Source organism: Photobacterium sp. NCIMB 13483 (assembly GCF_003025475.1).
GTDB lineage: Bacteria > Pseudomonadota > Gammaproteobacteria > Enterobacterales > Vibrionaceae > Photobacterium > Photobacterium piscicola.
In genome coordinates this window covers 57,672-115,342 of record NZ_PYLV01000008.1, presented here as the reverse complement: position 1 = coordinate 115,342, position 57,671 = coordinate 57,672, and the positions used below count along the sequence as shown (strand labels likewise).

52 protein-coding genes, 4 tRNA genes and 2 riboswitches (2 of these 58 cut by a window edge) are annotated in these 57,671 nt (G+C 38.1%); of the genes, 28 read left to right on the top strand and 28 right to left on the bottom strand.

All coding sequences use genetic code 11. The annotated features are described in order from the left end of the window. Positions 1-1,114: the 3' portion of a serine dehydratase subunit alpha family protein gene (locus C9I86_RS08780; RefSeq protein WP_107276163.1), read on the top strand. Its footprint begins 176 nt before the window's first position; only the last 1,114 of its 1,290 coding nucleotides appear in the window; its start codon lies off the left edge, out of view; the stop codon is at positions 1,112-1,114. A 73-nt stretch (positions 1,115-1,187) separates the two neighbouring features. On the opposite strand, the gene C9I86_RS08775 is transcribed toward C9I86_RS08780, so the two are convergent. Then, positions 1,188-2,588, bottom strand: a complete 1,401-nt coding sequence (locus C9I86_RS08775) for an APC family permease (protein ID WP_080156612.1) — start codon at positions 2,586-2,588, stop codon at positions 1,188-1,190. Between the two features lie 358 nt (positions 2,589-2,946). On the opposite strand from C9I86_RS08775, the gene C9I86_RS08770 reads away from it, so the two are divergent. From C9I86_RS08770 to C9I86_RS08755, 4 genes are read left to right on the top strand one after another with little or no spacing between them, the layout of a single operon-like run. After that, a complete protein-coding gene (locus C9I86_RS08770; RefSeq protein ID WP_080156611.1) occupies positions 2,947-3,603 on the top strand; it encodes a TetR/AcrR family transcriptional regulator in 657 nt (218 codons plus the stop codon). A gap of 42 nt (positions 3,604-3,645) precedes the next feature. Continuing rightward, positions 3,646-4,608, top strand: a complete 963-nt coding sequence (locus C9I86_RS08765; protein ID WP_107276162.1) for an HlyD family secretion protein — start codon at positions 3,646-3,648, stop codon at positions 4,606-4,608. Beyond that, positions 4,601-5,527 carry an ABC transporter ATP-binding protein gene (locus tag C9I86_RS08760; protein WP_080156609.1) on the top strand — a complete coding sequence of 309 codons (927 nt, stop codon included), beginning with the start codon at positions 4,601-4,603 and terminating at the stop codon, positions 5,525-5,527. Before C9I86_RS08765 ends, C9I86_RS08760 begins: the two co-directional genes overlap by 8 nt. Further along, positions 5,524-6,633, top strand: a complete 1,110-nt coding sequence (locus C9I86_RS08755; RefSeq protein ID WP_080156608.1) for an ABC transporter permease — start codon at positions 5,524-5,526, stop codon at positions 6,631-6,633. Before C9I86_RS08760 ends, C9I86_RS08755 begins: the two co-directional genes overlap by 4 nt. A 97-nt stretch (positions 6,634-6,730) precedes the next feature. Here C9I86_RS08755 and C9I86_RS08750 read toward each other — a convergent pair whose 3' ends face one another. After that, a complete protein-coding gene (locus C9I86_RS08750) occupies positions 6,731-8,308 on the bottom strand; it encodes an alkaline phosphatase (RefSeq protein ID WP_107276161.1) in 1,578 nt (525 codons plus the stop codon). Between the two features lie 247 nt (positions 8,309-8,555). Here C9I86_RS08750 and C9I86_RS08745 point away from each other — a divergent pair, with 247 nt between their 5' ends. Next, positions 8,556-9,617 (top strand): FAD:protein FMN transferase, encoded by a 1,062-nt coding sequence (locus C9I86_RS08745; protein ID WP_107276160.1) that lies wholly within the window; start codon positions 8,556-8,558, stop codon positions 9,615-9,617. Between the two features lie 87 nt (positions 9,618-9,704). Here the strand turns inward: C9I86_RS08745 and C9I86_RS08740 are convergent, their stop codons facing one another. From C9I86_RS08740 to C9I86_RS08685, 12 genes are all read right to left on the bottom strand, one after another. After that, the gene (locus tag C9I86_RS08740; RefSeq protein ID WP_107276159.1) at positions 9,705-10,049 is read right to left on the bottom strand and encodes a hypothetical protein; all 345 of its coding nucleotides are present in this window, start codon (positions 10,047-10,049) and stop codon (positions 9,705-9,707) included. A gap of 143 nt (positions 10,050-10,192) precedes the next feature. Next, positions 10,193-10,269: transfer RNA gene (locus C9I86_RS08735), tRNA-Val, on the bottom strand. Between the two features lie 44 nt (positions 10,270-10,313). Next, positions 10,314-10,390, bottom strand: a tRNA-Val gene (locus C9I86_RS08730). A gap of 44 nt (positions 10,391-10,434) precedes the next feature. Continuing rightward, a tRNA-Val gene (locus tag C9I86_RS08725) sits at positions 10,435-10,511 on the bottom strand. Positions 10,512-10,556: 45 nt separating this feature from the next. Beyond that, positions 10,557-10,633 (bottom strand) — tRNA-Val (locus tag C9I86_RS08720). 231 nt (positions 10,634-10,864) lie between these two features. After that, on the bottom strand, positions 10,865-11,125 hold the full coding sequence (locus C9I86_RS08715; RefSeq protein WP_036795114.1) for a DUF5062 family protein: 261 nt from the start codon (positions 11,123-11,125) through the stop codon (positions 10,865-10,867). 93 nt (positions 11,126-11,218) lie between these two features. After that, positions 11,219-12,280, bottom strand: a complete 1,062-nt coding sequence (locus C9I86_RS08710) for a DUF3080 family protein (protein WP_107276158.1) — start codon at positions 12,278-12,280, stop codon at positions 11,219-11,221. 104 nt (positions 12,281-12,384) lie between these two features. After that, positions 12,385-13,755 carry an MATE family efflux transporter gene (locus C9I86_RS08705; RefSeq protein WP_080156603.1) on the bottom strand — a complete coding sequence of 457 codons (1,371 nt, stop codon included), beginning with the start codon at positions 13,753-13,755 and terminating at the stop codon, positions 12,385-12,387. A 207-nt stretch (positions 13,756-13,962) separates the two neighbouring features. Continuing rightward, the gene (locus C9I86_RS08700; RefSeq protein ID WP_107276157.1) at positions 13,963-15,117 is read right to left on the bottom strand and encodes a hypothetical protein; all 1,155 of its coding nucleotides are present in this window, start codon (positions 15,115-15,117) and stop codon (positions 13,963-13,965) included. Next, on the bottom strand, positions 15,114-15,494 hold the full coding sequence (locus C9I86_RS08695) for a GtrA family protein (protein WP_080156601.1): 381 nt from the start codon (positions 15,492-15,494) through the stop codon (positions 15,114-15,116). Before C9I86_RS08695 ends, C9I86_RS08700 begins: the two co-directional genes overlap by 4 nt. A 27-nt stretch (positions 15,495-15,521) precedes the next feature. After that, positions 15,522-16,520, bottom strand: coding sequence for a glycosyltransferase family 2 protein (locus C9I86_RS08690; RefSeq protein WP_080156600.1), 999 nt, complete (start codon positions 16,518-16,520; stop codon positions 15,522-15,524). Beyond that, positions 16,517-17,167, bottom strand: coding sequence for a hypothetical protein (locus tag C9I86_RS08685; RefSeq protein ID WP_080156599.1), 651 nt, complete (start codon positions 17,165-17,167; stop codon positions 16,517-16,519). The genes C9I86_RS08690 and C9I86_RS08685 overlap by 4 nt, the downstream gene beginning before the upstream one ends. Positions 17,168-17,394: 227 nt before the next feature. On the opposite strand from C9I86_RS08685, the gene C9I86_RS08680 reads away from it, so the two are divergent. Beyond that, the gene (locus C9I86_RS08680; protein WP_080156598.1) at positions 17,395-18,000 is read left to right on the top strand and encodes a riboflavin synthase subunit alpha; all 606 of its coding nucleotides are present in this window, start codon (positions 17,395-17,397) and stop codon (positions 17,998-18,000) included. 5 nt (positions 18,001-18,005) lie between these two features. Here the strand turns inward: C9I86_RS08680 and C9I86_RS08675 are convergent, their stop codons facing one another. Further along, positions 18,006-18,209, bottom strand: coding sequence for a CPXCG motif-containing cysteine-rich protein (locus C9I86_RS08675; RefSeq protein ID WP_080156597.1), 204 nt, complete (start codon positions 18,207-18,209; stop codon positions 18,006-18,008). Positions 18,210-18,391: 182 nt separating this feature from the next. After that, the gene (locus tag C9I86_RS08670; protein WP_080156596.1) at positions 18,392-19,261 is read right to left on the bottom strand and encodes a fructosamine kinase family protein; all 870 of its coding nucleotides are present in this window, start codon (positions 19,259-19,261) and stop codon (positions 18,392-18,394) included. Positions 19,262-19,545: 284 nt separating this feature from the next. Between C9I86_RS08670 and yqfB the strand changes: the two genes are divergently transcribed. From yqfB to rplT, 5 genes are all read left to right on the top strand, one after another. Beyond that, positions 19,546-19,872 (top strand): N(4)-acetylcytidine aminohydrolase, encoded by a 327-nt coding sequence (gene yqfB / locus C9I86_RS08665; RefSeq protein ID WP_107276156.1) that lies wholly within the window; start codon positions 19,546-19,548, stop codon positions 19,870-19,872. A gap of 200 nt (positions 19,873-20,072) precedes the next feature. Next, the gene (gene thrS / locus C9I86_RS08660) at positions 20,073-22,004 is read left to right on the top strand and encodes a threonine--tRNA ligase (RefSeq protein ID WP_107276155.1); all 1,932 of its coding nucleotides are present in this window, start codon (positions 20,073-20,075) and stop codon (positions 22,002-22,004) included. A gap of 3 nt (positions 22,005-22,007) precedes the next feature. Beyond that, the gene (infC, locus tag C9I86_RS08655; RefSeq protein ID WP_080156593.1) at positions 22,008-22,559 is read left to right on the top strand and encodes a translation initiation factor IF-3; all 552 of its coding nucleotides are present in this window, start codon (positions 22,008-22,010) and stop codon (positions 22,557-22,559) included. Positions 22,560-22,660: 101 nt separating this feature from the next. Continuing rightward, positions 22,661-22,855 carry a 50S ribosomal protein L35 gene (gene rpmI, locus C9I86_RS08650; protein WP_005367387.1) on the top strand — a complete coding sequence of 65 codons (195 nt, stop codon included), beginning with the start codon at positions 22,661-22,663 and terminating at the stop codon, positions 22,853-22,855. A gap of 46 nt (positions 22,856-22,901) precedes the next feature. Beyond that, the gene (gene rplT / locus C9I86_RS08645; RefSeq protein WP_036795101.1) at positions 22,902-23,255 is read left to right on the top strand and encodes a 50S ribosomal protein L20; all 354 of its coding nucleotides are present in this window, start codon (positions 22,902-22,904) and stop codon (positions 23,253-23,255) included. A gap of 109 nt (positions 23,256-23,364) precedes the next feature. Here the strand turns inward: rplT and C9I86_RS08640 are convergent, their stop codons facing one another. The 3 genes from C9I86_RS08640 to C9I86_RS08630 form a co-directional block, all read right to left on the bottom strand. Continuing rightward, positions 23,365-23,847 carry a GNAT family N-acetyltransferase gene (locus tag C9I86_RS08640; protein ID WP_107276153.1) on the bottom strand — a complete coding sequence of 161 codons (483 nt, stop codon included), beginning with the start codon at positions 23,845-23,847 and terminating at the stop codon, positions 23,365-23,367. A gap of 152 nt (positions 23,848-23,999) precedes the next feature. Next, complete coding sequence (locus tag C9I86_RS08635) at positions 24,000-24,251, bottom strand: phenylalanyl-tRNA synthetase subunit alpha (RefSeq protein WP_080156591.1); 252 nt, start codon at positions 24,249-24,251, stop codon at positions 24,000-24,002. A 179-nt stretch (positions 24,252-24,430) separates the two neighbouring features. After that, positions 24,431-24,703 carry a hypothetical protein gene (locus tag C9I86_RS08630; protein ID WP_080156590.1) on the bottom strand — a complete coding sequence of 91 codons (273 nt, stop codon included), beginning with the start codon at positions 24,701-24,703 and terminating at the stop codon, positions 24,431-24,433. Positions 24,704-24,997: 294 nt separating this feature from the next. On the opposite strand from C9I86_RS08630, the gene pheS reads away from it, so the two are divergent. From pheS to btuD, 6 genes are all read left to right on the top strand, one after another. Beyond that, the gene (gene pheS / locus C9I86_RS08625) at positions 24,998-25,981 is read left to right on the top strand and encodes a phenylalanine--tRNA ligase subunit alpha (protein WP_080156589.1); all 984 of its coding nucleotides are present in this window, start codon (positions 24,998-25,000) and stop codon (positions 25,979-25,981) included. 20 nt (positions 25,982-26,001) lie between these two features. Then, positions 26,002-28,401, top strand: coding sequence for a phenylalanine--tRNA ligase subunit beta (gene pheT, locus C9I86_RS08620; RefSeq protein ID WP_080156588.1), 2,400 nt, complete (start codon positions 26,002-26,004; stop codon positions 28,399-28,401). A 457-nt stretch (positions 28,402-28,858) separates the two neighbouring features. After that, entirely contained in the window at positions 28,859-29,155 is a 297-nt protein-coding gene (gene ihfA, locus C9I86_RS08615) for an integration host factor subunit alpha (protein ID WP_036795089.1), read from the top strand. Positions 29,156-29,375: 220 nt separating this feature from the next. Further along, positions 29,376-30,437, top strand: coding sequence for a succinylglutamate desuccinylase (locus tag C9I86_RS08610; protein WP_107276152.1), 1,062 nt, complete (start codon positions 29,376-29,378; stop codon positions 30,435-30,437). Between the two features lie 99 nt (positions 30,438-30,536). Beyond that, positions 30,537-31,529 (top strand): vitamin B12 ABC transporter permease BtuC, encoded by a 993-nt coding sequence (btuC, locus tag C9I86_RS08605; protein WP_080156586.1) that lies wholly within the window; start codon positions 30,537-30,539, stop codon positions 31,527-31,529. Between the two features lie 42 nt (positions 31,530-31,571). Next, positions 31,572-32,339 (top strand): vitamin B12 ABC transporter ATP-binding protein BtuD, encoded by a 768-nt coding sequence (btuD, locus tag C9I86_RS08600; protein ID WP_107276184.1) that lies wholly within the window; start codon positions 31,572-31,574, stop codon positions 32,337-32,339. Positions 32,340-32,424: 85 nt separating this feature from the next. Here the strand turns inward: btuD and C9I86_RS08595 are convergent, their stop codons facing one another. Together C9I86_RS08595 and C9I86_RS08590 are read right to left on the bottom strand one after the other, a co-directional pair. Next, entirely contained in the window at positions 32,425-34,083 is a 1,659-nt protein-coding gene (locus tag C9I86_RS08595; protein WP_080156585.1) for a putative transporter, read from the bottom strand. Between the two features lie 296 nt (positions 34,084-34,379). After that, complete coding sequence (locus C9I86_RS08590) at positions 34,380-35,003, bottom strand: thiol:disulfide interchange protein DsbA/DsbL (RefSeq protein ID WP_080156584.1); 624 nt, start codon at positions 35,001-35,003, stop codon at positions 34,380-34,382. A gap of 235 nt (positions 35,004-35,238) precedes the next feature. Here C9I86_RS08590 and yegD point away from each other — a divergent pair, with 235 nt between their 5' ends. Beyond that, complete coding sequence (gene yegD / locus C9I86_RS08585; protein WP_107276151.1) at positions 35,239-36,591, top strand: molecular chaperone; 1,353 nt, start codon at positions 35,239-35,241, stop codon at positions 36,589-36,591. Between the two features lie 74 nt (positions 36,592-36,665). Here yegD and C9I86_RS08580 read toward each other — a convergent pair whose 3' ends face one another. After that, positions 36,666-36,977 carry a high-potential iron-sulfur protein gene (locus tag C9I86_RS08580; RefSeq protein ID WP_107276150.1) on the bottom strand — a complete coding sequence of 104 codons (312 nt, stop codon included), beginning with the start codon at positions 36,975-36,977 and terminating at the stop codon, positions 36,666-36,668. 525 nt (positions 36,978-37,502) lie between these two features. On the opposite strand from C9I86_RS08580, the gene dtpA reads away from it, so the two are divergent. Continuing rightward, positions 37,503-38,981 carry a dipeptide/tripeptide permease DtpA gene (dtpA, locus tag C9I86_RS08575; protein WP_080156581.1) on the top strand — a complete coding sequence of 493 codons (1,479 nt, stop codon included), beginning with the start codon at positions 37,503-37,505 and terminating at the stop codon, positions 38,979-38,981. Positions 38,982-39,023: 42 nt separating this feature from the next. Continuing rightward, positions 39,024-39,254 (top strand): hypothetical protein, encoded by a 231-nt coding sequence (locus C9I86_RS20050; protein ID WP_241956869.1) that lies wholly within the window; start codon positions 39,024-39,026, stop codon positions 39,252-39,254. 288 nt (positions 39,255-39,542) lie between these two features. On the opposite strand, the gene C9I86_RS08565 is transcribed toward C9I86_RS20050, so the two are convergent. Further along, on the bottom strand, positions 39,543-40,943 hold the full coding sequence (locus C9I86_RS08565; protein WP_080157196.1) for a sodium:alanine symporter family protein: 1,401 nt from the start codon (positions 40,941-40,943) through the stop codon (positions 39,543-39,545). 80 nt (positions 40,944-41,023) lie between these two features. Further along, positions 41,024-41,122: riboswitch (glycine riboswitch) on the bottom strand. 19 nt (positions 41,123-41,141) lie between these two features. Beyond that, positions 41,142-41,282: riboswitch (glycine riboswitch) on the bottom strand. 193 nt (positions 41,283-41,475) lie between these two features. Further along, on the bottom strand, positions 41,476-42,804 hold the full coding sequence (locus C9I86_RS08560) for a glycoside hydrolase family 18 protein (protein ID WP_107276149.1): 1,329 nt from the start codon (positions 42,802-42,804) through the stop codon (positions 41,476-41,478). Positions 42,805-43,163: 359 nt separating this feature from the next. Between C9I86_RS08560 and C9I86_RS08555 the strand changes: the two genes are divergently transcribed. From C9I86_RS08555 to C9I86_RS08530, 6 genes are all read left to right on the top strand, one after another. Further along, positions 43,164-43,868, top strand: a complete 705-nt coding sequence (locus C9I86_RS08555; protein ID WP_080157759.1) for an AraC family transcriptional regulator — start codon at positions 43,164-43,166, stop codon at positions 43,866-43,868. Positions 43,869-43,942: 74 nt separating this feature from the next. After that, complete coding sequence (locus C9I86_RS08550; RefSeq protein WP_107276148.1) at positions 43,943-44,962, top strand: J domain-containing protein; 1,020 nt, start codon at positions 43,943-43,945, stop codon at positions 44,960-44,962. Between the two features lie 56 nt (positions 44,963-45,018). Beyond that, positions 45,019-45,621 (top strand): HAD family phosphatase, encoded by a 603-nt coding sequence (locus C9I86_RS08545; RefSeq protein ID WP_080157199.1) that lies wholly within the window; start codon positions 45,019-45,021, stop codon positions 45,619-45,621. Between the two features lie 64 nt (positions 45,622-45,685). Next, positions 45,686-46,135 (top strand): hypothetical protein, encoded by a 450-nt coding sequence (locus C9I86_RS08540; protein ID WP_080157200.1) that lies wholly within the window; start codon positions 45,686-45,688, stop codon positions 46,133-46,135. A 112-nt stretch (positions 46,136-46,247) separates the two neighbouring features. Then, on the top strand, positions 46,248-46,964 hold the full coding sequence (locus C9I86_RS08535) for a hypothetical protein (RefSeq protein ID WP_080157201.1): 717 nt from the start codon (positions 46,248-46,250) through the stop codon (positions 46,962-46,964). 272 nt (positions 46,965-47,236) lie between these two features. Then, complete coding sequence (locus C9I86_RS08530) at positions 47,237-51,721, top strand: SslE/AcfD family lipoprotein zinc metalloprotease (protein WP_107276183.1); 4,485 nt, start codon at positions 47,237-47,239, stop codon at positions 51,719-51,721. A gap of 84 nt (positions 51,722-51,805) precedes the next feature. On the opposite strand, the gene C9I86_RS08525 is transcribed toward C9I86_RS08530, so the two are convergent. Together C9I86_RS08525 and C9I86_RS08520 are read right to left on the bottom strand one after the other, a co-directional pair. Continuing rightward, positions 51,806-53,740: an FUSC family protein gene (locus C9I86_RS08525; protein ID WP_107276147.1), complete on the bottom strand. Its 1,935-nt coding sequence runs from the start codon at positions 53,738-53,740 to the stop codon at positions 51,806-51,808. Positions 53,741-53,924: 184 nt separating this feature from the next. After that, positions 53,925-54,290 carry a hypothetical protein gene (locus C9I86_RS08520; protein ID WP_080157203.1) on the bottom strand — a complete coding sequence of 122 codons (366 nt, stop codon included), beginning with the start codon at positions 54,288-54,290 and terminating at the stop codon, positions 53,925-53,927. Positions 54,291-54,583: 293 nt separating this feature from the next. Between C9I86_RS08520 and C9I86_RS08515 the strand changes: the two genes are divergently transcribed. Then, the gene (locus C9I86_RS08515; protein WP_080157204.1) at positions 54,584-54,865 is read left to right on the top strand and encodes a hypothetical protein; all 282 of its coding nucleotides are present in this window, start codon (positions 54,584-54,586) and stop codon (positions 54,863-54,865) included. 141 nt (positions 54,866-55,006) lie between these two features. On the opposite strand, the gene C9I86_RS08510 is transcribed toward C9I86_RS08515, so the two are convergent. After that, positions 55,007-56,509 carry a sodium:alanine symporter family protein gene (locus C9I86_RS08510; protein ID WP_080157205.1) on the bottom strand — a complete coding sequence of 501 codons (1,503 nt, stop codon included), beginning with the start codon at positions 56,507-56,509 and terminating at the stop codon, positions 55,007-55,009. A 566-nt stretch (positions 56,510-57,075) separates the two neighbouring features. Beyond that, positions 57,076-57,671: the 3' portion of a ribonuclease gene (locus tag C9I86_RS08505; protein ID WP_107276146.1), read on the bottom strand. Its footprint extends 412 nt past the window's final position; 596 of the gene's 1,008 nt are visible here — the last part of the coding sequence; the start codon falls outside the window, past its right edge; the stop codon is at positions 57,076-57,078.

Sequence of the window (57,671 nt, the reverse complement as noted above, 5' to 3'; positions counted from 1 at the left end):
GGGTGTGTTTGTACCTGGTACGGGTAAAATTGGTTTGTCCATTGCTTCTGCTGTAGGTGCTATCGGCGGTAACCCTGATGGTGGCCTTGAAGTTTTAGTTAATATTACGTCAAATGATGTAGAAAAAGCTCAGCAATTGATTGATGCTGGCAAAGTACACGTAGGTCGTAAAGAGGTTGAAGAGTTTATCTATTGTTATGCAGAAGCAAAAGCTGGGCATAATATTGCAACGGTTGAAATTAGTGGTGGACACACTCAAGTTATTAAGAAAACGTTAAATGGCGAGGTTGTATATGATACAACAATTCTAAATGACTGTGAGCAACAACAAAAATCAACGGCATCTGTGTGTGATGACATTGATATTTCTATTGCTGGTATTTATAAGTTTGCCACTGAAGCTAATTTTGCAGATATTGAGTTTATTCTAAAAGCACGTGAATTAACGGTTGCTTTATCTGATGAAGGTTTAAAAAATAAATACGGTCTACAGGTTGGGCGTACTTATCAAAAGAACATCGATAATGGTGTATTAAGTGATGATTTAGCACATCGTGCCGTTATGCGTTCCGCTGCTGCCTCTGATGCTAGAATGGGAGGGGCGACATTACCAGCTATGAGTAATTATGGCAGTGGTAATCAAGGTATTTGTGCTTCTATGCCGGTAATTGTTTTTGCTGAGCATTGTAAATCAACAGATGAACAGCTTGCTCGTGCACTTATTATGAGTCACTTAGGTGCGATTTATATGAAATCTTTTTATCCACCATTATCGCCATTTTGTGGTTGTGCTGTCACTAGTTCAGCGGCTTCAATGGCGATGACTTACCTTCAAGGTGGTTCATTTGAAAAGATTTGTTTTGCGATTCAAAATACACTGAGTGATACCGTGGGCATGTTTTGTGATGGCGCAAAGTCGACGTGTGCAATGAAAGTAAAAAGTTCAACCAGCTCTGCAGCTTTAAGTTCATTAATGGCAATTGATAACCATGAGGCACATGGACAAGGTATTGTTGCTAATGATGTTGAGACGACTATTCGTAATATCGGGCGTATGGTGACGGAAGGCATGAAGAATACCGATAAAACGATCATTAATATTATGTCTGTATAATTTGATAATTAAAGAAAAGCCGCAGCATTTTTAATGCTGCGGCTTTTTTCTAAGCTTGATATAACGCTGCTATTTAAGTGTATTGTAATTGTTTTTTACGGTACATAATGGCGGCGATAGCGGGTAGGCTAAAGATAATAAAGCCAGAAATTAAGGCAATAGCTGCGGTATTTTTATCAATGCTTGCTGGTACATCAAAAGAAACAAAAATAGTAATGAAACAGCTGATTAATCCAAGCGTTGACGCTATAACCATACCGATTTTGCCACCAGGAACGCGGAATGGACGATCAATATGTTGATGCTTACGACGTGATGCTAAGAAACTGATAAAGATACAAATGTACATTACCATGTAAAGTTGCGTCATAAGAATGTTCAATAACCACATGCCTTGGTTGACGTTAGGTACTAATACAAAGACTAATGACAATAAGCTAACGATAGCCCCTTGTAACAGTAATAGTGGAACGGGAGCTTTATTACGGTTTTCTTTTGATAACCGTATTGGCATAAACTTATCTTTAGCTGCTACGTGTAAACTCTTTGTTGGTGCAATAATCCAATTATTTAAACTGGCAAGGCTACCAAATACTATCGCAAGTGCAATCACAGGCAATAAGAATGGTAAATTCATGTCTTCAAAGAAGGTTTTAAATGCGAGAATGATGCCTTCACTTAAACTTGAATTATTATGAGAAACAACAGCAGCAATGGATAGTGAACAAGCCGTAAGTGATAATAAAATCATCACCGTCGAAATGAGTAATGCTTTAGGATAGGCTTTTTGTGGGTTTTTCACTTCATTGGCATAAGCAGTCGTAATTTCAATGCCTGTTAGGGATAAAACAACAGCAGTAAAACTCGCGCCAATACCACTTTGTGAAAAGTCAGGTAACCAATCTGAAACATGGCGCAATGAAATGTGCGATGCTTCTGGGTTGGTATATGTCCAATATCCGCCTAATGCAATGATAAGTAAGATCGGAAAAATCAGACCAATCATACCAAAGACATTCGTAATCAGTGATGACAGACGTAGACCAAAAATATTGACTAAGGTCAGCGTCCAAAAGATAACGTTAATCATCACTAACATAAAAATATTATTTTCTGCTAGGTGTGGAAAAAATGGGTAGGTACCTGTCGCAACGATAAATGAGATCAGTGGTGGATAATAAACAATATTTTCAGCATATTGATACCACACAGTGACAAAACCAAAGTTATGTCCCAATGTCTCTTTACCCCAAAGGTAAACGCCGCCTTGTTTCGGGTAAGTGGTACTCATTTCGGCACAAACTAATGCTGTTGGTACAAAAAAGCATAAACCAGCAAGGACGAAAAAAGAAATAGCATGGCTGCCTAAGAGTGCTGCTCCCGGTAAATTACGGATACTATCGACCGAGGTTATCGTAATCATGATTATCGAGAAAACGCTTAACTTTGCAACAGATTTTGCGATATCGCCCATTAAAGGCCCTCAGGTTAAGTCCGCAAAATGTGTTATAAAACAGCAAGCAATGCGGTGTTCAAAAAGAAAAAGAGCAGCATTCTAGAGCCTATAGCCCACATGGGTATATAGGCAAAAATGGTATGTTTATTATCAAAAATGGTAATAAGCATTCAGTATAGTGAATGATAACGGCTTTATGGTTTATTTTTATGAATTAAACTGGTGTGTGTTTATCGTTAAAATAGCGAGATCATGGCTGTTAGGTACTCTTAAAATTAATTATTAATCAATTTGTACCTCTTTGAGTAATTATTTGTTTATAAAGCGAACAATATAGATCGTATAATTAAACAAATGATTAATTATCGAGGTGTGGATGAGCAGTGTAATAGATAAGCGACGTAGTGGACGTCCAATTATTGATCTTAATACTCGCCAGTTATTAATTAATAATGCACGTGAATTATTTTCAGTGATGACTTACGACAAAGTATCAACACGTATGATCGCTCAAAAATCAGGAATAAATGTAGCGATGATTCGTTATTATTTTAATTCTAAAGAGGGACTGTTTGAAACGATGGTACGGGAAACTCTTGCACCTATTCAAGTATTGATACAGCAATTATTGGTTGAAAAAAATACCAACAGTTTATGTGAGTTGATGCGAACGTATTATCGCGTAATGACGGTTAACCCCAGCTTTCCACGATTGATTTTTCAATTAATGTATTTACCCAATACAAACAGTCAACGTCAATCGATGGAAAAAATATTTACTGAAATAACACAGCCATTACAACATCGAATTTTTGAACAGTTAGCGCAACAAAATATTATTCGCTCTGATTTAGATCCGCATCTATGCAAAATTTCTTTTATTAGTTTAATGGTTTTTCCTTTTATCGCACCCCCTTCGATATTGAATATTCAAGGTGTTGAGACAAATGAAGCTTTTTTCGTAAATTTACTTGAGCATAATTTAAAAGTTATTACAGGTGGATTGTTATTACCGCTAAAAGAATCACTATAACGTAATTTTAATGGACATTATTTGACTTCAATGGAGTGGACCATGAAAGGTTTATTATCGAGCTACTGTATTTTTATTCCATTTTTGCTCGTTATTTCTGGCTGTAATGATCATCGAGATGCATTGGCTTTAGGTTCTACTGAGCGTGATCAAGTTGCACTGACGGCAACGGCAAATGAAATTATTACAACACAACCTGTTATGGAGGGTCATGTTGTTAAAAAAGGAGAGGTTGTCGTTACATTACAATCTCAACAACAGCAAACGAGGCTCACTAAAGCGCAAGCACAACAACAGCAAGCACTGGCTTACTTACAGCGTTTAACAAATGGCTCTCGCCCAGAAGATATTGCAGCAGCTCAAGCACAAGTAGAACAATACCAAGCTAATTTTAGAGATAAAAATACTGATAATTTACGTATTAAGCGGCTATTTTTAAAGAAAATGGTGTCTACGGCGGAACGAGATAGTGCACAGACGCAACGGGATATTGCGCACGCTGAATTACAAGCAGCGATTAATGAATTAGATAAATTGCTGCATGGCGAGCGTATTGAAGATATAAAACAGGCACAAGCGGCATTGGTAATGGCGGCGGCAGAAGTCGAGCTTCAGCAACAAATTCTTCAAGATTATACTATTGTCGCAACCCGTAATGGGATTTTAGAACATTTACCTTATCATGTGGGTGATCGTGTCGCTAAAAATGCGACGGTTGCAATTATCACTACCGAAACTGTCCCTTATGCACGTATTTATGTTCCAGAGCCTTATCGAGTCAATATAACGGCGGGAAAAAAATTAACCATTCATGTTGATGGCATTAAGAGCTCTTATCAAGGCATTGTACGTTGGGTAGCGACAATCCCTTCTTTTACGCCTTATTACACCTTAAATGGCAGCGATAAAGCGCGATTAGTGTATTTGGCTGAGGTTGTTTTTCCTGATAGTGGTCGTGAATTACCTGCGGGCGTTCCAGTGCAAGTGGAGATGCCTCATGAGTGAACAGGCTATTGTTGCAACCAATCTAAGCCGTAATTTTGGTGATTTTGTTGCCGTTGATAAACTTAATCTAACGGTACCCAAAGGGACTATTTATGGTTTTTTAGGCCCTAATGGCTGTGGTAAATCTACTACATTAAGAATGTTAACTGGGCTATTAACACCAACGACAGGCTCTGTAAATGTACTGGGGCTAGATATTCCACGTCAAGCAGAACAATTACGTTTACGCATTGGCTATATGACACAAAAATTTTCGCTATACCAAGATTTAACTGTTCAAGAAAATCTTGAATTTATGGGGCAGATTTTTGGTATACCTAAAGTGGAGCGTAAGCGACGAATTCAACAACAGTTAATGACATATGGACTTGATCAACGGGCAAAACGCCGAGCAGGAGAGTTAAGTGGTGGTCAACGACAACGACTTTCTTTAGCCGCCGCAACAATCCACCAGCCAGATTTACTACTGCTAGATGAACCTACCTCGGCGGTTGATCCTGAAAATCGCCGTGAATTTTGGGAGCAACTATTTGATCTTTCTGATCAAGGTACCACCATTTTAGTCACAACCCATTATATGGATGAAGCTGAACGTTGCCATGGTTTAGCTATTATGGATGCTGGTGTGGTACGTGCTAATGGATCACCTTACGCGCTAATGGATGCGATGGCGGTAACAGTTGTTGAAATAGAAGCGCAGCAACTACGGCAACTTAAAGCACAAATGATACAACTTCCTCAGGTGAGATCAGCTGCACAATTAGGGATTCGATTACGGGTATTAGTGTCAAAAGATATTAACGATCCCATCGCTTGGCTACAACTACAAATACCGACATTAGCACAAGCTGTTATGACTATCAGTCGACCAAGCCTTGAGGATGTTTTTGTAACCTGCACAGGGGAGAGACGACAATGATCACTCGCTTATGGTGGAGTCTGTTACGGATCAATGCAATTGTTAGTAAAGAGTTACGGCAGCTAAGTCGGGATCGTATCACCTTTGGTATGATCGTGATGATCCCGCTCATTCAATTGTTATTGTTTGGTTATGCCATCAATACTAATGTTAGAAATGTTCCTACTGCGATAGTCGATCAAAGCCACTCAGCGACTGGACGGATGTTGGTGGAATCGATTAAAGCTACGCAGGTCGTTGATGTGATCGCAAGTTACGCGACACCGCAACAAGGCCAACAAGCGATTATGGATGGCACAGTAAAAGCGGTATTAGTGCTTCCGTCTGATTTTCAACGTCGAATAGGCCAGCAGCAAGTGATTGGGCAATGGCTTGTTGATGGATCGGATGCATTGATTAGTTCTACCATTATGCAATTACAAAAAATGCCATTAACAGAAGTTATTCCACAACGAAAAGTACAGCCAAATAATTTTGAAGTAACGTTATATTTTAATCCTGAGCGTCGGTCTGCAATTAATATTATTCCTGGATTACTTGGAATTATATTAACCATGACAATGATTCTATTTACTTCTGTAACGATTGTAAGAGAGCGTGAGCAAGGCAATTTAGAGTTATTGATTACCACGCCAATTCAACCATTAGAATTAATGCTCGCTAAGATAACACCGTATATTTTTATCGGTATTATTCAATCAATCATTATTTTAGGATTAGGGTATGTCATTTTTGATGTACCAATCAATGGCTCGTTAGTACAAATTTTTCTAGGAACCGTGTTATTTATTCTGGCAAGTTTAACGCTCGGCTTAGTGATATCAACAAAGGCAACAACGCAGTTACAAGCCATGCAAATGACAATATTTATATTATTGCCGTCTATTTTGCTGTCAGGATTTATGTTTCCGTATGAAGGTATGCCTGTTGTTGCTCAATGGATTGCGGAGGTATTACCAACGACACACTTTATTCGTATTATTCGCGGTATTGTGTTGCGAGGGGCTGATTTGGTTGATCTGTGGCGAGATACGTTATGGTTAGTCATATTTACCATTATTGGGTTAATTATTGCGTCAATTAGGTTTAAGAAAACGTTAGATTAGTGATTCTATTTATTGAACGAATACCGGTTATATTGCCAATAAGCCCTCAATGACAATGAGTATAATCAAAGTCATTGAGGGGGTTAAATAAGAAAAGTTACTTAACTTGGTTTTTAATGAACTCACCTAATTGTGAGTGATGCATGATTTTAGACACAGGTAAAATGGTTGCGGCAGGTCCCCATGCAAAGACATTAACGGGAGTATGGGTGTGAGTACCTGTTCCCCAGACAATATTTTGTTGGGTTGCTTGAGCACGAGCAATCAGATTGGCGCGATCGTTATAAGGGTAGAAAGCATCAAAATCGTGAATAGCAGGAATATCTGTTGCGGATAAATAACTGTGATCATCTTTGTGATAAGGGTTGATTTTATCAGTCAATATTGCTGTAGCTTGAGCTTCTGTTATTGGAAACTCGCTATTGTTATTAATAATCGAAGCTAAGTTTTGCGGTGTTTGTTGATCTTTGTTGAGTGTATTTAATGTTGCTAACATATTGGCATAACTCATTTTTTGTTTATAAAGATCATCGAGTACGGTAAATGCACCAAAATTAAAGTTAGGAGCATAATCTTGTTGTTTAAATGCTTCACCACTGCGTTTTTGTGGCTTTGGTAATTGGTAACCAGAGTAACTAAAGCCAAATGAGCCTGTTTCATGATCTGCGGTAACAATAATTAAGGTGTCATCACGGCCTTGTGCCCATTGATAAACAGATTCAACCGCTTGATCAAATTTAATCATTTCATGCAGCATAGTACCTGCATCATTACTGTGTCCAGCCCAATCAATTTGACCACCTTCAACCATTAAGAAAAAGCCATCTTTGTCTTTTGATAGAATATCTAGCGCCTTATCTGTCATTTCTTTTAATGTCGGTTGCGTACGTTGAGGATCATTTACTGTCGCACTGTTTTGAATACCGTCATTCATTCCTGAACTTGCAAATAAACCTAATAATTTCTCTGTTTTTGATTGTAGTAACATCTCTTTGTTAAAAGCTAAAGCGTAGCCTTGTTGCTGAGCTTCTAAGAGTAAATTACGGTCATCTTTACGTTTTGACTTTAGAGAAAGATCAGTAGCCGATAGCGAAGGTAACTGTTTTGATATTGCACCTGCAGCGTCTGCTGATTGTGGTAACCAATTCCGTAATCCCCCCGATAGCATCACATCAACGTTTGCAGATAATAAGTCTGAAGCGATTTCATTTTCCAATGAACGATGGGGCTGGTGGGCAGCAAAAGCAGCTGGGGTTGCGTGAGTGATACGGGTGTCTGAAACTAATCCCGTTGCTTTACCCATGCGCTTTGCTTTTTCTAATACCGTCTCAACACTATTACCATCAGCATCGATACCGATAACCTCTGATCCTGTCATAACGCCGGTGGCTAACATGGTTGCTGAACATGCTGAATCGACAACAATGGCATCATTAGGGTGGGTGAGTGACGCGCCGATAACACCTTGCTGAGCTAATTTATACAAAGCTGTCTTCTGACCGTTATAAATAGAATGCGGAGCAAGGTCGGCATAGCTTTCTAATAAACCTACCTGTTGAGGACCCATACCGTCACCAATCATTAGAATAATATTCTTAATTTCGGTTGCCTGTACTGGTGATACGAGCGCTGCTGAAATAACGATAGTGGTAAGAGATTTAATTAATGTAGTCACGTTTAATCCTTGTTATGCAAGTAATTTTCCGTAATTACAACAGGGTTTGATGACAAAAATATGGCAGTTTTACTGTGGAAATAAGATGGTTTGAAGACAAATTGAAGATAGGGTAAAAGAATGAATGATTCATGCTTGTGCTAAAAGGATAATAATATAGCTTGTTATTCTCTAGGTGTATCTTTCTGGTATTGCTTGGTTGCTATTGTTAGACTGCGGGCATTGTTTAGATAGGTAAGGCCTTTTTATGTTCACCCGTTCGCCACAGTTATTATTAAAGCGAAGCTATGTTGCTGCGTTGTCGTTATCAGCTATTGTTGTATTGTCTGGTTGTAGCCAAGCGCCAAAGTTACAAAAGATCTCTGGTTTTGCTGAAGGTACTACTTACCATGTGACATATTGGTCAAAACAGGATGTACCCGTTGCGAAAGTGACAGAGCAATTTAATAAAAAGTTGGCAGCGATTGATAAAGAATATTCTACCTATCGGAATGACTCGTATATTTCTGAGTTTAACCACAGTACATCGACTCAATGGCAACCCGCGTCTAAAGATTTCATATATATGTTGTCGTTAGCCAAAAAATTAAATAAAGATAGCCATGGATGTTATGACCCAACAATTCAGCCATTATATAAATTATGGGGCTTTCAAGGGGATACTTTGCATGTCCCTACACCACAGCAAATAGCATCGATTAAAAAAGACATAGGGATTGATAAGATTGAAATAGATCCTGTGAATTTACGGATCAGAAAAACCATTCCTCAAGTACAAGTGGATTTATCCTCAATGGGTGAAGGCTATGCCATTAGTCAGCTAAGTAAAATTTTAGAAGCAGATGGTGTTAATAATTATTTGGTTGAGTTTGGCGGCGATATGAAAATTAAAGGCCGCAAACTGGAAGGGCAAAAGTGGCGAGTTGCGATTGAACAGCCGATTGCATTAAAAGACGGTATTCGTCCTTATACTATTGTTAATATTAATGCTGACGATGGTGTTTCATTAAATACATCGGGCACCTATCACCATAACTTTAAGGATGGTGAAAAAGATTATTCTCATATTTTAGATACTCGTACAGGTGCACCTGTAACGCATAATTTGGTATCAGCATCAGTATTTGGTCATGATCCTGTTGTTGGGGATGCGTGGGCAACCTCCATGTTATGTTTGGGGCCTGTAGAAGGGAAAGTTGTTGCCAATGAGCAGGACTTACCGGTGTACTTTATTCAAAGTGAAGGTAAAACATTTAAGAGCTCTGAAAGTGAGTCTCTTAAAAACTATCAGCGCATTACGTTAAGTTAAGCATATTTTAAATGAATATGAGATAGTGATAAGCCACTCAAACGAGTGGCTTTTTTATTTATTTTATACAGACGCTGACATTTTGCATTAGTGCTTGAATGTCGTCGTGTCATTATCGCTGGTGGCATTGATATCGCCAGCAGGATTAAGTAGGTGTGGTACGATTTTAGGCAAGTTTAATTCAATATCATTATCTGTGACTGGGTTAATTGCAGTGTTATACCAACCCAGTAAGCCTAAAACGGCATAGCCAATAGCATCATCACTGTCACGATGCTCAAGAATGATTTGTAGAAAACGTAAGATAGCTTTGTCGTTTGATTTAGCTTGAACTAACGTTTCATCAAAAACAGCCGTTGCTTCAGCCAATAAACCTTTAAATTCAGTATCAATAGATACTTTAAACGAGCCACCATCAACAGTAATTTTCATTGTTATATCGTCAATTATTATAATTGATATAAATATTACCTAATTACCAACCGGTTGTCGCCATACTGCGGTATTGATTAACATTGTTATGATCCAGATACAAAAAAGCCTACTAAAAAGTAGGCTTGGTTGTATCTAAAAGATGGTGCTCGCTACTGGACTCGAACCAGTGACACCTTGCATGTCATGCAAGTACTCTAACCAACTGAGCTAAGCGAGCAAATTGTACTGCTATAAATCGCTGTTAAGCCATTTATTTTAAAATGGTGCTCGCTACTGGACTCGAACCAGTGACACCTTGCATGTCATGCAAGTACTCTAACCAACTGAGCTAAGCGAGCAAATTGTACTGCTATAAATCGCTATTAAGCCATTTATTTTAAAATGGTGCTCGCTACTGGACTCGAACCAGTGACACCTTGCATGTCATGCAAGTACTCTAACCAACTGAGCTAAGCGAGCAAATTGTACGGCTATAAATCGCTGTTAAGCCATTTATTTTAAAATTGGTGCTCGCTACTGGACTCGAACCAGTGACACCTTGCATGTCATGCAAGTACTCTAACCAACTGAGCTAAGCGAGCAAATTCAGCTTCATTACTATTAAATCGTAATCAGCGAATGACAAGCATAGTAGCGAGTCACTTTCCTCTAGGCAAGTGTTTAAATAGACTTTTTTAGTAAATTCAGTGCGTTTGCTTGCACAATAGCCAGTTTGGTTAAATTTGGTGATGGTTAATTAGACGAATGTGATATTGCGCATGTTATTTGTGAGGAACACCACCAGTATTTTACTGGTGGCTATGTGAAAAGAGTTATTGAAGCAGTTCGTGATTTTCCGGTAATAGACGAATAATCCACAATACCAATTTATGCTTCATATTGACGCCATCTTCTTTATCAACGGCTAATGGCGTAATTTGTTTACATTGCACTAATAAGCGATAAATACATTCCACGCGATCGGTCGAACCAACTCCGCGATCTAAATCATTAAATCCTTGTTTTTTTGCAAAGGCGAAACCCAGTTCTAAGGCTTTTTTTAATAGTTTTGCTTCATTTTTATGTTTTTTCATTTTTATCTCCCTGACCTCTACAATGTAGTGTAGTTTACCTATTCTCTAAATGAACGCATAGTAGCAAAAATGATAATTGAGGTTAGTAGCAACTTATTGATGTCCAACCTTAAATTGGCAGCGCTTAAATAATCGTTGCCAATAGCGAACATGATCATGGGTTGCTTGTTGAAATTGATAGAGCAGTTCTCCTTGAAAATAATAGCGTGCATATACTGCCATTGCTGTTGGTGGGGTGATTTGTTGTTGAACTAGCATGGCGTAAATATTATTCAAATGTGGGCGTAATTGCTGGTATTGAGAATGTAATTTACTGATATATGGCTGAATATCATTGATATAATATTTATAGAAAACATTACGTAAATATTGCGCTTGTTGTTGATTGATATTTTTACCACACATAACAGTTTGATCATGAGTAATAAGTTGCGTTGTAATGGTGTTCATTATTGTTGTAATGCGAGCAATAGAATAAAACAGCTGGCCAATATATTGGGTATTATGAATTTGTTGTTGATGGTGGAGTAGTTGATCAATATTGTTCGTTGTTAGTGAATGTTTAGTGGTCTGACTCGATAACATTGTTGTAGTTAATGTATCTACATACTCAAATGCCGCTAAATTTTCGATATAACCGCCAAATTGTTGAGACGATAGTAATTGATGCCCTAGAGTAAATTGTTGCCGCCACTCTTGGCCCGTAAATATCATATTCCATATGGCTTGCGGTAATTGTTGTTGTTTTTGATGATATATATTTTCAAGTTGAAGCTGTAATGGATCAGCACTATTGAGAATATTTAGGCAATGTTCAATTTGTTTTAACAACAATAACTCGTAATGTAGTCGACGTGTTTTATCCTGCACTTTTCCTAATATTGAATTACGCTCCGCAATTAATTGAAATAAACCACATTGGCGTAATTCATAAGCATTTAATAGTCCAATTGTTATATCTGCAATAGGTTGTTTGAGGACATGGGTTCGAGGATAACTGGGTATATCTAGCGGAGGAATAGTGTCAGCCTCAACGTCTAATATATTTGTAAGGCGTTGTTGGTAGGTGTTGAGTAAGGTATCGGTTGTGTTTTTTTTACAACCTATAACGGAAAATAGACCAATAATGGCGAGCAACAATAATTTTTTCATCATACTCTACAATGACTAATAGTTGTTTAAGCATATGCAGCCTTTGTTAGTTTAGACAAAAAAAAAGCGATCCTAAGATCGCTTTTCTAATAAGATATCATTGACGGTTAGCGTAATGACATCTCAATTTGTTTTTGCATATCAAGTTTGTGAACCCAACGCATACGCAGACCAAGCATTATCGCAGCAGATGTTAAGCCAATAATAAAGCCAATCCAGAACCCTTCCGGTCCCATTGGGTTAACGACCCAATCTGTCATACCTAGAATATAACCAATCGGTAATCCGAGTAACCAATAAGCGATAAAGGTACAGAAGAAGATGGCTCGCATATCTTTATAACCACGTAGTGCACCGGCAGCAACAACCTGTACGGCATCACTACATTGGTAAATAGCAGCTAATAGAAGTAGTTGGCTTGCAAAAATAATAACTTCAGGGTTATCTGTATACAGTAATGCAATTTGTTCACGGAAAATCACCGTGAGAATTGCAGTACAAAATGCTAATGATATGCCAACGAGTAATCCACAATGGCTTGCGATTTTAGCGCCAATAATGTCTTTTTGTCCCATTTTATGACCAACACGAATACTGACCGCAGCAGCGATACTCATTGGTAACATATACACTAAGGATGAAAAATTCATTGCAATCTGGTGTGATGCAACTTTCATTGGTCCTAGAGGTGATATCAATAATGCAATGACTGCAAATAAAGAGACTTCAAAAAATAATGAGGCAGCAACAGGAAAACCTAACTTAAACAAACGGCTAATAGCAGCAAATTTAGGCGGATAGATCGTACCAAAGACATTAAGGCTATTAAGTCGTTTATTAATTAATACGAATGCGAGCATGGCAAAGAACATAAACCAGTACACGATAGCCGTTGCGATACCACAACCGACACCACCCATCGCTGGCATGCCAAATTTACCGTAAACAAAAATCCAGTTGAGAGGAATATTGAGTAATAATCCTAAAAAGCCAATCACCATACCTGGAATAGTAAACGACAAGCCCTCAGAGAAGCTTTTCAGTGTTTGGAAAAAGAGAAAAGCAGGTACTGCAAATAATACCGCATGTAAGTAACCAACTGTCTTTTCTGCCAGTACGGGTTCCACATTCATGTAGTGGATTAATATGCCCGCATTGTAAAGAATCAACATAGTTGGAATTGAGATTAGCACCGCTAAAATAAAGGCAGTTTGAATTTCAAAAGGTATTTTGTCTTTTTTTCCTGAACCACTGAGCTGAGCGACAATAGGGACTATCGCCATCAGCAAGCCAACGCCAAATAGAATTGAGGGTAACCAAATGCTTGCTGCAACTGCAACCGCTGCCATATCTGTTGCACTTACGCCACCCGCCATTACTGTATCAACAAAACCCATTGATGTTTGGGCAACTGAGGCAATTAAAACGGGTATAGCAAGTTTGAGTAGTTGCGTTGTTTCTTTTCTGTAGTTTTGCACTCAGCAAGGCTCCAAAAATGAGGAAATAAGAGGGGAATAATCAATAGTTGTTAGTCACTATATAATGCATCCTAAATGGGGCTGGATTATATAAACAAAACCCACAAAGCCAAACATTATTTATCATTTAATGCACATAAAAATAAACAGCCTCGAACATTAAAGATCGAAGCTGTTACGTTACTTGTTAATTGGTAAAGAAATGTGTTAAACGGTAAAGAAATGATGCCCAAAGAACCCCATTGCAATAAAGGTACTTGCAGCACTAAAAATACATAACATGGGTGTTTTTATGCTTGGGTAACGTTCAATTAACAAAGCTAACCCAAGGAAAGTTGGATAAAGCCCAAAAGCATAACGTGGCATTGCGTTAAGGCTTGAAGACAGTGGCAATATTAAACAAATAAACATAAATAATGCTTCGGCATAATATTTACGAACAACTAAGTAAATATTAAGCGCAAAAGCCAGCAGTGCCATAATGGTGAGGTATAATTTAGGCCCACCTGTTTCAAAACCAAATATTATCCAATGGAATGGATTAGTTAGCTGACGCCCCCACGCTATTTGAATATGTCCAAATGCCAGAGCATCCCCAACATGAAAATACATATAAGTCATAAAGCCAAAAAAGCCAATCGGGATCACCCAAATAGCGGCTAATACTTTTAGTGCGGGTGTTTTAAAGCGTAAGAAACTTTGAATACCGTAGTGTTGAATCGCAATAATTAATACAGGGAAAACTAAAAATACGCCCAAGTTACGCGTAACAGCGGCTAGCATGCCTAAAATAGCGACCCAAAACCATTGTTGGCGATAGCTAAATAAGAACACTCCGGCTACTAATGCAATAAACAATGGTTCTGTATAACCTGCAGAGGAATATACAGTGTAAGGCGAGAAACAAACAATCCATACCATTGCTGAGCGTGTTACTGCACTGATTTTTAGTTGTTTTAGTACCATTAACACCATTGGAATACTAAATAAAAACGCAAGGTTAGACGCAAATGCTAACCCAAAGCGATAATTATTAATGGGATCTTCAAAGGTGGTTAAGTGCGAGAATACCCACCCGAGCAAGGGCTGTAATGGCATAAATGCCCAATTGGCGGCATTTTTTTGACCTAACCATTGTGGAACAAGATCATAACCATTATCAATAATGCGGTAAAACCATACACAGTCAAAACGACATATGGTTTGTAATAATGGTTGTTCTGCATAATGTCCTGCCATGAACATATTTACGCCCCAAAGACCAAGAGCGTAGATCACAACACGACTAACGATGACAGCAAAGATCAGATTTAACCAGTCTTTACGAGTAAGACGGATATCTGTAAGTGATAGGGGATTCATTTAAAGACCCAGAATTTCGATAAAATAAAAGTAATAATTGGTACACATAAGGTTGAAATAGTGACGGCAATCCAACCTTTTATATGGGCTGTTTGTAACAGTGTCACCAAAATAATGTTATTGATTAAAAAACCAAATAAAGACACCGCTAAAAATTTAAAGAAAGAGCCTTTTTGAGCAAAGGTAAAATGCCGATGACCAAAATAGGACACTAAAAAAGCGATACTAAACCCGAAGATATTAGCGATATATTCAGATGGATGTGCTATTTGGAAAAAGTATAACCGTACCACTGACAAATGTACGGCAGTGGCTAATAATCCAACAATGGCAAAACGATTAAGCTGCCAAAAATGTTTTAGAAATGATTCATTCATAATGGTTGCTAGACTTGTTCAACGAGGTTAAAGGGATGGTTTAGATTTTGACGGTGCAGTTTTTTTTCTATAGTTACCGTACACATCTTCAACTAAATAAATTGGGCGATGCTTAAGTTCAGTATAGATACGACTGACATATCCACCGATAACCCCTAATGAGATTAATTGGATTCCACCTAAAAATAGCACCACAGAGATAGTAGAAGCATAACCTGGAGTATGAACACCAAAACATAACGCGCTAATAACGATATACATTAAAAAGATGAAAGATAAAAAGGAGATACCAAAACCAACAAAGCCCCAGACACGTAACGGCCATGCGGTAAAACTGGTAATGCCATCCATGGCAAAATTCCATAATTTCCAATAATTAAATTTTGTATCACCAACAAGACGTTCAGGACGTTGGAAATTAACGCCTGTAGCGCGTAAAGATGACCATGCAAGTAAGCCTTTCATAAAACGATTACGTTCTGGCAATTGTTTAACAGTTTCAATTACACAGCGATTAATCAGTCTAAAGTCACCCGCATTTTCAGGTAGTGTTGTTTCAGCCGATAAGAAGTTGAAGAAACGGTAGAAGCCGCCAGCAGTTAATCGCTTGGTATAAGTGTCTTGTGAGCGATCAACCCGTACACCATAGACAGTGTCATAGTCACCAGTAAGCCATAATTCGACAAACTCAAGGATCACTTCAGGTGGATCTTGTAAATCAACATCCATAATAACGGCAGCATCACCTTGAACATAATCTAAGCCCGCCGTCATGGCTGCTTCTTTACCAAAGTTACGGGCAAAATTAATTAATGAGATACTTGAATCTTGTTCTATCATTTTATCAATAACATGCTGAGTATTGTCTTTACTGCCGTCATTAATAAACACAATATCTATGTGTGATCGAATACTACTTAGCTTGTCATTAATAGCATGTAAGAAGGGTTCGATAGCCACTTCTTCATTGTAAACTGGCACAATAAGCGATAAACGATAATCAAGCGGGTTTGGTTTCTGATTCATTTTAAGTTCCCAATGTTTTGATTAATAGAGCCAGTGTTATGTGGCAGCGATAATGTGTTGGTATCAATTGGTGTTAAGTTAATTGATGTTACTTGTAATGGTGTTGGGACAGTTAATATCAAAGATTGTAATTGTTGTGGCGAAGATAAAAATTGCTGCTTTGGTAATTGCGCTGTTAAGGTTTTGCCTTGATCTTGCGGTAACAATGAACCTTGATAATGGTTAAAAGTGAATGCTATCGGTTTTAACTGCAACGGTGCTTTTGCTAAGGTAAATGTAATCGTAACATTAGCCGTAGGCGCTGTGGGTAATGTGAAATATAAGCCGCCTTGTTGAGTAAGCTCACGCATATTATTATTGGCATCAATGTTCCAACCTGCACGAGATAAATTAGGAATATTACTTGTTGTTTCTAATGTCGTCGGTAAGGCTAATGCTAAATTTGGTTGCTTTGGTTGCCAATATAATGTCTGATTTTTTATATAATAAGCCTTATAAGCAAGGCTGACATTGGGTGTTATTGCTTTATAAAGTACCCAAATATAATACCCAGATAACACCACTAACAACCCGATAAGCAGTATTCGTAAAATAGGTTGTGGTTGTTGTAAAGACGGTGAAACTGTAGATGAGGCGTTAGCGGTCATAGTGTACCTTTAATACGTATTATTTACTGGTGCGGTATTATTGTCATACAAGTAATACGCTTATCGTATTGTAGAGTGTCACTTTAATGTAAAAAAATAGAAAATGACAAAAATAGCGACGAAATTGTTGCATAATTAAACGCATGAAAACTCTAAGATGGAATATCTTTGGGTGATCCAAGATCTTAATAATAGGTCAATTAAGTTAATTAGACATAAGGATGGATATGTTTACTGGAATTATACAAGGCATTGCGCCGGTAGTGAAAATTCATAAAAAAATGAATTTCCAGACCCATGTTATTCGGTTACCAGAAAATTTAATGCAAGGATTAACCTTAGGTGCATCTGTTGCACACAATGGTTGTTGTTTGACTGTTACTCATATTGAACAACAATTAGTCTCGTTTGATTTAATGCAAGAAACTTTAAATGTGACTAATTTAGGTCTGCTCACGGAAGGGGATTATGTCAATATTGAACGTGCCGCAAAGTTTGGTGATGAAATTGGTGGTCATGCGATGTCTGGCCATATTTCGGCAACAGCCACAGTCAGTCGCGTAAATATCTCTGAAAATAATCATCAAGTATGGTTTTCTGCCCCAACGCAATTAATGAAATACATATTTGCTAAAGGGTATATTGGTATTGATGGTATCAGTTTAACAATAGGTGAAGTTGAAAATAATTGCTTTAATGTCAATCTTATCCCTGAAACATTACACCGAACAAATCTTAAAAATCGTACTGTAAATGATGTGATTAATATTGAAATTGATCCGCAGACACAAGCAATTGTGGATACGGTTGAACGTGTAATGGCAACAAAATAAGTATTTTAAAATATTTGTTCATCATCAGCATCAACAAACAGATTAATCGTCTTATGCAGTTCATCAACTTCCATTGTTAAGTGAATAGGATTACAGCAAATAGAACAATCATCATAAAAATTTTGACTACCAGCACTGGCATCAAGAGGAATACTGATTGTATGGCCACAGTGGGGACAGTTAACGTTTTGTGTTGAGTATTTGTTCATAACAGATCCTTATTATAAGTAATCAGAGATCGTGTTGGATTAGTGGTGTTGTTGTTTATTATTATAGAACCTTGTGGTGAATTAGCTTCGCGGCGAGTTATTCAGGTTGTGAATTGCTTCTGTATGGTACACCAACACTGAGTGGCAACAGTGCTGGTGTGCTATCAATTAAATCACTGTGGCTATTCGTCCCATAACATAAGGTTGGCAATAATATGTTGCGCTTGCCCCATATATTCTCCTCCGAACAGATTACAGTGGTTAAGAATATGATAAAGATTATAAAGATCTTTACGATCTTGATACCCTTCGTCTAATGGATAAACAGATTGATAGCCTTCATAGAAACTAGCAGGAAAACCGCCAAATAACTCTGTCATTGCAACATCACATTCACGATCTCCCCAGTAAGTCGCAGGATCAAAGATGATCGGGCCAGAGACGGTTAATGCCGTATTGCCATGCCATAGGTCACCGTGGAGTAATGATGGTTTTGGCTGATGATTACTTAGACGTTGAGCGACATTGGCTGTTATTGTGTCAATATCACCAAAGTGGAGGCCTTTTTCTTCACATAGTTGTAATTGCCATTCAATACGTTGTTCAGCAAAAAATTTATCCCAGCGACGACGCCATTTATTAGGCTGGGGTGTTAAACCAATATAGTTATCAAAATCAAATCCAAATTCAACTTGCTCACCCCATAAGTGCAATTGAGCCAGTTGTTGGCCTAGTTTATAACCCGCGTCGTCATCAATGGTTTTGGTTGGAAGGTAATTTAGAATAAGAAAGGATTTGTCTCGGCATGTACCGAGGTGAAAATATTGTGGCACTTGAACACAATTAGCTTCGTTGAGGATACGTAAACTTTCGGCTTCTGTTTTAAAGACAGCAAGTTGTTCTTTATCATTGAGTTTAACAAAAAAACGTTGCTCGTCATCACCAATACAATAGCATTGGTTAACATCGCCGCCTTGAATAGCCTCACGTTCATTAATTTTGAACGGTCGACCAAGTACTTCTGACAACTGGTGAGAAATAGCCTGCCACATAGCATCCTCCACGCGTTAAATTGGACTAGATAAAACTTGTCTATCAACATCTTAGTCCATTTTATTTAGATATATCTGTGAAGTCGATGCTATTTTAATGAATTAACAATTTAATAAAGGATAGGTTGATGAAATTAAAGGATATATTATTTTTAATATTAAAGGTTTAGTATTGTTGCTGTTAATTTAATGTTTATTTTCTTTCGCTTTGCTATTGCTCGTTTACTTTTGAACATAAGTGGTTACTCTATGCCGAAATTTATTAGGTAATAAAGGACACCATAATGAGCTCGACTATAATCCCGACGGAAATAACATTTTTCTCACGTTTTGAAAGTGACATCTTGTCAGGAAAAAAAACAATCACTATTCGTGATGAAGCGGAAAGCTATTATGTTCCAGGTACGACGGTTGATGTATCGACATATGAAGAGGGGCGTTGGTTTTGCCGCTTAAATATTTTAACCGTTGAGCCAATCGCATTTAATGATCTTAATGATTTTCATGCACAACAAGAAAATATGACGTTACCTGAGTTAAAAGCAGTGATTAATGATATTTATCCTGGTATCGAAAAGTTATATGTTGTGAATTACGCCTTAGTAAAATAGAAAATATAAAAAAGTAGGGTGATCCTTTGCAATATCTTGTTACCGTTTGTATAGTGTCCCCCTGTTTTTACCTTAGCATGTAGCTCTGTATTGCGGCATCAAAGTAAAAACATTTTTATTAATAGAAAGCTTCTCTTAAAAGCTTTATTAACTCAACATGTGCTACTTGGTGTGTGGCACCACTGTTTAAGGATATTTAAATGCCAGTTATTACTCTTCCAGACGGTAGTCAACGTCAATTCGATGACGCTGTATCAACTATGGACGTTGCACTTTCAATCGGTCCTGGTCTTGCGAAAGCAACCATTGCAGGACGTGTTGATGGTGTTCGTGTTGACGCATGTGATCTTATCGAAAACGATGCGAGCCTAGAAATCATTACAGTAAAAGATGATGTTGATGGTCTTGAAATCGTTCGTCACTCATGTGCACACTTGCTAGGCCATGCAATTAAACAATTGTACCCTGAAGCAAAAATGGCGATCGGTCCGACGATTGACAATGGTTTTTACTACGATATCGATCTAGAGCAATCTTTAACACAAGAAGATCTTGATGTTATTGAAAAGCGTATGCTTGAATTAGCAAAAACTAAATATCAAGTAGTGAAGAAAAACGTAAGCTGGCAAGAAGCGCGTGATGCGTTTGATGCACGTGGCGAAACGTACAAGAGTGAAATCCTAGATGAAAACGTTGCTCGTGACGATCGTCCAGGTCTTTACCATCATGAAGAATACATTGACATGTGTCGTGGTCCACACGTACCACACATGGGTTTCTGTCAAAACTTCAAACTATTAAGTGTTGCTGGTGCTTACTGGCGTGGTAATAGCGACAATAAGATGCTTCAACGTATCTACGGTACTGCATTCCACGATAAGAAAGCCCTGAAAGCGCACCTAACGCGTTTGGAAGAAGCGGCAAAGCGTGATCACCGTAAGATTGGTAAGCAACTTGATCTGTTCCACATGCAGCAAGAAGCACCAGGTATGGTATTCTGGCACCATAACGGTTGGACTATCTTCCGTGAGCTAGAAGTATTTGTTCGTGAAAAATTGAACGAATATGATTACCAAGAAGTAAAAGGTCCATTAATGATGGACCGTGTGCTTTGGGAGCGTTCTGGTCACTGGGATAAGTATGCAGAGGCAATGTTCACTACAAGTTCTGAGAACCGTGAATACGCAATTAAGCCAATGAACTGTCCTGGTCACGTACAGATCTTTAACCAAGGCCTTAAGTCATACCGTGATTTACCGTTACGTATGGCTGAGTTTGGTTCTTGTCACCGTAATGAGCCTTCTGGTTCACTTCACGGTATTATGCGTGTTCGTGGTTTCACCCAAGATGATGCGCATATTTTTTGTACAGAAGCACAAGTACAACAAGAAGTTACATCTTGCATCGAAATGGTGTATGATACTTACAAGACATTTGGTTTTGATAACATTGTTGTTAAATTATCGACTCGCCCAGAAAAGCGTGTAGGTTCTGATGCAATGTGGGACAAAGCTGAAGCCGATTTAGTTACCGCGCTTGAATCAATGGATATTCCATTTGAAATTCAAGAAGGTGAGGGTGCATTCTACGGTCCTAAGATCGAGTTTACACTTCACGATTGCCTTGATCGCGCATGGCAGTGTGGTACTGTTCAGCTTGACTTCGCATTACCTGAGCGTTTAGGCGCTACATATGTAGGTGAAGACAACGAACGCCATACACCGGTTATGATTCACCGTGCAATTCTTGGTTCATTAGAGCGCTTCATCGGTATTCTTATCGAAGATTACGCAGGCTTCTTCCCAACATGGTTGGCGCCTCAACAAGCTGTAGTGATGAATATTACTGACTCTCAAGCAGAATATGTGCAAGAAATTGTAGAAAAATTGAAAAAAAGTGGAATTAGAGTCAATGCGGACTTGAGAAATGAGAAGATTGGCTTTAAAATCCGCGAACATACTTTGAAGCGAGTGCCTTTTATGCTCGTTTGTGGTGACAAAGAAGTCGAAGCAGGCGTAGTAGCAGTTCGTACTCGCAAGGGTAAAGATTTGGGTAAATTTAAGATTGATGAATTAATTGCATTTATGCAAGAAGAAATCAGCAATCGTAAGCTCAATGTTGTGGAGGAATAAGGTATTAAAGGCGGAAAAAGAACCCAAGCACCAGTTAAGCAAAACGCGCATCGTCTGAATGAAGAAATTCGTGGCGTACGTGAAGTTCGTCTAACTGGCCTTGACGGCGAATCAGTCGGTGTTGTTTCTATTGAAGAAGCAATGAATGTTGCTCTTGATGCTGGTGTGGATCTAGTTGAAATTAGCCCTAATGCCGAGCCACCAGTCTGTCGTGTGATGGACTATGGTAAGTACTTGTTCGAGAAGAGCAAGGCTGCTAAAGAGCAAAAGAAGAATCAGAAACAAATCCAGATCAAGGAAGTTAAATTCCGACCTGGTACAGACGAAGGCGATTATCAGGTAAAACTACGCAACCTGAGTCGCTTTTTAGAAGAGGGCAACAAGGGCAAAGTCACACTACGTTTCCGTGGTCGTGAAATGGCCCACCAAGGCATTGGTATTGAGCTTCTTAATCGTATTAAGGCAGAACTTGAAGAGATTGCGGTCTGTGAAAGTTTCCCTAATCGTGTAGAAGGTCGTCAAATGACCATGATGCTTGCCCCAAAGAAGAAGTAATAACGGCATTCAAGTAGCTAAAAAGCGCTGCTTTAAGTAGCGCTTTTTGTTCGCCCTATTACTATGATTATTAACTATCAACAATGCGGAGTTATCATCTCATGCCAAAGATGAAAACAAATCGTGGCGCTGCTAAGCGCTTCAAAAAAACAGCTGGTGGCTTTAAGTTTAAGCACGCTACTAAGCGTCACATCCTGACTAAACGTACTACTAAGAACAAACGTCAGCTTCGTCCAAATGCAATCCTTCCTAAGTGTGAAGTGGCTGCAGTTGCTCGTATGCTTCCGTTCGCTTAATCGTTTTTAGTTTTATATTTTTTTTAATTTTAGTTAGGAGTCTCCTATGCCTCGCGTAAAACGTGGTGTACAAGCGCGTGCACGTCACAAGAAAGTTCTTAAACAAGCTAAAGGTTACTACGGTGCACGTTCACGTGTTTACCGCGTAGCTTTCCAAGCTGTTACTAAAGCTGGTCAATATGCTTACCGTGACCGTCGTCAGAAGAAACGTACTTTCCGTCAACTTTGGATTGCTCGTATCAACGCTGCTGCACGTCAAAATGGTATGTCTTACAGCCGTCTAATCAACGGTCTTAAGAAAGCGTCTATCGAAATCGATCGTAAGATCCTTTCTGATATCGCTGTATTTGACAAAGCTACTTTCACTGTTCTTGTGGAAAAGGCAAAAGCTGCACTGTAATTTATCAGTCTAGTTTTATGTTAAAAGGAGAGCCTCGGCTCTCCTTTTTTCGTATATGATGTTATTTTTTCTTCTTCTTCTCTATTCGCTAAACAAATATTTCTTTTTTCTAGAGCTGTTTTAACATCCAGACGTCACAACCGCCATGTTGAGTGCCTGTTAATGGCATATCAAGGTGAGTAAAGCCTAGAGCTTCATATAAGCGTATTGCAGATTGCATGCTCGATAGTGTATCGAGATAACATTCTGTAAAGCCTTTTGTTTGTGCGTATGTTAAACATTGAAGGGAAAGTTTTTTGCCTAATCCAAGTTTGCGCCCATCGGGTAACAGAAACAGTTTTTTTAATTCACATGTTGTTTTACTGTTATTGAAAGGAGCAATACCGCAGCCACCGACAAGTTTGCCATCAACCAAAGCCACTAAATATAAACTACTGACACCATCATGATAAAAGTGGCTCATATTTAACACTTCAGCATCTGATGGACCAAACCCTTCACCTACCGCTCCAAACTCAGCGCCGACTTGCTTAATTATTTTGCAGAGTTCCACATCAAAATCTGCGTTGATAGCGATCACATCAATATCCATGACTGGTGGTTCCTGTTATTGCTAATGGGGCTGGTGTTTTATAACCATATTGAAACTCATATTTTGCGTATGCAGAAATACAAGACATAAAAAAGCCAGTCATTTATATAGCAGAATGACTGGCTTTTAAAATAGAATCGAGTGGTTAGCGGTTATGCTCGCGCATAACGTTGATTACGCTTTTTGTTTGCTGTTGCTAGCGTTTTCAGTAAGAACGCTAGGAAAGTAACAAATAACGTATTGAAACCCATAAAGAACACAAGATTAATAAAATTAAAGCCGTCTTCTGGCGCAATCGGCATTGCTGATGCTAAGCCATAATTACCAAGCAGTAATAGGGCAGTACAAAGAATCGCTGCGATAGTTGAGATTTTAGATAGAGCGGCAAGATCTTGAGTATTCATTATGAAGTCCTAACATTGATTTTGATCATAACTTACACTGAAAAGAGTAATTTTAAAACAAAATTGATAAAAAATATCTGAAATGTAGGTGAGTTGGGTCGCATAACAAACCATATTTTTATATTTAATAATAACGTGGTTTGTTATGGCTTAGAAAAGGGAGTATTGAATGTGGATGTTTATTGGTGTTGAGCTAAATAAGCTTTCATTTGTTGTTTTGAATGTTTAAGGCCAACTAACAAATAAGCAAGAAAACCAACAAACATGAAATTAAACCCTACATAGTAGATTATATGAATGAAATCGATGTGTGTTTGATTACTTAGGTTATCTTTCATTTCAATTGGCATACTTGAGAACATGCCATAATTACCGAGGATCACCAGCCCAAAGCAGAGTAAGGATGCAAAAGTGCTCATTTTAATTAAGGCTGAAAAAGATTGGGTGTTCATGCTAATTATTCCAAATTAAATATAGCTGAAATTTACTTTTTTTGGCTTGTTTTAGAAAGAGAGAAAAATGGAATATAGGTGTGCGAAATCTGTTTTATAGTCAATCCAAATTATTTTCAGTGTGCTTAAAAAGTACAATTTCATATTTTAATGGGCAAAGACGTTTTTTTTTCGTCCAAACTTACTGTTTTATTACGATTCAATTTGGATTTAGACGCTGCTTTCTTTAGTATGTATCGTTATGCGATTTTATATCTCCCTTAAGGACGCCACCTGTGGGTGGATGAGGATACGATGCAACATCTAGACGAGATTATTGCCAACGCAACGGCAGCTATTGAGCAGGCTGATTCATCAGTCGCTCTGGACGAAGTTCGAGTTCAATTCTTAGGCAAGAAGGGTCATTTAACTCTTCAACTACAAGCCCTAGGTAAATTACCACCAGAAGAGCGTCGCACTGCTGGTCAAGAAATTAATAAAGCGAAACAAGTAGTACAAACATTACTTGTTGAGCGTAAAGATGGTCTACAGCGTGCAGAGCTTGAAGCAAAGCTTGCCGCTGAGACTGTTGATGTTTCTTTACCTGGTCGCCGTATTGAAAATGGTGGTCTTCACCCAGTGACACGTACCATTGAACGTATTGAAAGTTTCTTTGGTGAGCTTGGTTTTACAACTGAAGCGGGTCCTGAAATTGAAGATGCTTTCCACAACTTCGATGCACTAAACATTGCAGAAGATCACCCTGCACGTACTGATCACGATACGTTCTTCTTTAACCCAGATCTAATGCTACGTACGCATACTTCTGGTGTTCAGATCCGTACGATGGAAGCGGGTAAACCACCATTCCGTTTCATCGCACCAGGTCGTGTTTACCGTAATGACTACGATCAAACTCACACACCAATGTTCCACCAAGTGGAAGGTATGTTAGTTGATGAGAACGTAAACTTTGCACAACTTAAAGGTATTCTTCACGATTTCCTTTGCAATTTCTTTGAAGAAGAAGTTGAAGTGCGTTTCCGTCCTTCATTCTTCCCATTTACTGAGCCTTCAGCTGAAGTTGATGTAAAAGGTAAGAACGGTAAATGGTTAGAAGTACTAGGCTGTGGCATGGTACACCCTAATGTTTTACGTTCAGTTAACATCGATCCTGAGAAGTATTCAGGCTTTGCATTTGGTATGGGCGTTGAGCGTCTAACTATGCTTCGTTACGGTGTTAACGATTTACGTGCGTTCTTTGAGAACGATTTACGTTTCCTTAAACAGTTCAAGTAAGCACTAGGGGCTAGAAAACTATGAAATTCTCTGAATCTTGGCTACGCGAGTGGGTTAGTCCTGCAGTAAACAGCGAAGAACTAGCTCACCAAATCACAATGGCTGGTTTGGAAGTTGACGGTATTGAAGCAGTTGCTGGTGAATTCACTGGCGTTAAAGTAGGTCAGGTTGTTGAGTGTGCTCCACACCCAGACGCTGACAAACTACGCGTAACAAAAGTTGATATTGGCGCTGAAGAGTTGCTAGATATCGTTTGTGGCGCATCTAACTGTCGTCAAGGTATCAAGGTTGCAGTTGCAACTGTTGGTGCTGTTCTGCCTGGTGATTTCAAAATCAAGAAGGCAAAACTACGTGGTCAACCTTCTCACGGTATGCTTTGTTCTTTCACAGAACTTGGTATTGATATTGAATCAGATGGCATCATGGAATTAGCAGCAGACGCTGTTCTTGGTACTGATTTCCGTGAGTTCCTAGGTCTTGACGATGTTACTATCGATGTAGACCTAACGGCTAACCGTGCTGACTGTCTAAGCATTGCTGGTCTTGCTCGTGAAGTTGGCGTATTGAACCGCGCTGAAGTGACTGAGCCTCAGTTTGATATTATCGCACCAACAGCGGCTGATACGATTTCAATCGAAGTTAAAGCACCTGTTGCATGTCCACGTTACCTTGGCCGTATTGTTCGTAATGTTAATGCGCAAGCTGAAACACCATTATGGATGCAAGAAAAACTACGTCGCTGTGGTACTCGCTCAATTGATGCAATCGTAGATATCACTAACTACGTATTGCTTGAAATGGGTCAGCCAATGCACGCTTTTGATCTTGCTAAGATTGATGGTGGTATTGTGGTTCGTATGGCAGAGCAGGGCGAAAAGCTGACTCTTCTTGACGGCAACGAAGCGGAATTAAACGACAATACACTAGTGATTGCTGATAACAAGCAAGCACTAGCGATTGCGGGTATTTTCGGTGGTCAATTCTCTGGCGTTAATGCTGAGACTAAAGACGTACTACTTGAGTGTGCATTCTTTGCACCTGATGCGATCCGTGGTCGTGCTCGTAGCTACGGTCTACATACTGATTCTTCTCACCGCTTTGAGCGTGGTGTTGATGCAACACTACAAATGAAAGCAATGGAGCGCGCAACTGCACTTCTTGTTGAAATTTGTGGTGGTGAAGTAGCACCAATCGTTGAAGCTGAATCAGAAGCTGATTTACCTAAAGCTGCAACAATTGAACTACGTCGTTCTAAATTAGATCGTCTATTAGGCCATTCAATTGCTTCTGAAGAAGTAGTAGAAATCCTAACGCGTCTTGGCTGTGATGTTGAAACAACAGATGCTGGCTGGAAAGCAACGGCACCTGCATGGCGTTTTGACATGGCAATTGAAGAAGATTTAGTGGAAGAAGTGGGTCGTATTTTCGGCTACAACAATATCCCTAATCAATCGCCTGTTGCTGCACTTAGCATGAACTTACATAAAGAAGCGAATTTACCGCTTAAACGTGTACGTGATTTGCTTGTTGGCCGTGGTTTCCAAGAAGCTATTACTTACAGCTTTGTAGAGCCTGAGCAACAAAAACTTATCGTGCCTGAAATTGAACCATTGATTCTGCCATTCCCAATTTCTGCGGATATGTCAGCAATGCGTTTGAGCTTATGGACTGGCCTACTAAATACAGTAGTATTCAACCAAAAGCGTCAACAGCCACGTGTGCGTTTATTTGAAGCTGGTTTACGTTTTGTACCTGAGCAAAATGCTGAAAACGGTATGCGTCAAGATATGATGCTTGCAGGTGTTATTGCTGGTACACGTAGTGATGAGCATTGGGACATTGAAACTAACACTGTTGATTTCTTTGATCTTAAAGGTGATTTAGAAGCCGTTCTTGAGCTAACAGCAAAAGATAGCTATAGCTTTAAAGCCGCTAAACACCCAGCACTTCACCCTGGCCAAACAGCAGCAATTGTTGTTGATGCCGGTCTTGAAACTGAGCGTGAAGTTGGCTTTATTGGTACTGTTCATCCTGAGCTTGAGCGTAAGTTTGGTCTTAATGGCCGTACTATTGCGTTTGAAGTTGAGTGGGATGCTATTAATAAGCGTGACTTACCAGAAGCAGTAGCACTGTCTAAGTTCCCTGCTAACCGTCGTGATATTGCTGTTGTTGTTAATAATGATGTAGCTGCAAATGATATTATTGCAGCATGTCGTGATAACGGTGGCGAGTTATTAAGAGCAGTTAATCTGTTTGACGTTTACACTGGCAAAGGTGTTGATGACGGTCAGAAGAGTCTTGCAATTGCGTTAACGTTGCAATCAACTGAACGTACATTAGAAGAAGCTGATATTGCAGCAGCAGTAGAAAGTATTGTTAATGCATTGGCTGAAAAATTTGATGCATCACTTCGTGATTAAAAAAACATCATAATTAAATTTAAGTCTTTGTTTTCGAAAAGCAGCCTTTAGGGGCTGCTTTTTTTTGATCTAGATCTAAAAAATAATAACAGTTTGATAAATAGTTATATTTTCTATTTGAGCGTTATGAATTAGAGTTTTTAACTATATATCTTTAGTTTTTTAGTGATTTAGCACTGTTGAGTATAAAAACAAGATCAACTAGATGCATTGTTATAGTAAAATTTAGCAACTAAAATGGTGTTATTTGACATGAAGTTAACGTAAAAAAGTTGGCGAAAATCAGCGAGTTGGCTTAGACTGAGTCTAGTTAATAGTGAGAGGGATAATATAGTCCCGTAGTTTTGAATGTTTAAAATTACATCTCTAATTAACATATACCTTATTCACAGTGGCATACTTTTTATATTGTAGGTATGGACACTATCTATTCAACATAGTCTTGAGGGAGTTATCTATGGCGCTCACAAAAGCCGATTTGGCTGAGAACCTGTTTGAAAATGTTGGATTAAGCAAACGGGACGCCAAGGATACGGTGGAAGTCTTCTTTGAAGAAGTTAGGAAGGCTCTAGAAAATGGTGAGCAAGTTAAATTATCTGGTTTTGGTAATTTTGATTTGCGTGACAAAAATGAGAGACCTGGAAGAAACCCTAAAACAGGGGAAGATATTCCTATCTCAGCACGCCGTGTCGTTACATTCCGTCCTGGTCAGAAGCTGAAGGCACGTGTCGAAAGTTTAGAAGTTAATAAATAAATCTTTCACAAGTTTGCTGATCCGAACCGAAACCCAAGTAAATGTATTTTTGCTTGGGTTTTTTATTATCTTATTTTTGCGATTGTGTTGATGGGAGGGCTATATTGAGAGAAAGGGACATTGAATAATTAGAATAGTAGTGGTGGTTATTATAAGGATGAAAGAGAGAGCAAAGATAAGACGAAGGATTGTTTAACATAATGAACATGGAGGTAGTGAAATGACATTAATTGAGCAGATCAAACGAGGGCGATTCCTTGATGCGACGTGTGATTTCTCGCAACCATTTATAGCGGAAGAATGGACATTAGATTCTGGGTTGCATTGTCAATTGTTGTACCGTGGTGTATTACAGATCACGCCAAGGGAGCTATCGAGTGATGCAAAAGATATTGTGTTGTCTTCTGGTATCCACGGTGATGAGACATCACCAATAGAACTTATTCAGCAAGTTGCCTCTAGTATCTTACTTGGCCATATTCAACCCATGCACCGATTATTATTAATTATTGCTCATCCTGAGGCTGTTAATTATCAGCAACGTTTCATGACTGAAAATATGAATCGTTTGTTCCAAGTAAGAAATCCTGAACGAAATAATGAATGCTGCATTGCTAATGCGCTGCAATTAGCCATCAACAGCTTCTATGGTGCTTCTATTGCCATAAGGCCAGAACGATGGCATCTTGACTTGCATTGTGCTATTCGCCCCTCACAACACGACACCTTTGCTATTAGCCCTTATACGGATAAACAGACGCGCAGTAATAAATTGTTTAGTTTTATTCACCATGCAAAACTTGATGCGGTATTGTTGTCTAATACACCGTCACCGACTTTTGCTTGGTACAGTGCTGAATATCATGGTGCACAAGCACTTACAGTAGAACTTGGACGAGTGGGTAAGATTGGGCATAATGATTTTACGTTATTAGCACCATTTAAAGATGCGATGCTGCAATTAATTACTGGTGCGGCTTTACCTATTATTTGGACCAGTGAAGTTGCGGTGTATCAAGTCAGTCGCACTATTATTAAGCGTCACGATGATTTCTTTTTTACCTTTAACGATGATGTCGCTAATTTTACTTTTTTTGCAGAAGGCGATGATTTTGCAATTGAAGGCGATCAAACTTATAGCGCAGCTACTGGTGGTGAGGCGGTTGTTTTTCCTAACCGACATGTGATCCTTGGACAGCGAGCTGCATTGATGGTTAAGAAAGCGAATTTGATCTTTGATGAGCAAGTGCGAGTTTGTGCTATAGCTAACACATCATATTGATAACTACCTTTAATGCTTCTCTTTTTCCTCTATTTGTTTGCATTATAATATCGGCTATGTATGGTATTTAGCCTTATTCTTTGAGCGTAATAAATATTGATGTTGTTAAATGAATTATTATCCCGACAGCAACGACGATGGCGTACCTGTTTGATTGTGTCGTCGCTGCTGTTAGTGGTTATTTGTGTGTTTGCTGTTGCTGTTGGTGAAGTCTGGATTTTACCGTGGGCTCCGAATGGCGCACTTGAGCAACAATTATTATTACAATTACGAATACCACGCGTATTAGCCGCCTTAATTGTTGGTGCGGCATTGGCAAGTTCAGGGGCGGTATTACAAGTATTATTAGGTAATCCATTAGCAGAACCTGGTGTGTTAGGTATTTCGGGTGGTGCCAGTCTGGCCGTAGTGCTATTACTTTTTGTGACCGCTATTACACCAACGCCTTTTATTACCATGATGGCAGCGATGGCTGGCGCGTTATTGTTTACTCTTATTCTCGTTGGCTTTTCACGTCGCCAAAAAATCTCAATGGCGCGCTTATTATTAATTGGCGTTGCGCTTGGTATTTTATCAGGGGCAGTGGTGACATGGGCGTTTTATTTCAGTGATGATTTAAGTATGCGCCAATTGATGTATTGGTTGATGGGCAGTGTTGGTGGTGTGAGTTGGGAGCAATTGTCACTCTTATTTGTGATTGTGCCAGTATTGATCGTGCTTTGTATGCAAGGTAAATCATTGGATGTGATGATGCTGGGTGATGTGACTGCGCGGCAATTAGGCGTCGATGTTAGACGTATTCGATGGTTATTGATTTTGATGATCTCGTTATTGGTGGGCTGTTCGGTGGCACTTGCTGGGGTGATTGGGTTTGTTGGTTTAGTTGTCCCGCACTTATTACGGTTACAGTTTGGTACTGAAAATCGGTATTTACTGCCTCTTTCTGCTATTTGTGGCGGCATATTATTAGTATTAGCTGACACCTTATCACGAGTATTATTAGCTGACGCAGATCTACCTATTGGAGTGGTGACAACGTCACTAGGCGCACCCGTGTTTATTTGGATGCTGATGCGTTCGCAGTTGGATTAAATTATGGCAACAAAATTGGATAATGACGCGAGCTCGACATCAATGACTGTCGTTTTAACTGCTCAAAATATCGCTTTTGTGCCACGGTTGTTACCGTTGTCATTAACTCTTTATTCTGGGCAAATCACGCATGTTATAGGGCCTAATGGTAGCGGTAAGAGTACAGTACTCTCTATTTTATCAGGATTATTTGATTATAGTGGTCGTATTAAATTACTGAATATTGATTTGGCGGATTATGATTTGCCATCGTTAGCACATGTTCGTAGTTATTTATCACAACAAGATAAACCCAGTTTTTCTATTCCTGTATTTCAATATTTATCTTTGGCGGTTTCTGCTTTGCAGAATGTTGACATGACGCAATTGCAACTGGCATTAGATGAAATATGTCAGCGTCTAGATATTCAAGATAAGTTATCACGCAATATTCAACAATTATCTGGTGGTGAATGGCAACGAGTACGACTTGCCGCTGCATGTTTACAAGTTTGGCCAACGATTAACCCCCAAGCAACGCTGTTATTGCTTGATGAACCTGCTGCCGCTTTAGATATTGGTCAAGAAGCGGCGATGTATCAATTAGTTCGAAAAATGTCACAGCAGGGTATTACGGTTGTTATGGTGAATCATGATCTCAATCGAACCTTACGTGAAGCGGATAATGTGATGTTGCTAGATCAGGGACGATGTGTTGCGTTTGGTAGTGTTGAGCAGGTTATGACTGTTGAGAGTTTACAAGCGGTGTTTAAAACCAGTATTGATAAAATAGATCATAATGGAAGGCCATGTCTGGTGTTTATTGATTAACTGAAGTTATCTAATGATGTAATTTTTTCTGGAATAAGTAACAGCCATTATCGTCTGAATACTAACGATAATGGCTGTTTTTTTGTTATCCAATCCAGAGTAGGATAGCCAGTATTTGCGGTGATAAAATACGTAAACACATAACGAGTGGATAAACGGTAGCATAAGAAAGTGCCGCAGCACCATTACTAGGATGCAGTCCATTTGCAAATGCTAGTGCTGGTGGATCTGTCATTGATCCGGCTAACATGCCACACATAGAAAGGTAGTTAAGTTCACCAAATATACGCGCAATACAGCCTGTAATGATTAAAGGAATGAAAGTGATTAAGGCACCATAAGCCATCCAACTAAAACCATCTCCATTGACCAAAGTGTCAATGAAACCACTGCCTGATTTTAATCCCACTACCGCCAAGAATAAGACAATCCCTATTTCACGTAATGCTAAGTTAGCGCTAGGTGGCATAAACCAATAAAGTTTACCAATGCTACCAATACGAGCCAGTATTAAGGCAACAATTAAAGGACCACCGGCAAGACCAAGCTTGAGTGCGGCAGGAAACCCTGGCAGATACAAAGGAATTGAACCTAATAAGATACCTAAGCCGATACCAATAAAGATAGGTAGCATTTGTACGTGTTGGAGTTTTTGTTCGGCATTACCCACCATGCCGCTTACGGCAGCAATAGCATCTTTACTACCAACAAGGTTAAGAATATCACCAAATTGGAGTGATGTTTGGCTATTAGGCACCAATTCAACACCGGCTCGGTTAAGCCGAGAAATCACCACATCATATTTTTCTTTTAATTCCAATTCACGAATTTTTTTGCCTAATACAATTTCATTCGTGACCACTAAACGTTCAACTTGTAAATCAGTACCTTTTGTTGAAAGGGAGATATCAACAATATCACCAATCACTAATCGTGCTTTCTCAAGAGCCACTTTTGTACCCACTAAATGTAATACATCGTTGAGTTCAATCGTGGTTGATTCTTTAGGTATCGACAGTTGATTACCTCGTTTTAAGCGTGAACAAATAATAGCGCCTTCGGTGATCGCTGGAATTTGAACAAAGGTAAGGCCATTTAAATTAGGATTGCGAACGGCAACGTTGAGCGTTTGTAAGCCTTCTTTTTTGTCACCACTGTTAGAGTTGTAAACCATTGCTTCTTTATCAATATTAACTTTAAATATTAATCGTAATAGCCACATTGTGATAAGGATGCCACAAATACCAAAAGGATAAGCGACGGCATAGCCCATACCGGTTATATCTAATAAATCAGTAGAAACACCAAGCTCTGATAGAATTTGTTGTCCTGCACCTAATGCTGGCGTATTTGTGACAGCGCCAGAATAGATACCCAATAAAATGGGGAGTGGTACATCAAAAACAATATAAAGCATGATTGCGACGACACAACCTAATAATACGACCAGTGCTGCAAAACCATTGAGTTTTAAACCAGAACTACGTAAAGATGCAAAAAAGCCAGGTCCAACTTGAATACCAATAGTGTAGACAAATAAAATCAAACCGAATTCTTGAATAAAATGTAAAGTATGTGCATTTAAAGTGATGCCCATTGTTTCGGTATAATGTCCGACAATAATTCCGCCAAATAATACGCCACCAATACCTAGACCAACGCCTTTAATGCGCCAGTTTCCCATCCATAAACCGAGTACGGCTACCAGTGATAATATACTGATAGATAAAGCAATATCACTCATAACAAGCACCTCCTTGTTAATGTTAAAAATCCATTTATACCTATTATAATAAGCACCTATATTTGTACGACAAATTAAGGGTGAATGTTATAGCTTTTTTATGAAAATGGGGTGGGGTATGAAGAATTAACTGCAAATAGAATGATGGAGTGATATTTAAAAAATATTGATGGCGAGATTATTAATCTTAGGGTAAGTGGTTTATGACTTCACACTGTTTTTATTCGTTATTCTTCTGTTTTTGAATAAAAAAATACCTGCCAATGGCAGGTATTTATAACACAATATTTAAATGATTATTGTTTGTTCTTTAGATAATCAATGGTGTTTGCTAAATCTTGTAGGTTCTTATGAGCGCTGGTATTTACAAGATATTTGCCATTGATTAGGAAGGCAGGTACTGACTCTAGCGCTGCATTACGGACAATATCTTCTGACTGTTGGAACATCTTAAAGACTTCTTTTTGTTGAGCTTCTGTTAACTCATAAGGGCTTTTTAGTTTGTTATCATGGAAGATCTTATCAATAGCAGCTTTACGTTGATCTGCTGTCATGTCTTTTGGTGAGTCTTGCACAAACGCAAATAATTGCTCAACTAATGCGTGGCTTGGGTTGTTATCTGTTTGTACCATTGCGGCATAGAAGATGAAGGCGGCTTTTTGAGCGCTTTCATTAAAAATAACGTGAACTTGCTTAATATTGCTATTCGTTAATTTTTTGATTTCTGGAAGAATGCTTTCCATTTTACGGCAATGACCGCAAGAAAGAGAAAAAATTTCGGTGATGCCCTTCATTTCAGGCATAGGTGTTGGGATCACTGAGTACTGATCACCTTCTTGTGGTGTTTTTGAATCAGAACAGCCAGATAATGCAAAAACAGTAAAGAGTAGAACAAAAAAAGCTTGATAAATACGTTTCATGTTTCGGTACTTTTATAAATAAGAATTATTCCATTATGTCGATAATTTATGATAAATGCATCGATAAAATGATAAAAACTCATAAAAAATGTGCCACTTAATTGATTTGTGTACGAATGTTAAACGTTTATAGGTGCCGAGAGGTTATCTAATATTAAGCGTGAATATCTCCGTGTGTTGCGCCTTATAATCAGCTATTATTAGCGGCTTTTTTGCCGCATGTGAGTGTTAATCGATGTACATTGGATTTGATTATGGAACCGCGAATTGTTCGGTTGCAGTGATGGAAGATAGTAAGCCTAAACTTTTACCGTTAGAGAACAATAATCAATATATTCCGTCGACCTTATGTGCACCGACACGAGAAGCTGTGTCTGAATATCTGTATCGCTTTATGGGGGTTTCACCATCAAACAGTGTTGGTGAACAAGTTTTACGTCGCGCAATGGCTTTTAATCGAGAAGAAGATATTGAGGTTGTTGCTGGCGATGTACAGTTTGGACAGGCTGCACTTGATCTTTATCTTGATGATCCCGAAGAAGTCTATTATGTAAAATCACCAAAATCATTTTTGGGTGCCAATGGCTTACGTGATGGTCAAATTAGTTTTTTTGAAGATCTTGTTTGCGCAATGATGGTCAACATTAAACGTACGGCCGAGCAAAGTTTACAACAAGATATCAGCAGTACCGTTATTGGACGTCCGGTAAACTTTCAAGGGATTGGTGGCGAAAATGCTAACCAACAAGCAGAAGGGATTTTATCTCAGGCTGCAAAACGAGCTGGCTTTAAAAATGTGTGCTTTCAATTTGAACCTGTTGCTGCCGGGCTTGAGTATGAATCAACCTTAACCGCAGATAAAACTGTGCTGGTGGTTGATATCGGTGGTGGTACAACTGACTGCTCATTAATTCAGATGGGACCTAGTTTTCGTCATTTAACCGATCGTAGTTCAAGTTTATTGGCGCATAGTGGTCAACGTATTGGTGGTAATGATCTTGATATCCATTTAGCGTTTAAACAACTTATGCCTCAATTTGGTTTAGGCAGCAAAACGGTACGTGGTATTGATATGCCGTTTAATCAGTTTTGGAACCCGATTGCGATTAATAATGTTGCAGCACAGACTGAATTTTACGGTGATGCTAATTTACGTGCGCTAGAAAAGTTGCGTCACGATGCAGCTGATCCACAATTATTGTCACGATTGATTCATGTGTATCATGAGACACTTGGTTATCAGATTATTCGCCATGCAGAAGAGGCGAAAATTGCACTATCGAGCCAAGCTCACCACACGGTGAATATGGCATTGATGCAAGATTTATTTCATGTGGATATTTCAGCACAGCAGTTAGCAGAAGCAATTGAAACACCGAAAGAGAAAATGCGAGAGCTTGTCATTGAAGCGATGGCTCAAAGTCAAATTAAGCCTGATGCTATCTTCATGACCGGTGGTACTGCACGTTCACCTATTTTACGCCAATGCATAGAGCAACAGTTACCGAATATTCCTATCGTAAGCGGGAGCTACTTTGGTTCTGTAACGGCGGGATTAGCGCGTTGGGGTGAGCGTTGTTACCGCTAAACGAATAACGGTAATAATATAAAAATGCCTGCGCTATGACGCAGGCATTTTTAAATGATAACGGGAAATAATACTTATGCGGGTTTGGGTGCATAAGCTGAACACCAACCATTGATATTGACTGCTTTACCTGGGAATAGAGCACAAGGTTGCCAGTGATTATTATTGATACCATTGCGAATTAATAAGCAGTTTTTGCATTGCTGGTTCTTGACCGTCGATTTATTTACATATTTTAGTGCGACAGCTTGTGGGTTACTTTCTTCTAGATGAGGAAGATCCGCCGCATATGCTGGGCGTATAAGAAATTTATTCCCCATGGTTAATCCAATAATACCACTTGCAGTAAATTGCATAAAACGACGCCGTGATAATGTAGTTCGCATAATACTTACCTTATTCTTCATATTGAATATTTATATTGAGTAAAACTTAATAAGAGTAAAAATAAGTAACGCCATTAATCTAACAATATGACCTATATTCTCATTTTTAAATAATAGTATAGGAAGAGATAAAAAAGATTATAAAAGAGTCTATTTCTATTACCTTAAATAGAAATGATAATCATTGTTATTTGTAATAATTGTATTTAAATAAATGATAATATATTAAATTAATATTCGAACGATGTTTTAATGCTGTAATTGTATGTTTACAAAGAAATTAATAAAAATAACATATTGGTGGTATTTAATATTCCATTTTCGGTGTCTTTATTTATTGTTTTATTTCAGTCTTAATGTAAGAAAATGCATAACTATAATCTGTAGCTGCTTTTTATTTTATATTCATTACTAATAAAACGGTATAGCGTCATTATTCTTGTTATTTCACATTGGGGCGAAATAACACTAAGAAATATACGTGTTTAGATTAGTTTTACCTGAAACCTTTCAAGGAAACAGCATATGTCTGACGGGAACGTATTTAAACAACCAAAACCGTTCTATTTGATATTTTCAATTGAATTCTGGGAACGTTTTGGTTTCTACGGTATGCAAGCAATTTTAACTGTTTATATGGTTAAAATTCTTGGCATGTCAGAAACTGCTTCTTTTACTTTATTTGGTGCCTTTTCTGCATTAGTTTATGGCTCTGTTGCTATCGGTGGCTGGGTAGGGGATAAAGTTCTCGGAACAAAAAGAACCATCAGATTAGGCGCGATGGTGCTTGTTGTTGGTTATGCTTTATTAGGTTTATCTGCAACCAGTGGTTACGGTGGTTCAGATCTTATCTATATAGCAATGGGCTTTATTACCATGGGTAATGGCTTATTTAAGGCAAACCCTTCAAGTTTACTAGCAAAAGTTTATGGTAAAGACGATCCCCGCCTAGATGGTGCATTTACAATGTACTATATGGCTATCAACCTAGGTTCGTTTTTCTCAATGCTATTATCACCATGGATCGCAGAGAGATTTGGTTATGACTTTGCTTTTGGTGTGAGTGCTGCAGGCCTGGTTATTACTCTTATTAACTTCTTTATTAGTGGTCATATTGTTAAAACTATCGGTTCTAAGCCGGATATGAAGCCTGTTAACAAAACATATTACCTTGGCGTTGTTATCGGTACTATTGTATTAAGTTTTGTTAGCTCAGTATTATTACAGCACCTATTTTATGCACATGCTATTTTAATTGTTGTTGGTTGTACAATTGTTGGTTTGTACTTTAAAGAGCTATTCTCAACATCAGGTATTGAACGTGCAAAAATGTTCGTTGCCTTTATATTAATGCTACAAGGTGTAGTGTTCTTTGTTCTTTATTTCCAAATGCCGACATCACTGAACTTTTTTGCTATCCATAATATTTCTCATGACTTATTTGGTATCAGTGTTGCGCCTGAACAGTTTCAAGCACTTAATCCATTATGGATCATGATTGCCAGCCCAGTACTTGCGATGATTTACAATAAATATGGCGATCGTTTCTCTATGCCATTTAAATTTGCATTGGGCATGGTGCTATGTAGCTTGTCATTCTTAGTGTTAGTACTTGGTGCGCATTTTGCCAATAGCGATGGTATTGTTGATTCAAACTGGCTTATTGTTTCTTATGGATTCCAATCTATCGGTGAGTTATTCGTATCTGGTCTTGGTTTAGCAATGGTAGCTCAACTTGTACCACAACGTATGATGGGCTTTGCAATGGGTATGTGGTTCCTAACATCAGCAACTGCTGCGGTTGTTGCTGGTTGGGTTGCGACGCTAACTGCAGCGCCTGCAAACGTTATTGAACCGCATCAAACACTAATGTTATATAGCCATGTGTTTGGTATTATTGGTTACTCTACTGCGGGTATTGCTCTGTTCACTATGATTATTGCGCCTAAGCTAACACGTGTTATGCGTGGTGAAGATACACCAGCGGCAGTAACCGCAGCATAATCATAAGCTAATCTCATAAGTTAAAAGTATAAAATTAAACGGATGCCGACTGATAAAGTCATTGGCATCCGTTTTTTTTTGTTAATAATGCGAGAGCAGGAAGAGCAGGAAGAGCAGGAAGAGCAGGAAGAGCAGGAAGAGCAGGAAGAGCAGGAAGAGCAGGAAGAGCAGGAAGAGCAGGAAGAGCAGGAAGAGCAGGAAGAGCAGGAAGAGCAGGAAGAGCAGGGTGTATCGTTGAATCAATCGCAGCGTTATTTGTACTCTTTATTTTGATCTAAGCCAGTGAAATGCCATAAATTTAAATCAAACTGAAAAGAGATCATTCACCTGTATTTATTTGGGCAAATTAACTATGTCACTTTAGTGTTGCTACTGAATAGTCAGAGAATGCGATACAGAAGGATAAGTAAGAAAGGTTGATAAGAGGGTAAGATAAAATATGAATCGCTCATGGCAAGCGAGAATCCGTTTAATAAGTACTAATATTAACAAGAAACAAAAAAGCCTCAGTATCACGTTTGCAGTGATGGACTGAGGCTTTTTATTGTGAGCTAAGATTAATTAGCTTACTGAGATTGGATCGTTATTTTCGCGCTGTGACTTTAGGCTTGCGAAGTATTGCTGAGTTTCAGCAATAACAACATGGCGTAATACCACTAAACCAATCAGGTTTGGAATAGCCATTAAACCATTAACAATATCAGCAATAACCCAAATCATATCAAGTTGCATGAAAGCGCCACTTGCGATGAGGACTAAGAAAACTAACTTGTATGGCATGATTGCTTTTACGCCAAATAAATACGTAATACAGCGCTCACCGTAGTAGTTCCAACCTAAAATAGTAGTAAAGGCAAAGAACATTAGGCCAACAGAGACCATTAACGGACCATAGTAATCAGAATTCAAACCAGCAGCAAAGGCATGTGTTGTCATGGTTGCACCAGCGAAATCACCAGTCCATGCACCTGTTACTACAAGGGTCAAGCCTGTCATTGTACAGATAATGATCGTATCAAAGAACGTACCTGTCATTGAGACTAAGCCTTGGCGTACACATGAATTTGTCTGCGCCGCAGCGGCAGCAATAGGCGCACTGCCTAGTCCTGATTCATTTGAGAATACACCTCGGGCAATACCTGATTGAATCGCAAGCATCATTCCGGCACCAACAAAACCACCCGTAGCCGCATGACCCGTAAAGGCTGATTGAATAACCGTTTCAATGGCAGCGGGTAGTGCATGGAAGTTAGTACCTAAAACGATTAAGCAAGCCATAATATAAAAGCCAGCCATCAGTGGTACAACCGTACTTGCTACTTTAGAAATTGATTGAATACCGCCTAATGTTACTGTTGCAACTAAGAGCGTTAATATAACAACCGTAATTTCTTTAGGTGCGCTAAATGAAATATGTGCAGCTTCTACTATAGCGTTTGCTTGTGGAAAGGTACCAATACCAAAACAAGCAACACCCACAGCAAAAATTGCAAACAGTTTAGCAAGCCATTTACTGCCAACCCCTTTTTCAAGGTAGTACATTGGGCCACCAAGAATTTGACCATTAGCGTCAACTTCTCTGTATTTAACGGCTAATAGACATTCCGCATATTTTGTTGCCATGCCAAATAAAGCAGCAAGCCACATCCAAAATAGTGCACCGGGACCACCGAGTTTAATTGCGGTTGCAACACCAACAATATTACCTGTACCAATTGTTGCAGATAAAGCAGTGCACAAAGCAGCAAAGCTTGAAACGTCACCTTCGCCACGGCTATCTGGATCTTTTTTACCACCAAAAACATATTGTAATGCCAGTGGTAGGTATCGAATCTGGATAAAACCAAGTCGAATTGTGAGGTATAAACCTGTGCCTACTAATAAAATTAATAGGGGCGGTCCCCAAACAAAGCTATCTAACGTGCGTAGAAAATTAAAAATTGTGTCATGTAGTGGATTCATTATTCCTCCTTCAACGTACAAAGGAAGAGATACAGAACAACAGGTAAATGTTAGTTACAGAATGGCTTCTGGTTGCTGCTCTTATCTCCTCTGTCCTTTTGCCTGAGAGTTTCACCGTTATATTGCAACGGTTTGCTCCTTCGGCGCTCGATTTAACGAGTCTCTCCAGAGGCTCCTCCAATAACAGTCCATACCTATTGCATTACTGCAACCTGGTGCCTGAAAGATTTACGAGTGACAACCTGATGGGATCATGTTGTTTTTCGCTTACTTCTTCGGCGGGCCGACGTGTTATACCATCATGGTATTCGTCAATGGCCGCTCTCCTGCTATCTTCATCGGAACTCATTTCGCCCGCAATGTTAGGGGATAAAAATGTGATTGTCAGCAAAAAAGTAAAAAAAAAAGCGCTAGCGAAATAAAATAAGCGTCAGAGGACAATAAAAGGAATATTCCGTATAAAAATAAACCAGCTAAAGAGCCATCAGTTATGCTAGCGCAATTGATATTAATAGTAAGTTATACTTGATAACTAAGGATTTAAATTATTATCGAGTATGGTGATCAGTTCATTATTAGCGTCAGAGGTAATTTCCCAACCAAACACCCCGCCAAGTTTATGTTGCTTTGCATAATCCGCTTTAGCTTTGAGAGAACGTTTATCTTCAAAACTAATATATTCTTTATTTTTTTGATTATAGAGTACAGCAGCTTCTGCATGCTGGTCATAGTAATAACGATAGCCTAATTTAGGATTGTTAATAAAATATTTGCTGATATCACTGTAAGTAAAATACCCAGGATCTTTAATGTCAGAACCTTTACCTAATCCACCTAAGCTCTGTAAATTTTCAAGTTTGTCGGGGAATATAACATCAACACCTTGCCATCCTCTGCCATAAAAAGCACTACCAATAATAATCTTATGTGGATCAACCTGTTTTTCTATCAGTGTTTTTACTAGATTATCCACAGAATTATTATTTGGTGTATTGGAGGTACTGTATAGATTGCTGTGATGGCCAACGACGTTACTCCAATTGCCTAAGAAATCAAAACTCATTAAATAGAGTTGATCTAAATGATTAGCAACATGGGTCCAGTTGATACCGGGTAAGGTTTTTTTGTCGGCGTTGATTGCCGCTGAAAGTTGGTAATGACGGTTATTCTTACTTCCTAAGCTATCTAATTTATGCCGTAATTCCGCAATTAAAAGGCTATAGGCTTCTCGCTCTTGCGATACTGTATCCTTGCCTTTTCCTGATAACCCGTACCCACCAGGATATTCCCAGTCAATTTGGATACCATCAAAAAAATCGTATTTCGTGATTAAATCTATGGCAGAGTTTACAAATGTCTGGCGATAAATAGAATTAACGGCAATTGTATGAAAGGGTTCTGAAAGGGTCCAGCCACCAAAACTTGGAAGGATATTTAAGTGAGGGTGTTTTTCTGACAGTAGTTTTAATTGGCCAAAATTACCTTTATAACTGACATTCTTGGCCGTTTTACCCGCAAGTTTTATTTGTAGTGCGGCATATTCATCTAAAATAATGGCTGTGCCAATAGGTTTATCTTTACATTGGGTTTTAATTATTTTTTTGATGTTATCAGGTGAAGAGTCGACGGGCCCACAGGCTGCTAGAAATGCGTAAATAAGATGAGTTAATTTCTCCGCTGGAACCATGCTAGCAGAGTATGGGTTATTAGGTGTATAGACTTTCCAATCAGGATAATAAGCGGCCACGACATAAGGGCGATCATGTTCAGCAGCATGAGCAATATTTATTTGAGATACTAAGCTAAAGGCTAACAACGGGTATACAGAAAAAGAACGAATTGAGGCTAAAAAAGAAGTCATTTACGTTTAATCAAAATATAAGAACTGCTGCTATTATTGACCGTATCTATAATATCCCGATAACCGTTTGTTATTGTTATTAGATATGCATCACAAAACAATGACTTATTCAAATCGCTGACATGAGTCAGGTAACGCTATACCCTGTTGAATATTCTTTTTGATTATCGTTTTATTTTCTATTGGTATATTGAAGTAATAGTGTTGAAATCTAATATTTGGAACAGCAGAATTAATAAGATTAAATTATTTTATTAATAGCATGTAATTATTTTCTTATTTAAAGGTATAAATACGCTTTATATTAAAGACGTAAAGTTGGATAACCAAGTGTCTTAGTTGTGGTGTTCGGGGGTAATATGATCTGGGTTAATTGCTGCCATAAAGAAAAATATACCAGTGTTAAAAATAATCTTGTTAAATATCATAATGTTTTAGAAATATCACCTTATGAATTGTTATTAACGATGACTGGATATGAATTGATTTTCATTGAAATTGAAAATTCACAATCTAATGGTTTTAAATTATTACGAATTATCAAACAACATTATCCTATTGTTAAAATTGTGATTGTTTATCATGATTTAGATTCTGAGTTAGCGATTGTTGCATTACGAGCTGGTGCGGAAGATATTTTAGTTGCTAGTGCTAATAGACAAAAAATTGATAGTTGTTTAAGTCGGCTACATACTCATAAAGAAGAAATTGTTATTGATGATGATATATCACAACGTGAACGATCTATATTACCTGCATTATCTATTATTGATAATGATATTAGTGCGCCACTGCGAGAGGAAGAATTAGCGAAAGCGTGTGATTTTTCAGCTACTTATTTTTCTCGATTATTTCATACAACAATGGGTGTTACATTAAAACAGTATATTATTCAAAAAAGATTAGATTTAGCCTGTGGATTATTAAGTTCTGATCATGAAAAAATCGCATCAGTGGCAACTTCTGCAGGCTTTAAAGATGTTTCGTATTTTTCTCGAGTATTTAAAAAACACATCGGTTGTTCTCCGGGAAAGTTTCGATCAAATAATTATAAAGAATCATAGCGGGTGGATCATCATTTACAGGTAATAGAGGAGTTGTTTATAATTATATTATACTTCTTTTGATGATTTGATTAATGACAACATTTCATGAATTACTTGGTACTGATGATAGCTGTTCGACAACAGAGATAAAGAAAAAATATCGTCAATTATCAAATAGGCTACATCCTGATAAAGGAGGCTCTCAAGCATTAATGCAGATGTTGAGCATGGCCTATCAACAAGTAATTAAAGGTGAGGGTAATAAAAAATGCTCAGATGCCATCCTTAAACAGGCAGAGAAGAATGATCAAGGTAATGATTTTAAAAGTAAAATAGCAGAACTGGTTAAAGAAAAAGAAAAACTACAAGATTTACTTGAACAACATAAGCAAAATGTTGAGCATGCTTTTACTGCGGGTGAAAACAGTGCACGGCAAACATTGTTATTATTACAAGCGGCGAATAATAGTCTTAATAAGCAACTGGTTTTTTTACGTCGCCAATTAGATGAAGGGGAGAATAAAAATTCCATCTCTAAAAAGTCGAATAAAAAATATTGTTTTGTTATGTTATTTATTCTTTTTGTCATTATTGTCGTGACAGGAGGATTTTTTCATTATCAAAGACAACATCAGCAGCCACTATCTCAGGCTCCAGATTTGGTTCCTGTTCCTATTGCTGCTCAAGTTAAAAATGTTATTGCCACTCAACTTGCAACTGTTGATTATGCCGATTCTATAAATAATGTAGCTCGAATAATGATGATGCATACTACGGGTTTATGGCAACAACGTTACTATGAAGGTACTCGACAACCTTATATTGCAGTACGCAGTATTAATGGCTCTTATATTGTAAAAGATTGTCAGGGAACTTTTAGCTATTATTCTAACCGTACACATAATACAGCACATGTACCTGTTAATTTAATTTTTAGCACTAATGATCGTCAATTTTCAGTCTATAGAATACCTTATGGTAATGGTTCTAGTGAGCAACAATGGTTAAATAGCAAGAGTCTTGTTATTAATGATAATATTTTTAGTAATAATGGCTATCAATCAAGTGCATTAGCACTAGCTTCAGTATGTAGTAATACCACGCCTTTTTAGTGGTAACGGCTATTATCTAAAATATGCATAAATAGAATCAAAATCAGGAGTGTTTAATGGATTTATCGTTATACCAAGGGATTATTTTTGACATGGATGGCACATTGGTTGATTCAATGCCCGCACATATAAAAGCATGGCAACACACATGTCATGATTTTGGGTTGCCATTTGAGCACGATTGGTTTTATTCAATGGGAGGCTCACCCACGATAAATACAGCGATAGCATTATTAAACAAACACGAGATTGATGCCGATCCCCAGTTACTTGTGATGAGTAAATTACGCCATTTTGATGAGATCAAGCATAAGGGCGATATTATTCCAGCTACATTTGCTGTGTTGCAGCAACAAAAAAACGTAAATAAACGTATTGCTGTGGGGACAGGATGTTATCGTCACCACGCTTTAGATATATTAACAACCTTAGGTATTTTTCCCTTGTTAGATGCAGTGGTCACTGCAAATGATGTCCAGCGTCATAAACCATTACCTGATACCTTTATTGAAGCGGCACGTTTACTTGATGTACCAACAGCACAATGTGTGGTATTTGAAGATACTGAATTAGGTTGCCAAGCTGCATATGCGGCAGGAATGGATTGTTATCGAGTTAGAGATGGTGTGATTTGTGAATTTATAGCGTTTAAATCCTAAGGTTTAGCCTTTTAAATAAATACGTTATGCTAGTAGTGTTTTTTTACTTACTAGTGATGCCATAATGACTAAAGCTTCATCGCACAACGACAACCAATATTCTCTTTCTGAAACCCGTTTTTGGATTCAGCGTTTAAGTAAAACGTCTATTCGTGCACTACATATCTTAGGTGTTGCTATATCGAGTGGCGGGTTTATTTTCGATCTTGATAAAGCGCTATGGCTTAATTGGTGGTTACTGGCCATGTTCAGTGGTCTTTTGATGATGTCACAAGAGATTTATCGTTCAAAGTTGTGGTTAATTCAACTTAAAGGCGTATTAACTTTTGTTAAGTTAGCTTTACTGGCTTCAATTATATTGGTTCCTCAGCAACAACCTAATATCTATATTACAGTATTATTACTTTCAGTCTTTATTGCTCATGGGCCTGCGGCTTTACGGCATTATTCAATTTGGCATCGACGTGTTCTTCATGAGCCAAAAGGTGGAAGAAAAAAGAACCTGAATGGATAGGCGCATAATTATTCTTTTGCCTCACTTTTAAGTGGTTTTTATTACAACAGAGCCTGCAAAAAGTATCACAGTTAGTACACTATAGGAGGATAAGCGAATAAAAGGTGTCGGCATGATTAAATATGGGGCGTTGTATTTATTGTTTGCGATAGTGTTTGTCGGTGCAATATTAGTTGTAGATAGAATCCATAATGATCATTTATTAACACAGACTAAAGATTCATTGCATTTAGATAATGATAAAGAGCGTGCGGAATTTGCTTCGGAAATCGTACATAAATACATATTAGAGCCAGATCAATCATTACCCGTGACTGAAGGTGACTTATTTCCTTATCTTTATGGATATGCTGATTTAAATAACAATGGGCGTGATGAAGTCTTTATTCTTATGCAAACGGAAGAGTATTGTACTGAAAAAGGCTGCCAAGGTTTTTTATTTAGTCATGTTCAAAAAAAATTAGCACAATGGCAAAACATTTATCAGCCCATCCTGGTTGCAGATGAATCACATAATGGATGGCGTGATATTTTAGTTGCTGATGATAATAAGATGTACCGTCTGAAATATAATGCAGGCCATTACCTTACCGATCTAAGTAAAGCGCCTGAATTTAATAATCACCAACAAGCATTAGTCGCGGTAGGGTTAGCATTAGATAGCCAATATTACCGTAATGGTGGTAGTAATTTAGCACTCAATTATTCACAACCTATTTTCGATTGCCAGCAGTGTTTCTTATTTAGCTTTAATCGCTATGAAGAGTCAGATAAAAATTATTATTTATCCGTTAATACTGATGATAAAACCGTAATGCCATATCCTTAATCTAACGACGTGACAATAAGAAACCCCATTATTTCAATATAAAGAGTGTATCTGTTTGTTACAAAGAGTAAGGGTGTAATGCGTTGATTTTAAGTGAGTTATAATATTAAGGATTTCTTTTTAGATTTGCTTATTTACCTTATTATGACTATTGCTTATAGCGATAACTCAATATATATATACGGCTAATATTTATAATAAAAATAACTTATTGGACGTATATTGTGGCAAATAAAAAGTTGATTGCGTTGGCTATATCATCAGCTCTTTTGATGGGGTGCAATGGTGGTAGTGATTCAAGTGATCCTATTCCACCACCACCAGTTGTTGATCCTGAAATACCTGAAATTATTCCACCGGTTGATCCGGATAAACCAGAAATTTTACCGCCTGTCGATCCTGATATTCCTCCTGCCTTCGGTATTTTCTCGCTTAATGGTGATATGAATTTTGGTGCGAGTGTGCTTTGTAATGGCTTACCCGCGACGGATTTTATCATCGAGGATGATAAAGTTATCGTATGTTCATTTGATAGCATCGAATTAGCGACTTTTAGTGATGTTCAATTACAAACAACTAAGTCCAACGCTAAAGAAAAAATCAAATTACTGACGCTCGTTCAATCAGATCGCTTTGTTGCTTTTGATGATGATATCCAACGTCAAAATGCAGTTGCTAATACACAAGCATTATTGAATAAAATGGCGGTTGTTAGTGGTAAAGTGATTGATTTTAAGTTATCAGATATTGATCAATTACGGTTTAATAACTTCTATAATACTGATGATATATTGCTACCAACCGCTGAATTTAATGCGTTGATTAGCGATAAACTTGATGAAAGTACAGAAACTGACAGTAAACCATCAACTCATGAACCTGAATCACAACCGGTTGTTACACCAGGAACGAGTAATGATTTAAACAGTCATTTTGTAAGTGCTAATGCTGAGCAAAATTTAAGTTACCAGCCAACTAAAGTAATTTTAACGGAAGGCTTTTTACGTGATTTAGATAGTCAGCCTGTTGTCGGTGTTGATTATTATAGTCCATCAGGACGTGGACAAACTGATGCTGACGGTAAATTTAGCTTTAGCTGGGGCGAAAGTGTTGCCTTTGGTATTGATACCTTTGAGCTCGGTGAATTTAAAGCTAATAAAACCCGATTTACAGTGACAGAGCTAGCCGAAGGGCATGCTGGTCGTAATATTGCACGTTTGTTACAACGTTATTCTGACGCTACTGATCATATTCAGATTTCCGAGCGTGTTCATAACATATTTGCTCAATACCCTAATGTGATTAATGAAGCGTTAAATATAGAGTTGTCTGAGTCCGTACAATTGGATAATGGTACAGGTAAAGAGGTGCTTGTTGCTGGTGAATTTGATAAGCAATTTGAATCAGGCTTAGCACAACAGATTGATAGTGCAATTTGTGGTGAAACGTGTAAATCAAACCTGTTATTTTCACCATTGTCATTTCCACGTACAGCAACAGTAACAGAGCCAAATATTCAAGCAGATATTAATAAGCTTTGGGGGGCAGGGGCTGACGCGATTACAGCTGGCTGGAAACCCGTTAATAAATTCCACGTGTTTACTGATTCAACATGGTTTTATGGCAGTTCTGGTGGTGCTCGAGGTCAAAGTTCGATCAATATATCTAATCGCGCTTTTCCTATTTTAATGGCGCGTAATGATAATAACTATTGGATTAAGTTCGGTGATAAAAAAGCATGGGATGAAAAGAGCCTAGCGTATATCACCGAAGCACCATCAACGGTTGAACCAGAAAATGTTGGTGCAGAGACTGCAACGTTTAACTTACCTTTTATCAGTATCGGTGAGTTAGGAACCGGTAAAGTTATGATGGTGGGACATAACCGTTATAACAGCATTTTGGTCTGCCCTGATAGCTACAGTTGGAACGGTAGTGTTGATAAGAATGGTGTGTGTAGCCAGCGCGATGCTGATTCAAAGGATAGCCCTGATATGGGTAATTTCTTTACTAATACGTTCCGTTATTTATTAGGCGAGCGTTATAGTAATTCTGCTGATTCTATTACTGTTGGAACCAATATATCACATGTTTATTTCCGTCAAGCAGGGCAGCAGGTTGGCCGCTCCGCAGAATTTAAAGCAGATAAACGTTTTAAGTTAAATATTGAACAAGTGACTGATTTTAGTTCGATTGATCCGGAAACAATGCCATTAGTGATTATTAATGGATATGAATTTAATGCTATTACAAGTGATTATACTATTCCGACCGTTGCTGATATCAACAAACCTAAACTAACAGAGCAAGATGTCTCTGGTTTACTTAGTTATGTTGAGCGTGGTGGCAATATACTTATTATGGAAAGTATTACTTCTCAACCTAAAGACGATTTTGCGCGTTTATTAGATGGTGCGGGTTTAGCATTAAATGGTCATTCAGTGGTTACTAGTGGCCCTAGTTATGGTTATCCTGATCGTGTGCGTGCACAACGAGAGCATGGTTTTTGGGTTATTGAACGTTATGAGTCAGCAAAAGATGAAGTTAGTGGCGAGATAAAACCACCATATACGATTAAAGATGGCATCGTTATTTGGGATTTCATTACTAATAATAAACCTGATGATAAACCAAAATTAGAAGTTGCGAAGAAAGTCATTACTAACGATGAAGGAAAAAACGAAACTGTTGTTGCATTTATTGATACATTTAATAAAACGCCAGAACAAATTGATATTGCAAAACAGCAGTTATTGAGTGAGTTTGGTTATCAAGAATGCCAGCTTAGCGATTACCACTATGAGGTTAACTGCTTAGAATATCGACCTGGAACCGGTATCGCGATTGATGGTGGCATGTATACACCACGTTATCAAGAATTAGATCTGAATGAAGCGACAGCTAAAGCAATGGTGAAAGCGGCTGATCTTGGGACAAACATCGAACGTTTATATCAGCATGAATTGTATTTCCGTACTAAAGGAAAACAAGGTGAGCGTCTAAACAGTGTTGATCTCAATCGTATTTATCAAAATATGACGGTATGGCTGTGGAATAATCTTGATTACCGTTATGAGTCTGGTGTTAATAATGATGAATTAGGTTTTGAACGTTTTACTGAATTCCTAAATTGTTATGGTGATAATGCGCCAAGCCAAACGACGTGTAGTGCCGAGTTAGGTCAAAGCCTTGTCGATAACAACATGGTTTATGGTGCTAATAGCGACGTAAATGTGGAATACCAAGGTTGGATGAACCCAAGCTATCCACTTAATTATATGGAAAAACCGTTAACGCGTTTAATGCTGGGTCGTTCATATTTTGATTTAGATATTAAAGCCGATATTCGTCAATATCCGGGTGAAGCCAAAGGTTCATCATCAGCCAAAGTGGATGTTGATTTATCAAGTAATACCGTCGCATGGTACGCAGGTAATCGTCAATCAACTGGTCAATGGGCTGTGGCACATCAGCCATTTACTATCTCAGTACAAGGAAATAGTAACCCAGTAACAATTACGGTGGCTTTAGCTGACGATCTAACCGGACGTGAAAAACATGAGTTGGGTTTACAGCGTCCTCCGCGTGTTTCTAAATCATTCACATTGTCTGCTGGTGGTTCAACAGAATTTACTGCGCCATACGGTGGTTTGATCTATGTATCAGGTAATGAAACAGGAAAGGTTAGTGTTAGCTTAAACGGCACTGTTGACGCGCCATGGTATAAAGATAATGCTTGGGTAAACTCGCAAGAGTCAGCAGCTCCGATTGGTGAAATTGAATCTGATAGCTTTATCTATACTGCGGCATCAAAAAATCTTCAAGCGAGTAATTATGGTGGTAAACCACAACAATTCGCGCAAGAGTTAGATGTTTTTGCCGAAGATTTAAATGAATTTTATGCGCGTGATGAAGTGAAGGGTGAAGGTACGGGGCATCATCGTAAAGTAACGGATGCGACACTGCCAAATAATAAGCATCATGTGGTTAATGATGTCGCTATTTCAATTGGTACGGCACACTCTGGTTATCCGGTTATGAATATTAGCTTTGAGACTAATAGTAGTGATATAAAAATGTCACCGCTAAATAGTTGGTTGTTATGGCACGAGGTAGGTCATAACGCAGCTGAAGCACCATTTAGTGTTGAAGGTTCAACTGAGGTAACTAACAATATTCTTGCACTTTATATGCAGGATAAACACCTTGGTAAAATGGCGCGTGTTGAACAAGATATTCGTATCGCACCTGCTTTTGTTAACTTAGAAAAACCTAATGCTTGGGCGGCTGGTGGTAACGGTGAACGATTAGTGATGTTTGCTCAATTAAAAGAGTGGGCTGAAACTGAGTTTGATATTGCTAAAGTTATTACTGGAAAGTTACCTCGTTATTACGTCACTGATGTTGATGGCATGAAGGGCTGGAATTTATTTAAATTAATGCACCGTCTAACGCGTGGCGGTTTAGAAGACAATATGCAATTACCAACCCCGAATGCTTGTCAATCAACACAAGGATTGAGTAAAGGCGATCAATTAATGGTATGTGCCTCTTATGCAGCACAAACTGATTTAAGTGGCTTCTTTAGTGCTTGGTCACCAGGCTCTAAAGCTTATATGATCCCTGGTGCGACAGAACCTTCTTATGAAGGGGGGGTTACACCTGCTGGACATGCGGCAGTCAAAGCATTAAAGCTTGATGAACCAACGCATGATCCATTACAAATTAATTCAGTGACTGTACGCCAAATGAATTAAATAACGTAAATAGACATCGAAAAAATAAAACCGCGTATCTGAATGATGCGCGGTTTTTTTATTAATAACTAAATATCACGTTTGCTATACCACAAAAGCTCGCTGATATAGCATCCATGCGGTAAGTTGTTGAATGTCTTTTTCGATTAATGCACATAACATATCTTCAGGGATAGGCGTCGTTTCTACATAAAACGGTGGCATTCCGCCATGTTTGCAACGATCAGGAAATGTTTGTCTTATCCATTGTAATTGATTAATCCAACGTGTTGTTGACTGTGGCTTCTCAGATTGAATACCCAATTTTGTTGCCAATAATAGCGCATCATTTAAGCGTTGAATTAATACTAATAAGCTTAACCAGTCTTTTGATGTTCGAGGGCTTAAGTTAGGCTCTTTGAGTAAATTCATAACCTCGCCGTTTAGCGCATAATAACGTTGCTGGCTTTGATATAAGTTAATTTTTTGTTCCCACTGCGGTTTGTTTAATACTGCAACATACAATATTTGAGACTTTATCATGCTAGCTGTGTGGCGATCTAACCATGTCATTGTCCAACTTGGTGCAATGAAGTAGTTCACCGAAAATGCGATAGTTACACCAAATAATGTGTCGATAATTCGGTAAAATGACACATAAGTATTATCAGGAGATAACAAACTGATCGCGAATACAATCATTGATGTTAACCAAAATACATGGATGTCGTAACGTTCTTTATGATAAGACGTAAAAGAGAAAAAGACTGAAATACTGGTTAATAACAGAAGGTATTGTGGTGGTACAAAATATAAACAGATGAAGCAGTAAATCCCCCCTAAAGCCGTACCAGAAAAACGATTCCAAATGCGATGATTAGTGATTGCCATTGATGATGTCAGCAACACAATAAAGGCTGTTAGTGAGATCCAATAACCTTGTGGCAAATGATAAAATTCAGTTAAAAATTGCGTTACAGCTAATGTTACCGCAATTTTTCCAGCATGACGCCACTCTTTAGAATTAAATTTAAGAGCAAGACGAAAATCACTAATAAATGCTTCACTGTCATTAGTAAATAAATAGATATTTTTACTATTATCGGGTGATGAAAAAGTATCAAAATTATAACAACGTTTAAAATTTTCTATTATATCAATAATATAAACTGTATTTTTGTATTCATTAGTTGCAAATGTTGCAGTGATTTGTTGTTTTTTTCTTAATTGGTCGGCTGCTTTTTCTATCCAACCAAATAGTTTAATTCGTGTGGTTGTATGAATATCAAAGCTGAGTACCCGCTCTAAACAAATAATATACTCAGACATTTCTAATAAACGTTGCAGTTCTATTTTTATTTGTAGGGCACGCTTAGACGATGAAACAGAATTGCTGTAATACGCTAAATTGTGGGCACTTTGATAAAAGAATTGTCGTCTTGCCGCTAACTGTGTTTCATCATTAGATAATCGTAATTCATCAAGCCAATCAGCCAATGCATTGTGCACTGTTATTGTGTGTTGATGCAAAATACGTCCTTTAAAAAAAGGCCATAGCATTAAAGATGAGAGCATGACACATAAGCCAGCAAAGACATTCGCCATCAGCACAATAGTTAAACTATCGCCTACAGAGGCAAAATGAATCGCCATAATGTAGATAAAACCAAAGTTATAGCCAAATAAACGAATATGAGGGCGTTGATTAGACATTAAGCCATAAAGAATGGCGATTGAACATAATGTAATAGCACTTAACCACATATAGCTAAATACTAAAAACGCCAAATAAGTTGCCACAACGGTGATTATGATAGAAATAGACAGTATTTGTAATCGTTTTAAATAGGGTAGATTGCGAGCTTGAACGCCAAGTAACCATGCTGTAATCAAGCCTGATATACCGGCACTAGTAAAACCTAAGCTATAAAACACACCTAGACTGACTAGCATTGGAACGGTTATACGAATAGAGTCGGGAATGTCTGCTGCATTGGAAAACCAGCGGCTAAACATAGTCGTTAACGTTGTTATTTTCATGATGGCGGCTTGTTAATAATAAAGCATGCTGATACGTCAAAATATAGCGATAAAATAAGCTAAAATGAGGCGTAGAATATAATAAATAATGCAATACAAGTAATGCGTTATTGGTAATGTTACAGAATGGTATTAGTTAAAAAATAAGCAGTGCAATCAGCCGAAGCACTGCTTGTTTATAAATTTATGCTGATTTTATTAATAACTGGCCAAGGTAATTCATTGCAAAAGCCGCATCTTGTGCCGCAGTATTTACTTTAGTAATTAATTGTTGTGCGCGTTCATCATCATCTTTTAAGCTGATGCTTATTTTTTTAACCAGCTGTTCAGCCATTTCTGTTTTTTGTTTACAGTCGTTAAATAATGCAGAAATAACGGCAATATCTATTTCACCACCTTTTGCAAACAAATTAGCTGCAATGCTATATACCGTATGAAACTGGTTCGCAGTGTCTTTTTTTCCAGCTTCAACATCTTTAGCCCACTCCGTAGACCATGTTTTAAAAATAACGGCAAGTTGTGGGTTAGGTTGCACTTGTATTGGTTGCATTATGTTGTCCTTGAAGTGGTTATACCTAGCATAGTAATGCAGCTTATAACCGGTTTAAAGTGCAATTTTTAGAAAGTGATATCATCGAGTGAATTAAATAATAGTTGGCTGTTTTTACCGCAGAAAATGCTGCTTAACTATACAATATTGAGGTGAGTATCACATAATTCAGTTATATATATCATTTTACATCAAGATCTTTGAGAAATGGCTTGCATGAGACACTGTAACGTTTTACGTTAAACTTAGCCCTTGGCAGTAGTGATAGCCAAATAGGTGCTAAGGAGAAACTCATGATTAATGTGAACTTCGAATTGGCAAAACAAGCATATGCTAAAGTGCTAATGTATCCTTATGGTGGTGAAATTGAACAGCATGAATATACAGCACTGCGTGTCTTCCGTTGGGATTTGGCACGTGCTGGCAAGCCAATTGATAAAGCCTTTGATTTAAGACTGCAAGCAAGTGGTTATCGAAAAATCGCTACTCAGCCTGCAAAAGCCCATCGACCACTTCCTGCGTGTGTTCTAGCACAAATGAGTGAAAGCTGGAAAAGCCAACATGGTTACCTATAATGTGTAAATATGCCTAAGGCTAAAGAATATATTTCTTTAGCCTTTTTTTATTTTTATCGGGCTAGAATTAATGCTTAAAATAAAGATAAAAAAACCAGTCATTGCTGACTGGTTTCAATAGATAAATACTACTTAATTATTCTATTTATTAAACGTATTGCCATTGGCTTCACGTGCTTCTGCAATAGTATCTGGGTGCCATGCACCTTCAATATCTTTCAGCTCTTTAAACTTAGAGCGATCAAATTCTGGTGTTTTACCCGCTTTAAGTTGTTCTTCATAATCTTTGATAACTTTAATGGCTAATCCTGAAAGGAATATTAAAGCAACAATATTAACCAGTGCCATTAAGCCCATTGAAACGTCAGCTAGGCTCCAAACAACAGGAAGTGAAGCAACAGCGCCAAACATTACCATACCTAATACCGCAAGACGGAACAGGAATAAGCCTTTTTTGGTATTGCCGTTTAGGAACATAATGTTTGTTTCTGCATAGGTGTAGTTTGCAATAATCGATGAGAAACAAAATAGTAATATAGCTGAGGTAATAAAATAGGTTGTCCAATCACCTAATTGATTACTCAACGCTTGTTGAAGCAAACCAATACCTGTTGCAGCATCAGGTGAGTTCATTACGCCTGACAACATGATCATAGCTGCTGATGCGGTACAAATAACAATAGTATCCACAAACACACCAAGCATTTGTACAAAGCCTTGTGAAGCAGGGTGGTTAGGGTTTGGTGTTGCACTTGCAGCAACGTTCGCCGCAGAACCCATACCGGCTTCATTTGAGAATAAGCCACGAGCAATACCACTTTGCATTGCTTGTGAAGCTGTGAATGCTACACCACCTGCAACAGCTTCATGCCAACCAAAGGCACTTTTCACAATAAGAGCAAGCACTGCTGGTAGTTCAGTAATGTTCATTGCAACGATAACTAATGCAATCGCTAAATAGCCAACCGCCATGATAGGAACAATTTTTGTTGATGCGGTCGCAACACGGCGTAAACCACCCATAATAAAGAAGGCAGTAAAGACAACAATAACGATACCTTGTGTTGTTTCATCCCAACCAAAAGAGTGGTGCAGTGCGTCTGTGATGGTATTTGCTTGAACGGCATTGAAGACAAAGCCGAAAGCTATAATAAGACAAATTGAAAAAAGAGTACCCATCCAGCGTTTACCAAGACCTTGCTCCATATAATAAGCGGGGCCACCACGGTATTGACCGTCAACGTCTTTTACTTTGTAAACTTGTGCTAAGGTTGATTCAATAAAAGCGGTTGCCATACCAAAGATAGCAATTAACCACATCCAAAAAATCGCACCAGGACCACCAATGGTTAATGCAACCGCAACGCCAGCCATATTACCGGTACCGACACGTGCTGCCATTGATGTACAAAAAACTTGATAAGAGCTAATGCCATTTTCTATTTCACGGCCGCTTTTTAATACGTCAATTGAATGACGGAATTGGCGTATTTGGATAAAACCAAGACGAACACTGAAGTAAATGCCTACACCAACTAATAAATAAACGAGAAGTTGGCCCCATAAAACGCCGTTTACTGAGCCAATAATTGCCATTAAGGTGTCATTGATTGAACTCAGTATATTTCCATTCGTAGAAGTCATATTTTTTCCTGTTAATAAAACTATGCAACCTTGAGGGGTTACTTAGTGAAGAGGAACATTCATTATTTGTGAGTGCTCTTGCTATCGGTTTCTATAATAGGTTTTTTTATTGATAATAATTTGTAATATTTACCGCTATTATTTATTACAATTATTAAACATGTAACCGATTTCATTGCCATCTAAGGCGATGCAAGGTAGCACAAAAAATGAAAAATCCTAGGAGACTTATATCACAAAAAAAGAATTATTACTATGTAACACGTTACATTGGCTGTGTTTTTTTGTATTTTTATTCTTTATAATCAATGTGTTGTAAAAATGTGTGAATTGAGCCGTATAAAAGCTATTGAACGATGTGCATTATCGTATGTTGAGATTTTACCATTAAAAAAAAGACTATTCGTATTTTCTATTACGGTGGTGTTTCCTATATTAGAATTAGATTAGAGATATAATCTTCAGTAATTAAGGCGTTTGGTATAGAAAATAAGACATTAAAGAAAAGAGAGAGCAAGTGAATAAATTGCTCTCTTATCATAGTGATAAATTAAATATGAGAATGCTTACTTTCCAGCAGCTTCAATATGTATTTTCTTATGACAATTGCCGTAGAAAGGACGGCCTTTAGGGCCTGATTCTAGTAACGCTTGAACACTATTGTTAACATTAAATGATTTACCGATATTTAATCTAACTTCATTTAAGTACTTACCTTGGCTACAGGAAAGGCTTATGCGATCCACTGCATCTGCACCGAAGTGAGAGATCAAATTCTTCTTAAAACTGGCCGTTGAGACATTATTACCAATATTTGCTTTGATAAATTGACCAATAGCTGAAGTATCGACTTTTTCAACCAGCTTGGTTGCTGTTAAAAAGTAGTCATTTGCATCGAGGTTTTGACAAACGCCATGTTTTTTCCATTCATATTCGCCAAATTTTGTTTGGTAGTAAAAATTAGGCATCCATGGTGCTATTTCTTTGATTGTCGATGCAGAAAGATCGAGACGAGCATAACGGTCACAATAACCATATTTTGTGCCACAGCTGGCTTTGTTTGGCCACAATCCATGTAATGTTAAATTAGTTATCTTTAACTTACCGTCATTAATAGCAGTGCATTCAGGTTTGTTACCTTTATAGTGGAAATGTTCACAAA

Coding starts and splice junctions, on each gene's coding strand:
- yqfB (WP_107276156.1), top strand. CDS start 19,546: ATGAGCTCGACTATAATCCCGACGGAAATAACATTTTTCTCACGTTTT.
- pheT (WP_080156588.1), top strand. CDS start 26,002: ATGAAATTCTCTGAATCTTGGCTACGCGAGTGGGTTAGTCCTGCAGTA.
- yegD (WP_107276151.1), top strand. CDS start 35,239: ATGTACATTGGATTTGATTATGGAACCGCGAATTGTTCGGTTGCAGTG.
- C9I86_RS08530 (WP_107276183.1), top strand. CDS start 47,237: ATGGGGTGCAATGGTGGTAGTGATTCAAGTGATCCTATTCCACCACCA.
- rpmI (WP_005367387.1), top strand. CDS start 22,661: ATGCCAAAGATGAAAACAAATCGTGGCGCTGCTAAGCGCTTCAAAAAA.
- C9I86_RS08610 (WP_107276152.1), top strand. CDS start 29,376: ATGACATTAATTGAGCAGATCAAACGAGGGCGATTCCTTGATGCGACG.
- C9I86_RS08765 (WP_107276162.1), top strand. CDS start 3,646: ATGAAAGGTTTATTATCGAGCTACTGTATTTTTATTCCATTTTTGCTC.
- C9I86_RS08710 (WP_107276158.1), bottom strand. CDS start 12,280: ATGATGAAAAAATTATTGTTGCTCGCCATTATTGGTCTATTTTCCGTT.
- C9I86_RS08520 (WP_080157203.1), bottom strand. CDS start 54,290: ATGCAACCAATACAAGTGCAACCTAACCCACAACTTGCCGTTATTTTT.
- C9I86_RS08565 (WP_080157196.1), bottom strand. CDS start 40,943: ATGAATCCACTACATGACACAATTTTTAATTTTCTACGCACGTTAGAT.
- C9I86_RS08535 (WP_080157201.1), top strand. CDS start 46,248: ATGATTAAATATGGGGCGTTGTATTTATTGTTTGCGATAGTGTTTGTC.
- C9I86_RS08545 (WP_080157199.1), top strand. CDS start 45,019: ATGGATTTATCGTTATACCAAGGGATTATTTTTGACATGGATGGCACA.
- C9I86_RS08685 (WP_080156599.1), bottom strand. CDS start 17,167: ATGACCGCTAACGCCTCATCTACAGTTTCACCGTCTTTACAACAACCA.
- C9I86_RS08595 (WP_080156585.1), bottom strand. CDS start 34,083: ATGAGTGATATTGCTTTATCTATCAGTATATTATCACTGGTAGCCGTA.
- C9I86_RS08555 (WP_080157759.1), top strand. CDS start 43,164: ATGATCTGGGTTAATTGCTGCCATAAAGAAAAATATACCAGTGTTAAA.
- C9I86_RS08745 (WP_107276160.1), top strand. CDS start 8,556: ATGTTCACCCGTTCGCCACAGTTATTATTAAAGCGAAGCTATGTTGCT.
- thrS (WP_107276155.1), top strand. CDS start 20,073: ATGCCAGTTATTACTCTTCCAGACGGTAGTCAACGTCAATTCGATGAC.
- C9I86_RS08775 (WP_080156612.1), bottom strand. CDS start 2,588: ATGGGCGATATCGCAAAATCTGTTGCAAAGTTAAGCGTTTTCTCGATA.
- C9I86_RS08540 (WP_080157200.1), top strand. CDS start 45,686: ATGACTAAAGCTTCATCGCACAACGACAACCAATATTCTCTTTCTGAA.
- C9I86_RS08635 (WP_080156591.1), bottom strand. CDS start 24,251: ATGAATACTCAAGATCTTGCCGCTCTATCTAAAATCTCAACTATCGCA.
- C9I86_RS08550 (WP_107276148.1), top strand. CDS start 43,943: ATGACAACATTTCATGAATTACTTGGTACTGATGATAGCTGTTCGACA.
- C9I86_RS08640 (WP_107276153.1), bottom strand. CDS start 23,847: ATGGATATTGATGTGATCGCTATCAACGCAGATTTTGATGTGGAACTC.
- rplT (WP_036795101.1), top strand. CDS start 22,902: ATGCCTCGCGTAAAACGTGGTGTACAAGCGCGTGCACGTCACAAGAAA.
- C9I86_RS08510 (WP_080157205.1), bottom strand. CDS start 56,509: ATGACTTCTACGAATGGAAATATACTGAGTTCAATCAATGACACCTTA.
- C9I86_RS08755 (WP_080156608.1), top strand. CDS start 5,524: ATGATCACTCGCTTATGGTGGAGTCTGTTACGGATCAATGCAATTGTT.
- C9I86_RS08700 (WP_107276157.1), bottom strand. CDS start 15,117: ATGAATCCCCTATCACTTACAGATATCCGTCTTACTCGTAAAGACTGG.
- btuC (WP_080156586.1), top strand. CDS start 30,537: ATGTTGTTAAATGAATTATTATCCCGACAGCAACGACGATGGCGTACC.
- C9I86_RS08560 (WP_107276149.1), bottom strand. CDS start 42,804: ATGACTTCTTTTTTAGCCTCAATTCGTTCTTTTTCTGTATACCCGTTG.
- ihfA (WP_036795089.1), top strand. CDS start 28,859: ATGGCGCTCACAAAAGCCGATTTGGCTGAGAACCTGTTTGAAAATGTT.
- C9I86_RS08590 (WP_080156584.1), bottom strand. CDS start 35,003: ATGAAACGTATTTATCAAGCTTTTTTTGTTCTACTCTTTACTGTTTTT.
- C9I86_RS08675 (WP_080156597.1), bottom strand. CDS start 18,209: ATGAACAAATACTCAACACAAAACGTTAACTGTCCCCACTGTGGCCAT.
- C9I86_RS08760 (WP_080156609.1), top strand. CDS start 4,601: ATGAGTGAACAGGCTATTGTTGCAACCAATCTAAGCCGTAATTTTGGT.
- C9I86_RS08770 (WP_080156611.1), top strand. CDS start 2,947: ATGAGCAGTGTAATAGATAAGCGACGTAGTGGACGTCCAATTATTGAT.
- C9I86_RS08695 (WP_080156601.1), bottom strand. CDS start 15,494: ATGAATGAATCATTTCTAAAACATTTTTGGCAGCTTAATCGTTTTGCC.
- C9I86_RS20050 (WP_241956869.1), top strand. CDS start 39,024: ATGCCGACTGATAAAGTCATTGGCATCCGTTTTTTTTTGTTAATAATG.
- dtpA (WP_080156581.1), top strand. CDS start 37,503: ATGTCTGACGGGAACGTATTTAAACAACCAAAACCGTTCTATTTGATA.
- btuD (WP_107276184.1), top strand. CDS start 31,572: ATGACTGTCGTTTTAACTGCTCAAAATATCGCTTTTGTGCCACGGTTG.
- C9I86_RS08680 (WP_080156598.1), top strand. CDS start 17,395: ATGTTTACTGGAATTATACAAGGCATTGCGCCGGTAGTGAAAATTCAT.
- C9I86_RS08690 (WP_080156600.1), bottom strand. CDS start 16,520: ATGAATCAGAAACCAAACCCGCTTGATTATCGTTTATCGCTTATTGTG.
- C9I86_RS08580 (WP_107276150.1), bottom strand. CDS start 36,977: ATGCGAACTACATTATCACGGCGTCGTTTTATGCAATTTACTGCAAGT.
- C9I86_RS08715 (WP_036795114.1), bottom strand. CDS start 11,125: ATGAAAAAACATAAAAATGAAGCAAAACTATTAAAAAAAGCCTTAGAA.
- pheS (WP_080156589.1), top strand. CDS start 24,998: ATGCAACATCTAGACGAGATTATTGCCAACGCAACGGCAGCTATTGAG.
- C9I86_RS08630 (WP_080156590.1), bottom strand. CDS start 24,703: ATGAACACCCAATCTTTTTCAGCCTTAATTAAAATGAGCACTTTTGCA.
- C9I86_RS08525 (WP_107276147.1), bottom strand. CDS start 53,740: ATGAAAATAACAACGTTAACGACTATGTTTAGCCGCTGGTTTTCCAAT.
- C9I86_RS08670 (WP_080156596.1), bottom strand. CDS start 19,261: ATGTGGCAGGCTATTTCTCACCAGTTGTCAGAAGTACTTGGTCGACCG.
- C9I86_RS08740 (WP_107276159.1), bottom strand. CDS start 10,049: ATGAAAATTACTGTTGATGGTGGCTCGTTTAAAGTATCTATTGATACT.
- C9I86_RS08515 (WP_080157204.1), top strand. CDS start 54,584: ATGATTAATGTGAACTTCGAATTGGCAAAACAAGCATATGCTAAAGTG.